Source organism: Streptomyces sp. A 4/2 (genome assembly GCF_940670765.1).
Classification (GTDB): Bacteria; Actinomycetota; Actinomycetes; order Streptomycetales; family Streptomycetaceae; genus Streptomyces.
In genome coordinates this window covers 1-57,671 of the sequence record NZ_CALNVW010000034.1, presented here as the reverse complement: position 1 = coordinate 57,671, position 57,671 = coordinate 1, and the positions used below count along the sequence as shown (strand labels likewise).

50 protein-coding genes and 1 riboswitch (1 of these 51 running past the window's edge) are annotated in these 57,671 nt (G+C 70.8%); of the genes, 16 read left to right on the top strand and 34 right to left on the bottom strand.

Annotated features, from left to right (window positions below; genetic code table 11):
• On the top strand, positions 1–619 hold the 3' portion of the coding sequence (locus tag NBY69_RS24965) for a hypothetical protein (protein ID WP_250303724.1). 65 nt of this gene lie to the left of the window's left edge; the window shows 619 of its 684 coding nt (coding positions 66–684); its start codon lies beyond the left edge, outside the window; the stop codon is at positions 617–619.
• A gap of 47 nt (positions 620–666) precedes the next feature.
• Positions 667–1,476, top strand: coding sequence for a DsbA family protein (locus NBY69_RS24960; RefSeq protein ID WP_250303723.1), 810 nt, complete (start codon positions 667–669; stop codon positions 1,474–1,476).
• A 23-nt stretch (positions 1,477–1,499) separates the two neighbouring features.
• Here the strand turns inward: NBY69_RS24960 and NBY69_RS24955 are convergent, their stop codons facing one another.
• On the bottom strand, positions 1,500–2,069 hold the full coding sequence (locus NBY69_RS24955) for a dienelactone hydrolase family protein (protein ID WP_250303722.1): 570 nt from the start codon (positions 2,067–2,069) through the stop codon (positions 1,500–1,502).
• A 29-nt stretch (positions 2,070–2,098) separates the two neighbouring features.
• Between NBY69_RS24955 and NBY69_RS24950 the strand changes: the two genes are divergently transcribed.
• Entirely contained in the window at positions 2,099–3,217 is a 1,119-nt protein-coding gene (locus NBY69_RS24950) for a mechanosensitive ion channel family protein (protein ID WP_250303721.1), read from the top strand.
• Positions 3,218–3,253: 36 nt separating this feature from the next.
• On the opposite strand, the gene NBY69_RS24945 is transcribed toward NBY69_RS24950, so the two are convergent.
• Positions 3,254–4,249, bottom strand: a complete 996-nt coding sequence (locus NBY69_RS24945; protein WP_250303720.1) for a helix-turn-helix transcriptional regulator — start codon at positions 4,247–4,249, stop codon at positions 3,254–3,256.
• 58 nt (positions 4,250–4,307) lie between these two features.
• On the opposite strand from NBY69_RS24945, the gene NBY69_RS24940 reads away from it, so the two are divergent.
• On the top strand, positions 4,308–5,582 hold the full coding sequence (locus NBY69_RS24940; RefSeq protein WP_250303719.1) for an MFS transporter: 1,275 nt from the start codon (positions 4,308–4,310) through the stop codon (positions 5,580–5,582).
• Between the two features lie 66 nt (positions 5,583–5,648).
• Here the strand turns inward: NBY69_RS24940 and NBY69_RS24935 are convergent, their stop codons facing one another.
• Positions 5,649–7,235, bottom strand: a complete 1,587-nt coding sequence (locus NBY69_RS24935) for a Na+/H+ antiporter (RefSeq protein WP_250303718.1) — start codon at positions 7,233–7,235, stop codon at positions 5,649–5,651.
• Positions 7,236–7,504: 269 nt separating this feature from the next.
• On the opposite strand from NBY69_RS24935, the gene NBY69_RS24930 reads away from it, so the two are divergent.
• Both NBY69_RS24930 and NBY69_RS24925 read left to right on the top strand, forming a co-directional pair.
• On the top strand, positions 7,505–9,289 hold the full coding sequence (locus tag NBY69_RS24930; RefSeq protein ID WP_250303717.1) for a hypothetical protein: 1,785 nt from the start codon (positions 7,505–7,507) through the stop codon (positions 9,287–9,289).
• Positions 9,290–9,455: 166 nt separating this feature from the next.
• Positions 9,456–11,765 (top strand): glycosyl hydrolase family 95 catalytic domain-containing protein, encoded by a 2,310-nt coding sequence (locus NBY69_RS24925; RefSeq protein WP_308409501.1) that lies wholly within the window; start codon positions 9,456–9,458, stop codon positions 11,763–11,765.
• Between the two features lie 21 nt (positions 11,766–11,786).
• Here the strand turns inward: NBY69_RS24925 and NBY69_RS24920 are convergent, their stop codons facing one another.
• From NBY69_RS24920 to NBY69_RS24900, 5 genes are all read right to left on the bottom strand, one after another.
• Complete coding sequence (locus NBY69_RS24920) at positions 11,787–12,611, bottom strand: heparin lyase I family protein (RefSeq protein ID WP_250303716.1); 825 nt, start codon at positions 12,609–12,611, stop codon at positions 11,787–11,789.
• Between the two features lie 146 nt (positions 12,612–12,757).
• Positions 12,758–13,207: a GNAT family N-acetyltransferase gene (locus NBY69_RS24915; protein ID WP_250303715.1), complete on the bottom strand. Its 450-nt coding sequence runs from the start codon at positions 13,205–13,207 to the stop codon at positions 12,758–12,760.
• 2 nt (positions 13,208–13,209) lie between these two features.
• Positions 13,210–14,151 carry an RluA family pseudouridine synthase gene (locus tag NBY69_RS24910; protein WP_250303714.1) on the bottom strand — a complete coding sequence of 314 codons (942 nt, stop codon included), beginning with the start codon at positions 14,149–14,151 and terminating at the stop codon, positions 13,210–13,212.
• 61 nt (positions 14,152–14,212) lie between these two features.
• On the bottom strand, positions 14,213–14,893 hold the full coding sequence (gene lspA, locus NBY69_RS24905; RefSeq protein WP_250303713.1) for a signal peptidase II: 681 nt from the start codon (positions 14,891–14,893) through the stop codon (positions 14,213–14,215).
• Between the two features lie 61 nt (positions 14,894–14,954).
• A complete protein-coding gene (locus tag NBY69_RS24900) occupies positions 14,955–15,803 on the bottom strand; it encodes a TraR/DksA C4-type zinc finger protein (RefSeq protein WP_250303712.1) in 849 nt (282 codons plus the stop codon).
• A gap of 548 nt (positions 15,804–16,351) precedes the next feature.
• Between NBY69_RS24900 and ileS the strand changes: the two genes are divergently transcribed.
• Positions 16,352–19,495, top strand: a complete 3,144-nt coding sequence (gene ileS / locus NBY69_RS24895) for an isoleucine--tRNA ligase (RefSeq protein WP_250303711.1) — start codon at positions 16,352–16,354, stop codon at positions 19,493–19,495.
• A gap of 246 nt (positions 19,496–19,741) precedes the next feature.
• Here the strand turns inward: ileS and NBY69_RS24890 are convergent, their stop codons facing one another.
• The 16 genes from NBY69_RS24890 to rsmH all read right to left on the bottom strand — a co-directional run bounded on the left by NBY69_RS24890 (position 19,742) and on the right by rsmH (position 37,593).
• On the bottom strand, positions 19,742–21,046 hold the full coding sequence (locus tag NBY69_RS24890; RefSeq protein WP_250303710.1) for a DivIVA domain-containing protein: 1,305 nt from the start codon (positions 21,044–21,046) through the stop codon (positions 19,742–19,744).
• 49 nt (positions 21,047–21,095) lie between these two features.
• The gene (locus tag NBY69_RS24885; RefSeq protein WP_250303709.1) at positions 21,096–21,380 is read right to left on the bottom strand and encodes a YggT family protein; all 285 of its coding nucleotides are present in this window, start codon (positions 21,378–21,380) and stop codon (positions 21,096–21,098) included.
• A gap of 71 nt (positions 21,381–21,451) precedes the next feature.
• Positions 21,452–22,066: a cell division protein SepF gene (locus NBY69_RS24880; RefSeq protein WP_164264969.1), complete on the bottom strand. Its 615-nt coding sequence runs from the start codon at positions 22,064–22,066 to the stop codon at positions 21,452–21,454.
• 140 nt (positions 22,067–22,206) lie between these two features.
• The gene (locus NBY69_RS24875) at positions 22,207–22,926 is read right to left on the bottom strand and encodes a YggS family pyridoxal phosphate-dependent enzyme (protein ID WP_250303708.1); all 720 of its coding nucleotides are present in this window, start codon (positions 22,924–22,926) and stop codon (positions 22,207–22,209) included.
• A gap of 6 nt (positions 22,927–22,932) precedes the next feature.
• Positions 22,933–23,694 carry a peptidoglycan editing factor PgeF gene (pgeF, locus tag NBY69_RS24870; protein WP_250303707.1) on the bottom strand — a complete coding sequence of 254 codons (762 nt, stop codon included), beginning with the start codon at positions 23,692–23,694 and terminating at the stop codon, positions 22,933–22,935.
• Entirely contained in the window at positions 23,694–24,902 is a 1,209-nt protein-coding gene (ftsZ, locus tag NBY69_RS24865) for a cell division protein FtsZ (RefSeq protein ID WP_250303706.1), read from the bottom strand. Before ftsZ ends, pgeF begins: the two co-directional genes overlap by 1 nt.
• 274 nt (positions 24,903–25,176) lie before the next feature.
• Positions 25,177–25,980: a cell division protein FtsQ/DivIB gene (locus NBY69_RS24860; RefSeq protein ID WP_250303705.1), complete on the bottom strand. Its 804-nt coding sequence runs from the start codon at positions 25,978–25,980 to the stop codon at positions 25,177–25,179.
• Between the two features lie 17 nt (positions 25,981–25,997).
• Positions 25,998–27,092 carry an undecaprenyldiphospho-muramoylpentapeptide beta-N-acetylglucosaminyltransferase gene (murG, locus tag NBY69_RS24855; RefSeq protein ID WP_250303704.1) on the bottom strand — a complete coding sequence of 365 codons (1,095 nt, stop codon included), beginning with the start codon at positions 27,090–27,092 and terminating at the stop codon, positions 25,998–26,000.
• A gap of 6 nt (positions 27,093–27,098) precedes the next feature.
• Positions 27,099–28,436, bottom strand: a complete 1,338-nt coding sequence (ftsW, locus tag NBY69_RS24850) for a putative lipid II flippase FtsW (protein ID WP_250303703.1) — start codon at positions 28,434–28,436, stop codon at positions 27,099–27,101.
• Between the two features lie 75 nt (positions 28,437–28,511).
• Entirely contained in the window at positions 28,512–29,915 is a 1,404-nt protein-coding gene (gene murD / locus NBY69_RS24845; RefSeq protein ID WP_250303866.1) for a UDP-N-acetylmuramoyl-L-alanine--D-glutamate ligase, read from the bottom strand.
• 32 nt (positions 29,916–29,947) lie between these two features.
• On the bottom strand, positions 29,948–31,018 hold the full coding sequence (mraY, locus tag NBY69_RS24840; RefSeq protein WP_250303702.1) for a phospho-N-acetylmuramoyl-pentapeptide-transferase: 1,071 nt from the start codon (positions 31,016–31,018) through the stop codon (positions 29,948–29,950).
• Positions 31,015–32,436, bottom strand: coding sequence for a UDP-N-acetylmuramoyl-tripeptide--D-alanyl-D-alanine ligase (murF, locus tag NBY69_RS24835; RefSeq protein ID WP_250303701.1), 1,422 nt, complete (start codon positions 32,434–32,436; stop codon positions 31,015–31,017). Before murF ends, mraY begins: the two co-directional genes overlap by 4 nt.
• A 4-nt stretch (positions 32,437–32,440) precedes the next feature.
• The gene (locus NBY69_RS24830; RefSeq protein WP_250303700.1) at positions 32,441–34,114 is read right to left on the bottom strand and encodes a UDP-N-acetylmuramoyl-L-alanyl-D-glutamate--2,6-diaminopimelate ligase; all 1,674 of its coding nucleotides are present in this window, start codon (positions 34,112–34,114) and stop codon (positions 32,441–32,443) included.
• 14 nt (positions 34,115–34,128) lie between these two features.
• Positions 34,129–36,081, bottom strand: a complete 1,953-nt coding sequence (locus NBY69_RS24825) for a penicillin-binding protein 2 (protein WP_250303699.1) — start codon at positions 36,079–36,081, stop codon at positions 34,129–34,131.
• 4 nt (positions 36,082–36,085) lie between these two features.
• Positions 36,086–36,640, bottom strand: a complete 555-nt coding sequence (locus tag NBY69_RS24820; protein WP_250303698.1) for a hypothetical protein — start codon at positions 36,638–36,640, stop codon at positions 36,086–36,088.
• Entirely contained in the window at positions 36,637–37,593 is a 957-nt protein-coding gene (rsmH, locus tag NBY69_RS24815; protein WP_250303697.1) for a 16S rRNA (cytosine(1402)-N(4))-methyltransferase RsmH, read from the bottom strand. Before rsmH ends, NBY69_RS24820 begins: the two co-directional genes overlap by 4 nt.
• Before the next feature lie 379 nt (positions 37,594–37,972).
• On the opposite strand from rsmH, the gene NBY69_RS24810 reads away from it, so the two are divergent.
• The 4 genes from NBY69_RS24810 to NBY69_RS24795 all read left to right on the top strand — a co-directional run bounded on the left by NBY69_RS24810 (position 37,973) and on the right by NBY69_RS24795 (position 43,555).
• Positions 37,973–38,539 carry a carbonic anhydrase gene (locus NBY69_RS24810; protein ID WP_250303696.1) on the top strand — a complete coding sequence of 189 codons (567 nt, stop codon included), beginning with the start codon at positions 37,973–37,975 and terminating at the stop codon, positions 38,537–38,539.
• Between the two features lie 233 nt (positions 38,540–38,772).
• On the top strand, positions 38,773–39,771 hold the full coding sequence (locus tag NBY69_RS24805) for a MoxR family ATPase (protein ID WP_250303695.1): 999 nt from the start codon (positions 38,773–38,775) through the stop codon (positions 39,769–39,771).
• Entirely contained in the window at positions 39,771–41,138 is a 1,368-nt protein-coding gene (locus tag NBY69_RS24800) for a DUF58 domain-containing protein (protein ID WP_250303694.1), read from the top strand. The genes NBY69_RS24805 and NBY69_RS24800 overlap by 1 nt, the downstream gene beginning before the upstream one ends.
• A complete protein-coding gene (locus tag NBY69_RS24795; RefSeq protein WP_250303693.1) occupies positions 41,135–43,555 on the top strand; it encodes a DUF3488 and transglutaminase-like domain-containing protein in 2,421 nt (806 codons plus the stop codon). Before NBY69_RS24800 ends, NBY69_RS24795 begins: the two co-directional genes overlap by 4 nt.
• A gap of 104 nt (positions 43,556–43,659) precedes the next feature.
• Here NBY69_RS24795 and NBY69_RS24790 read toward each other — a convergent pair whose 3' ends face one another.
• The 3 genes from NBY69_RS24790 to NBY69_RS24780 all read right to left on the bottom strand — a co-directional run bounded on the left by NBY69_RS24790 (position 43,660) and on the right by NBY69_RS24780 (position 45,753).
• The gene (locus NBY69_RS24790) at positions 43,660–44,052 is read right to left on the bottom strand and encodes a DUF3040 domain-containing protein (RefSeq protein ID WP_250303692.1); all 393 of its coding nucleotides are present in this window, start codon (positions 44,050–44,052) and stop codon (positions 43,660–43,662) included.
• Positions 44,053–44,300: 248 nt separating this feature from the next.
• Positions 44,301–45,059 carry a methyltransferase gene (locus NBY69_RS24785; RefSeq protein ID WP_250303691.1) on the bottom strand — a complete coding sequence of 253 codons (759 nt, stop codon included), beginning with the start codon at positions 45,057–45,059 and terminating at the stop codon, positions 44,301–44,303.
• 94 nt (positions 45,060–45,153) lie between these two features.
• On the bottom strand, positions 45,154–45,753 hold the full coding sequence (locus NBY69_RS24780) for an SAV_6107 family HEPN domain-containing protein (RefSeq protein WP_250303690.1): 600 nt from the start codon (positions 45,751–45,753) through the stop codon (positions 45,154–45,156).
• Positions 45,754–45,905: 152 nt separating this feature from the next.
• On the opposite strand from NBY69_RS24780, the gene NBY69_RS24775 reads away from it, so the two are divergent.
• Positions 45,906–46,511: a TetR/AcrR family transcriptional regulator gene (locus NBY69_RS24775; RefSeq protein WP_250303689.1), complete on the top strand. Its 606-nt coding sequence runs from the start codon at positions 45,906–45,908 to the stop codon at positions 46,509–46,511.
• A 418-nt stretch (positions 46,512–46,929) separates the two neighbouring features.
• Positions 46,930–48,342 carry an NAD(P)/FAD-dependent oxidoreductase gene (locus tag NBY69_RS24770; protein ID WP_250303688.1) on the top strand — a complete coding sequence of 471 codons (1,413 nt, stop codon included), beginning with the start codon at positions 46,930–46,932 and terminating at the stop codon, positions 48,340–48,342.
• Positions 48,343–48,435: 93 nt separating this feature from the next.
• Here NBY69_RS24770 and NBY69_RS24765 read toward each other — a convergent pair whose 3' ends face one another.
• The 7 genes from NBY69_RS24765 to NBY69_RS24735 form a co-directional block, all read right to left on the bottom strand.
• On the bottom strand, positions 48,436–49,389 hold the full coding sequence (locus NBY69_RS24765; protein ID WP_250303687.1) for a hypothetical protein: 954 nt from the start codon (positions 49,387–49,389) through the stop codon (positions 48,436–48,438).
• A gap of 51 nt (positions 49,390–49,440) precedes the next feature.
• The gene (gene metF, locus NBY69_RS24760; RefSeq protein ID WP_250303686.1) at positions 49,441–50,358 is read right to left on the bottom strand and encodes a methylenetetrahydrofolate reductase [NAD(P)H]; all 918 of its coding nucleotides are present in this window, start codon (positions 50,356–50,358) and stop codon (positions 49,441–49,443) included.
• A 101-nt stretch (positions 50,359–50,459) separates the two neighbouring features.
• Entirely contained in the window at positions 50,460–51,110 is a 651-nt protein-coding gene (gene thiE / locus NBY69_RS24755) for a thiamine phosphate synthase (RefSeq protein WP_250303685.1), read from the bottom strand.
• 96 nt (positions 51,111–51,206) lie between these two features.
• On the bottom strand, positions 51,207–51,572 hold the full coding sequence (locus NBY69_RS24750; RefSeq protein ID WP_250303684.1) for an Rv2175c family DNA-binding protein: 366 nt from the start codon (positions 51,570–51,572) through the stop codon (positions 51,207–51,209).
• A 55-nt stretch (positions 51,573–51,627) separates the two neighbouring features.
• Positions 51,628–53,373, bottom strand: coding sequence for a peptide-N4-asparagine amidase (locus NBY69_RS24745; RefSeq protein ID WP_250303683.1), 1,746 nt, complete (start codon positions 53,371–53,373; stop codon positions 51,628–51,630).
• A gap of 137 nt (positions 53,374–53,510) precedes the next feature.
• Complete coding sequence (locus NBY69_RS24740) at positions 53,511–54,761, bottom strand: NAD(P)/FAD-dependent oxidoreductase (protein ID WP_250303682.1); 1,251 nt, start codon at positions 54,759–54,761, stop codon at positions 53,511–53,513.
• Between the two features lie 28 nt (positions 54,762–54,789).
• Positions 54,790–55,131: a hypothetical protein gene (locus tag NBY69_RS24735; RefSeq protein WP_250303681.1), complete on the bottom strand. Its 342-nt coding sequence runs from the start codon at positions 55,129–55,131 to the stop codon at positions 54,790–54,792.
• Positions 55,132–55,181: 50 nt separating this feature from the next.
• Positions 55,182–55,294: riboswitch (TPP riboswitch) on the top strand.
• On the opposite strand from NBY69_RS24735, the gene thiO reads away from it, so the two are divergent.
• From thiO to NBY69_RS24720, 3 genes are all read left to right on the top strand, one after another.
• Positions 55,292–56,470, top strand: a complete 1,179-nt coding sequence (gene thiO / locus NBY69_RS24730) for a glycine oxidase ThiO (RefSeq protein WP_250303680.1) — start codon at positions 55,292–55,294, stop codon at positions 56,468–56,470. (Overlaps the previous riboswitch by 3 nt.)
• On the top strand, positions 56,467–56,667 hold the full coding sequence (thiS, locus tag NBY69_RS24725; RefSeq protein WP_250303679.1) for a sulfur carrier protein ThiS: 201 nt from the start codon (positions 56,467–56,469) through the stop codon (positions 56,665–56,667). Before thiO ends, thiS begins: the two co-directional genes overlap by 4 nt.
• A 7-nt stretch (positions 56,668–56,674) precedes the next feature.
• Positions 56,675–57,469, top strand: a complete 795-nt coding sequence (locus NBY69_RS24720) for a thiazole synthase (protein ID WP_250303678.1) — start codon at positions 56,675–56,677, stop codon at positions 57,467–57,469.
• Positions 57,470–57,671 lie beyond the last annotated feature (202 nt).

The following is a 57,671-nucleotide window of genomic DNA, read 5'->3' as shown; positions in this document are numbered from 1 at the left end:
GCTGTCCGCCGGGTCCCATGTCCTGCTCTCGCAGGTCCCGCTGCCGCTGCCCACCGTCGCCGCGCTGACGGCCGCCGTCTTCGCCGTCGCCTTCGCGCTGGCCGGACGGGAGCGTGGCTTCGGGGCGATCGCGGGCGTACTCGTTCCGCTGGAGCTGGCCGCCGACACCGTCTTCACGACGGGCCAGCACGTCTGTTACGGCCCCTCCGGCGGCCCCGTCGCGGGGGCGCTGCGCTCGGTCGGGGTGGACGTGCTGTGCGGCGGCCAGGTCGGGACACCACTGGCCTCCGTGGCGGGTCCGGGGAAGGGCGCGGCGGCACTGCTCGACTCGCCCGCGCCCGCCCTGCCCTGGCTGCTGCTCGCCGCGCATGTGACGGTCGGACTGCTGGCCGCGCTCTGGCTGCGGCGCGGGGAGAGCGCGCTGGCCTCGCTCCTGCGCTCGGTCGGCGCCTTCGCCTTCCGGCCGCTGCTGATCGCGGTCGCGGTCGTCGCTGCGGCGCGCCCCGCCGCACGCTGCGGGGCGCTTCCCGCGCACCGCCCGCGCACTTCCCGCACGCAGCTCCTCGTGCACTCCGTGGGTCTTCGCGGACCTCCGCGCCAGGCGTTCGCCCTCGCCTGAGTACGGCAGTTCCCGGAAGTCCGAGAAGTCCCTACGGAGATATCACCATGAGTGCACGCAACAACCAGGCCAACAAGGCAGCGGCCCGCGACCGGCTGCGCGCCGAGCGCGAGCGTCAGGCGAAGAAGGACAAGACCCGCCGGCAGGTCTTCGTCGCCGGGTCGATCGTCGTCGTCCTGGCGATAGCCGCCGGGGTGGGCTACGGCGTCATGCAGCTGAACAAGCCCTCCCACTGGGAGGCCGCGAAGAGCGACAAGGTCGTCGTCCCGAAGAACGCCACGGGCGAGAACGGCACCACGGTCGTCATCGGCAAGGCGTCCGCCAAGAAGACGCTGGAGATGTACGAGGACCCGCGCTGCCCGATCTGTGCCACGTTCGACCAGACGGTCGGGGCGACGGTGCAGAAGGATGTCGACGCGGGCAAGTACAAGATCCAGTACATCGGTGCGACGTTCCTCGACAACAACGGCGGCGAGGGCTCGAAGAACGGTCTGAGCGCGCTGGGCGCCGCACTCGATGTGAGCCCCACCGCCTTCGAGCACTACAAGACCGCGATGTACTCCGCCAAGTGGCACCCGGAGGAGACGGACGACAAGTTCAAGGACGACGCGTATCTGATCAAGATCGCGCAGACCGTGCCCGAGCTGAAGGACAACAAGGCCTTCCAGAAGGCCGTCAACGACGGTACCTATGACGCGTGGGCGATGAAGATGTCCGCGAAGTTCGACAAGAGCGGGGTCACGGGCACGCCCAGCCTCAAGATGGACGGCAAGAAGCTGACCAGTGAGGGCAGTGACAACGCGCCCAGGACCGTCGCCGACTTCAACACCGTGCTGGACAAGGCGCTGAAGGCCTAGTTCCTGGCGGCTCCAGCGCGGCGTCAGAGCGTTTCGAGGAAGCCGAGCGCGACCTGCCAGGTCCGCTCGGCGGCCTCCTCGTCGTAGTCCGCGAGATCGGGGTCGGTGTAGAGGTGGCCCGCACCCGGGTAGCGGTGCACCTCCACATCGGCCCCGATCTGCCGCATCCGCAGGTACCAGGCGGTCTGCCAGTCGTGCGGCTCGAAGGCGTCGGGGTCCGCGACATGGAGCTGTACGGGCAGGTCGTCCACCGATGCGTTGTCCGCGATGTCCGAAGTGCCGTGGAACAGCAGCAGCCCGCGGGCCTTCTCGTCGGCGAGGGCCAGATTCTGTGCGAGCGAACCGCCCAGCGAGAACCCCGCGTAGACGAGTCCCTGGTCCGAGTAGGGCGCGGCGGCCGTCACGGCGCGCTTGAGCAGCTCCTCCGAGCCGAGCTCCTCCTTGAAGGCCATGCCCTCCTCGACGGTCTCGAAGGTCCGGCCGTCGAAGAGGTCGGGCACCTGCACCTGGTGTCCGGCGGCGCGCAGCCGCTCAGCTGCGGCGTGCACCGCGGGGCGCAGGCCGAACGTCGAATGGAAGAGCAGAATATTCACCCGGCCATGGTGCCAGCTACGGTCGGGGGATGGAGAACGTACTGCGTCCGTTGATCGTCCTCGGCGGCTCGGTCGTGCTCACGCTGTTGGTCGGCGCGCTGGCCGACCGCATGCTCAGGCAGACCGACGCCCGCCACCACGAGACTCCGCTGTGGGGCATGCTGCGCCGGTGCAGAGTGCCGCTGCAGCTCGTCCTGTGCTCCGCCCTGCTGCGCGGGTCCTTCCGGCAGACCGGGGTCGACTGGCTCCAGCGGCACGAGGCAGGGATCGGGCAGGTCCTGACGCTCGTGCTCATCGGGTCCACCGGCTGGCTGGTGCTCCGGATCGCCGCGGCCGTCGTCGAGTCGTCCTACGCCCGCTATGCCGCGTCCACCCACGAAGCGGCCCGGGTCCGCCGGGTCCGCACCCAAGTCACCCTGATCCAGCGGGTGGTGACCGCGATCGTCGGGACGGTGGTCGTCGCGGCGATGCTGCTGACCTTCCCCGCGATGCGCGCCGCGGGCGCCTCGCTGCTCGCCTCCGCCGGTGTCCTCGGTATCGTCGCCGGTGTCGCCGCCCAGTCCACGCTCGGCAATCTCTTCGCGGGGCTGCAGATCGCGTTCGGCGACATGGTCCGGCTCGGGGACACGGTGGTGGTGAACGGCGAGTGGGGCACGATCGAGGAGATCACGCTGACCTTCCTCGCCGTACGCACCTGGGACGAGCGCCGGATCACCATGCCCGTCTCGTACTTCACCAGCCAGCCGTTCGAGAACTGGTCGCGCGGCGGTGCGGAGATGACCGGGTCGGTGTACTTCCACCTCGACCACTCGGCGCCGCTGCCCCTGATGCGCGAGAAGCTGCAGGACATCCTGCACGAGTGCCCCTCGTGGGACGGCCGGAGCTGGTCGCTCGCGGTCACCGACACCACCCCGAGCACCCTCCAGGTCAGGGCCGTGGTGACGGCGAAGGACGCCTCGGACATCTTCACCCTGCGGTGCGCGGTGCGGGAGCAGCTGATCGCCTGGCTGAACGAGCACCACCCGTACGCCCTGCCGCGCGTCGCCACCGGACCCGCGGTGCCCGCGCCGAGGGACGCGTGGGAGGCCGAGCGGGGGGCCGACCTGTCGAAGCCCGGCGGGACGGGGCCACGGACGGACCGGGGCTGACGGCACCGGCCCACGGCGGCTTGCGGAGCGTGCCGCTCAGGCCTCTGGTACCGCTGCGCCGCCCGTACCGGCGAGGAGATCGCCGGTCCCGGTACGCCGGTACACGACGCGCCGCCCGACCCTCGTACCCGCGACCAGGTCCGCGTCGCGCAGGACGGCCAGGTGACCGCCGACGGTACCCAGCGACTGGCCGAACTGTGCGGCGAGTTCGCTGCTGGTCGCGGGACGTTCGAGTGCGTGGAGCAGGGCGGCGCGGCCGGTGCCGATCAGCCGCTCCAGGGCGCGCGGCGGTGCGGGCCGCCCGTCCGTCGCGGCCGAACCCCGGGCCGGGTAGACCAGGGCGTACCGGCCGGGCGGCGCTTCGCACAGCCAGGTGCCGCTGGTCACGCAGACCGGCACGAACAGCATTCCTTCGTCGCCGACGATCTCGTCCGGCCCCGGCTGGTCGCTGAACCGGATCGCGTCGGTACCGACCCAGGCGCTGCGGCGGTTCATGTGCTGGAGGGCGCGCGGCCAGCCGTAGGCGGCCAGCAGTCCGGCGCGGTGGGTGACGTCCCGCTCCAGCAGGGCCCGGCGGCGCGGCCAGTCCGGGACCACATGGGTGGTCCACGCGTACCGGAAGAGGTCGGCCGTGCGGGCTCCCCAGCCGCGCCCGGTCAGCCAGTTGAGGTCGTGCCGCTTCCAGCTGCGGGCCACCGCCGCTTCGAGGTCGGCGCGTACGTCCTCGTCGCGCGTGGCGGTGACCGCCTCCAGTTCTTCGGCGAGGGCGGTGCGCATCCCGCCGGCCGGCGGGCGGGTGACGAACCCGGGCAGGTACTTGGTCGAACCGATCAGCTCGACCAGCCCCCTGGCGAAGGGATCGGCGTCGAGGGCCGCGCCGAACGCGGCATGGTGGCGGGCGTACCAGGGGTCGAGCCACGGGTCGGAACAGGGCTTGGTCAGCACGCTCATCGAGCCCAGGGTCTCGGCGATCGGCGACAGCGCGAACCGGGACTGTGACAGGGCCATCGAACTCAACCGCAGCAACACCATCTTTCGCCTCCTGCCGAAACGTTAGCGTGCCCGGCAGCGGCCGAGCAGACTCCGGCCGGTGCACTCCTCCCTCTTCCAACAAGCAGAATTCCGCTGGTTCTTCGCCGGACGCCTGGTGTCGTTGCTCGGCAGTTCGATGGCTCCGGTCGCGCTGGCGTTCGCGGTACTGGACGCCTCGGGCAACGGGCACGACCTCGGTATCGTCCTCGCCGCCCACATGCTGCCGCTACTGGCGCTCCTGCTGGTGGGCGGGGCCGTCGCCGACCGGTTCCCGCGCCGGACCGTGCTGATCGCCGCACATCTGGGTTCGGCGCTCACCCAGGGCGGCGTCGCGGCGCTCCTGCTGACCGGGCACTACGCGCTGGCGCCGGTGGCGGTACTGGAGTTCCTCAACGGCGTACTCGGCGCCTTCACCACTCCGGCCCTGCGCGGGGTCGTGCCCCAGCTCGTCGACAAGACCCTGCTCCAGCAGGCGAATTCGCTGCTCGGTTCGGCGCGCAACGCCACGAAGATCCTCGGGCCGAGCCTGTCGGGCGTGCTCGTCGTGGTGGCCGGCAGTGGACCCGCCATCGCCTTCGACGCGTTCACCTATCTGCTCGCGGCCGGTCTCCTCGCGCGGCTCACCCTCGCCGACCGCACAGACACGGACACGGACACGGCCACGGCCACGGCCCGGCGGACCACGGTCCTGCGCGACATCCGTGAGGGGTGGACCGAGTTCCGCGCACTCCCCTGGGTCTGGATCGGCACCCTGTCCTTCTGCCTGATGAACCTGGTCCAGACGGGCAGCTGGCAGATCCTGGGCCCCCAGCTCACCCGGCAGCTCAGTGGCGAGGCGACCTGGGGATTCGTACTCAGCGCCCGCGGGGTCGGCCTGTTGGCGGCGAGCCTGCTGATGTACCGGCTGGTGGTCAGGCACCTGCTGCGGCTGGGGCAGCTGACGAGCGCGCTGGCCGCGCTGCCACTGCTGGTGCTCGGCGCGCACCTGGACGCGCCGTGGCTGATCGCGGGCGCGTTCGTGGCGGGGCTGGGCTCCTCCGTCACCGCTGTCAGCTGGGACACCTCCCTGCAGGAGCACGTTCCCGCACAGGTGCTGTCGCGGGTCGCCTCCTACGACGACCTGCTGTCCTACCTCGCGGTCCCGGTCGGCCAGTTGTCCGTCGGCCCGCTGGCCCAGGCGTTCGGCGGCTTCCGGGTGGTCGCGGTCGCCGGTGTGCTGTCCGCCGCCGCGGCCGTGCTCCCGCTGGCCTCCACCGCCGTGCGCCGACTGCCCCGCGCCCGGCCCGACCGCGCCGAACCGGCCGCGCCCGCAACGGTTCCCGGCACGACGTGACCGGCCCACGCACGTGAACAGTCCACACGCGTGACGACAGCACACACCCCGACCGCACCCGACCGGCTACCGCAGGCTCCGCACGTCCAGATGTCTCAGCACCCGGTCCACGATCTCCGGGTCCGCGCCGGGCTCGCTACGGGCGGACAGCACCTCGTGGCGGGCGGCCGACATCATCTCCCGCTGGATCCGCTGCACGGTCTTCATCCGCTCGGCTCGCTGCAGATACGCGGCGTGCCGCTCCTCGTCGACCATGTCGGGGCTGATCCGGGCACCGATCTCGAACGCGCCGCGCGCCATCCGTTCGGCGAGGTCCTCGGGCAGTTCCTCGACCTCCTGGATCTCCTTGAGCCGGTGTCTGGCGGCCTTGGCCGCCCGGATCGCCAGGGTCCGTTCCAGCTCGCGCTCGGCGTTCGTGTCCGACCGGACCCCGAGCTTCTGCACCAGCCAGGGCAGCGTCAGCCCCTGGCAGACCAGGGTGGCCATGACCACGGCGAAGGCGATGAAGACCACCTCGCTGCGCCCCGGGAAGGGCTCCCCGTTGTCCTTCGTCAGCGGGATGGCGAGCGCCAGGGCGACGGAGGCCACCCCGCGCATGCCCGCCCACCACATGACGACGGTCTCACGCCAACTGGTGGGGATCTCCTCGTCGTAGTCCCGCATGGAGTGCAGCCGCTTCGCCAGCCAGGTGGCGGGCAGCAGCCACACCAGCCGTACGGCGAGGACCACCCCGACGATCGCCGCACCCCAGCCGAACATCTGCCCCACATGACCGCTGGCCGTGCCGAACACGACGTGCAGTTCGAGTCCGATGAGCCCGAACGTCACCCCGGTCACCAGGGTGTCGACGATCTCCCAGAAGGCGTTCCCCTCCAGACGGCCGCGTACGTCGTCGGCGTCGGCGGTGTGCTCGGCGAGGAAGAGCGCGGACGTCAGCACCGCGAGCACCCCGGACCCCAGCAGCTCTTCGGCCAGGACATAGCTGAGGAAGGGCACCAGCAGCGTCAGCCCGATCTGCAGGGTGGTGTCCCCCAGCAGCCCCATGAGCTTGTTGGTGAGCCAGCCGAGCGCGAGACCCACCACCACCGCCACGACCGCGGAGAGCACCAACTGCCCTGCGGCGACCGGCCAGGAGAACGTCCCGGTGAGGGCCGCCGCGATCGCCACGTGGTAGAGGACGATCGCCGTCACGTCGTTGAACAGCCCCTCGCCCTCCAGGATCGAGACCAGTCGCCGCGGCAGCCCGAGCGCGCCCGCGACCGCGGTGGCCGCCACCGGGTCGGGCGGCGCCACCAGCGCGCCCAGCGCGACGGCGGCGGCGATCGGCAGACCGGGCACGATCGCACTCGCGACGGCGGCCACCGCGGCTGTCGTCACGAACACCAGTGCCACGGCGAGCAGCAGGATCGGCCGGAAGTTCGCGGTGAACTGCCGCCAGGACGTGCGCTGTACGGCCGCGTACAGCAACGGTGGCAGCACCAGCGGCAGGATGAGACCGGAGGGGATGTCGACATTCGGTACGAACGGGAGCAGCGCCAGACAGACCCCGCCGAGCGTCATCAGCACGGGGGCGGGCAGCCCGAGCCGCTCCCCGATCGGCACCGAGACCACCGCCCCGATCAACAACGCGAGCAGCAGTGCCAATTGGTCCACAGGGGTGCCCTCCGGGCTGTCCAAGACCGACCGGCACATGGGGGGGCGGTCGGTCGAAACCTTGACGATCAATGACTCAAGCGTGCCATGCAATTGGCGTGTATCGACTCAATAGCCCCACGCTATCGGGCTTCCCTTTTCCCTCGATGACCTTTTCATCCGATGTTTGTGGTGCGCGAGGTCTTCCCGTCCGCTCCGAGCGAGGGCACTATGCGGGGTGCATGGATTCAGGGACGAGAACTGTCGACACATACCTGACTGGAGTTCATATGCCCTCCGCGCACCAACCGCCGTCCAGGAGAAGGGTTCTGGGCACCGCAGCGGCCGGCGCGGGCGCGCTGTTGACCCTGGGCGCCGCCCCGCACGCGTACGCCTCCACCGCACCGACGCACCACCGGGGCAGACGACTGCCCTTCCTGCTCGACATGGTTCAGGCCAACCCGGGCGAGCCGATGACCGAGTCCCGCTACACCGACCCGCGCACGCTCGCCGCGTACGACTACGACGGCCAGGTCATCAACGAGTTCCGGCCGCCGCACACCGGCGTCACCTTCGACACCGTCGACGATCGGATCTTTCCGGCGGGTTCGGACGCCCGCGCCTGGGTGGAGGAGAACGCCCGGGGCATCGACGCACACATCAGCCGCGCGCACGCGGCCGGCATCGACTCGTACTTCTTCACCGACATCATCGTGCTGCCCGAGCGGCTGGTGGAGCTGTACGGCGACGAGGTGCTCGACGACCAGGGCCGGATCAGTCTGCACCGCCCGCGCACCCTGGAGATCCACCGGCTGATGCTCCGTGAGGTCTTCGCCCGCTTCCCCGGGATCGACGGCCTGGTGATCCGCACCGGCGAGACGTATCTGCAGAACGTGCCGTTCCACACCGGCAACAACCCGATCACCGAGGGGCAGGCCAGCCACCTCCTGCTGATCGACCTGTTGCGTGAGGAGGTGTGCGTACGCGCCGGGAAGCGGCTCTTCTACCGCACCTGGTCCACCGGCGGCGACCCGCTCACCAACGACCCGGACTACTACCGCACCGTCACCGGCGCCGTCGAGCCGCACCAGAACCTGCTCTTCTCGGTCAAGCACACGGCCACCGACTTCTGGCGGACCGTCGCCTTCAACCCGACGCTCGGCGTCGGGACGCACCGGCAGATCGTCGAGGTGGAGTGCGCCCGCGAGTACGAGGCGAAGGGCGCCTGCCCGGACTACATCGGTGACGGAGTGATCAACGGCTTCGAGGAGTACGCGGGACGGCCGGGCCCCCAGGGGCTCGCGGCCCTCGCCGAGAACCCGCTGCTCGCCGGTGTGTGGACCTGGTCGCGCGGCGGCGGCTGGCGCGGCCCGTACATCTCCAACGAGCTGTGGTGCGACCTCAACATGTGGGTCATGGCCCGCTGGACACGGAACACCGGCCTCGGCGAGGCGGGCGCCTTCCGCGCGTACGCCCACCGCGCCGGGCTCTCCGGCAACGCCGTCGAGCGCTTCCACCGGCTGGCGCTGCTCTCGGCGGCGGGCACCCTGCGCGGCCACTACAGCGCGCTCGTCCCGACCCCGGTCACGAGGACGACCTGGACCCGCGACCAGTTCCTCGGCGGCTCCGACAAGGATCTGGCGGGCGACTACCGGGCGATCGTCGCCGCGGGCCGGGTCGAGGAGGTACTGGCCGAGAAGGAACAGGCGGCCCGTATCTGGCAGGAGATCGGCGCGCTCTCCGACCGGCTGCCGCTGCGCGACCACGACGACCGCGACTACCTGCGCGTCTCGTCCCGCTACGGCCTGCACCTCTACTCGGTCATCCACCACGGCTGGCAGGTGATGCTGCGCGGTTACGCGGGCGAGCGGAGCAGCCTGATGGCCCGGCACCTGCGGGCGTACGACGACGCCTGGACCTCCTGGCAGCGGCTCGCGACGAGCCGGCCGTCCTGCGCCACGCTCTACCAGCCCCTGGGCTTCGGCCAGAAGGATGCCGACGGGGTGTACGACGCGGACCCCGACCACGGGATGGGCCCGTCCGTCGATGCCTGCCGCAAGCTGCTCGCCGCATGAAGCGCCGCACGCGGAACGCCCTCCCGGCACCTCCCACGACCGGCACCTCCCACGACCGGCGCCACTCACGACCGGCACCTCCCACGACCGGCGCCGCTCACGACCAGCGCCACTCACGACCCGCGCCACCGACCGCCCGGCCCCATCTGGAACAGGAGCTACCAAGGTGACTGAATTCTCCCGGAGACGTTTCGTCGGTACGGCGGCCGGCACCAGCGCCGCGCTCTGGCTGGCGGGTTCCCGTACCGCCTGGGCGGCCCCCGCCCGGGGCAGCGGGCACGGAGCCGACGCGTACGAGGAGTCGGTCCGCGCCGCGGCCATGAAGTGGCGGCGGCTTCCGACGGGCTGGCAGGACGCCCCGTTCCTCGCCAACGGCTACTTCGGCGCCCAGCTCTACCGGGGTGCGACGGCGAACACCCTGAAGGTGATGCTCAGCCACTCCGAGGTCCAGGACCAGCGCGGCCAGTGGCGCGGCGGGACGGGGTACTCGCGGCTGCCCATCGGGTACTTCACGCTCACCCTGGCCGGGGAGATCACCGCGGTCGACTGGACGCTCGACCCCTACGACGCGGAACTGCACGGCACCCTCACCACCACCCGCGGCTCCCTCGCCTTCTCCGCGCTCGTCCAGAACGACACGGGCGCCCTGCTGATCTCGACCCGGCCGAGCGCGGGCGAGGAGGCCGCCGCCTGGAGCTTCCAGTGGCTGCAGGCGTCCTCCACCCGCACCAGCGGCAAGCCCGACGACTACACCCCCAACCCGGACCCCCGGGTCGGTGACGGCTTCGTGGAGCAGCCGCTGCTCGCGGGCGGCGGCTGGACCACCGCCTGGCGTGAGCAACGCGAGGGAACCGGGAGACTGTTGGCCGCGCACCTGGTGTACCGCTTCCCCGGGGACATGTCGCGGGCGACCGCGGACGCCGTACGGGCGGTGGACCGGACCCTCGCCACCGGGCCCGACCGGCTGATCGCCCGGCACCGCGCGTGGTGGCACGCGTACTACCGGCGCAGTTTCCTCTCCGTACCGGACAAGCGGCTCCAGTCCTTCTACGTCATCCAGCTCTACAAGCTGGCGTCGTCGACCCGCGCCGAAGGTCCGACGATCTCCGAGTGGGGGCCGTGGTTCCCCGAGGTCGGCAACAACTGGACCGCGGTGTGGTGGAACCTCAACGTGCAGATCGGCATGGCCCCGATCCACGGCACCAACCATCCCGAGCTGGACTCGGTGACGAACGCCTTCCGGCGTTTCGAGAAGAACCTCCCGATGTCCGTCCCCGCCGCCTACCGCGACGGCCGGAGCTACGCGCTGGGCCACCCCTCCGACTGGCAGCTGCGCGCGGGCGACACCTACGACGTCGGGGCGCCGGGCTCGGACCACATCTCCGACAACTTCGGCAATCTCACCTGGGCGCTGCACAACGTCTGGCAGTCGTACCGTCATTCGATGGATCTGCGGATCCTGCGCGACGTCGTGTACCCGATCCTCGCGAAGGCGATCAACTTCTACGCCCACTTCCTCCACGAGGGAGGCGACGGCAAGCTGCACCTGCTGACCACCCGCTCCCCCGAGTACGCGAACGCCGCCGACTGCACGTACGACCTCTCACTGATCCGCTGGGGCGCCCGGACCCTCCTCGACTCCGCCCGGCTGCTGCGCGTCGACGACCCGCGGGCCGGGCAGTGGCGGGACATCGTGGCGCGGCTGACCCCGTACGCCGAGGACCCGGTGGACGGAGTCATGATCGGCAAGGACGTCCCGCTGGCGGACTCGCACCGCCACCACTCGCACCTGCTCTGGATCTACCCGCTGCGCGAGCGGAACTGGGACCGGCCGGAGGACCGCGAGGTGATGCGCCGGTCCATGAACCACTGGTCCGGCATGCAGAGCGCCTGGCACGGCTACAGCTACGCCAACCTGTCGTCCATGTACTCGGTGACGGGCGAACCGGAGAAGGCCCTCGACCAGCTGACCTACTTCTTCACCGACCGGAACGTCGTCGCGGACTGCGAACTGACGGCCAACACGATGTACCGCGAGGGCAGCAACCTCGCGCTCGAAACCCCGCTGGCCGCCGTCCAGTCGATGCTGGACATGGCGGTGCAGGGCAATGACGGTGTGCTGAAGGTCTTCCCTTCGGTGTCCGACCGTTGGGCGGACGCGTCGATCGCCTCGCTGCGCACCCAGGGCGCGTTCCTCGTCGACGCGGACCGGTCGGCCGGTGCCACCCGGTGGATACGGATCCGGAGCGAGGCGGGCGAGCCGCTGACCCTGGAGCACGGGATCGCGGGCGCGGTGGACGTACGGAACGAGCACGGCCGCGCGCTGTCCTGGCGGGAGAGCGGGCCGGGCCGGATCTCCGTACGCCTGGAGCGCGGCGCGACCGCCGTGATCACACCCCGCGGGAAGCAGGCGGGGCGCGGCCCCCGGGACGTACCGGCGAACGGTACGGCAGTTCCGTGGGGGCTTCCGCTCTGAGCGAGGTGATGTGACGGAGGGTCAGGGGGCGGCCAGGGCGTAACTGGTCGCCACCTTCGCGCCGTTGAGGTACGCGGTGGCCGCACCCTTGACTCCGTCGGAGCGGTAGACGCCCCACTTGTCGGTGACCCAGTCGCCGCGCAGCGTCGCACCTCTGAAGGCCGAACCGCCGTTCACCTTCTGCTGCTTGCCGTCGTACCAGAACCGCACCGCACCCTTGGAAGGTGACGCGGAGACCGTGATCCCGACGACGAACGAGTGCCACTGGCCGGTCCGCAGCGGGGCGTGCCAGAGCTGAGTGGTCTTCAGGTCCGGGTCGCAGTACTCCAGATCGACGGTGCCGTCGCCCCGTGCCCGCAGTGAGAGGGGCGGGGTGGCGGCGCCGGTTCCGTAGTCCTTGAGCTGCCAGAGCACGACCCAGTCGGCGGGGGTGGTGGGCAGTGGCCCCCACATCGACCGCCAGCCCACGTACACGGTGTCGCCCTCGGTGAAGCGCAGCGCCTTCCCGTCGGGGGTCCGGTGGCCGCGGGTCTCGACCCGGACGCGGTCGGTGTCGGAGATCTTCTGCCCGGAGGTGGTGAGGCGGTAGGTACTGCCGTACCTGCCCCGGGGATCGGCGACGACGGAGACCGCGCCCGGCTTGGTCTCGGTGCCCTCGAAGACGGTGGTCCCCCTGGCCGGGTCGGCCCGCCAGAGCGGGGCCGCGGTGTGCGGGGTCCGGGCGGCGAAAGCGGTCGGCGTCTCCTGCCCGGCGGATGCGTGCCACATTCCGGCGAGCGTGAGCGCGGCGGCTGCGGCGACGGCGGAGACCATGGCCATGACAGGGCGGTTCCTGCGGTGCTTCATGCCGAACTCCGTGAGGGAAGGACGGTGGCGGTGCGGAAAAAGCTAGAGGGGTTCCCTGCAGGCCGTCAATACCAACAGGAAACTTTCCTAACCGTCCGTGTCCGTCAGCACGCCCCGCCCGCCCTCCGAGGAGCGCGGAGGGGCGTTCAGATCGCCCGGCGCATCGCCCGGTGCTCGATGTCCGCGTCCAGGAATTCGGGGCCGTACGCCTCGTACCCGAGCCGTTCGTAGAACCCCAGCGCGTGGGTCTGCGCATGCAGATCGACCGCGCTCAGGCCGCGGTCGCGCGCCGTGTCCTCGATGGCCCGCACCAGCGCGGCGCCGACCCCCCTGCCGCGCGCCACGGGGGTCACGGCCAGCCGCCCGAGGGAGCCCACCGCTTCGCCCGAAGCGGGATCCGGCAGCAGCAACCGGCCGGTGCCCAGCGGTCCTTCCGCGTCAACGGCCAGCACATGCACCGCCGTCGCGTCGTGCGCGTCGTACTCGATCGCGGCAGACACACCCTGCTCCACGACGAAGACTCCGTTGCGGACCGCGAAGCACGCTTCCAGTTCGTCCGGGGTGCCGACGACCCGCACCTCGTACCCGCGGGTCATCGTTACTCGCTCTCCGCCCGGATCGCGTCCAGCGCGTGCTGCAGATCCGCCGGGTACGCGCTCTCGAACTCGACCCACCGGCCGTCGGACGGGTGCTCGAAGCCCAGCCGCATCGCGTGCAGCCACTGCCGGGTCAGGCCGAGCCGCTTCGCCATCGTCGGGTCGGCACCGTAGGTCAGGTCGCCCACGCAGGGGTGCCGGTGGGCGGACATGTGCACCCGGATCTGGTGCGTACGCCCGGTCTCCAGCTTGATGTCCAGCAGCGAGGCCGCACGGAACGCCTCGATCAGGTCGTAGTGCGTGACGGACGGCTTGCCCTCGGCCGTCACGGCCCACTTGTAGTCGTGCTGCGGGTGACGCCCGATGGGGGCGTCGATCGTCCCGCTCATCGGGTCGGGGTGGCCCTGCACCAGCGCGTGGTAACGCTTGTCGACCGTGCGCTCACGGAACTGCTGCTTGAGCAGGGTGTACGCCCGCTCCGACTTGGCGACGACCATCAGCCCGGACGTACCGACGTCCAGCCGGTGCACGATGCCCTGGCGCTCGGCGGCACCCGAGGTGGAGATCCGGTACCCGGCGGCGGCGAGGCCACCGATGACGGTCGTCCCGGTCCAGCCGGGGCTCGGGTGGGCCGCGACGCCGACGGGCTTCACGATCACCACGATGTCGTCGTCGTCATGGACGATCTCCATGCCCTCGACGGGCTCGGCGACGATCTGCACCGGAGCGGCGGCCTGCGGCATCTCGACCTCCAGCCACGCACCGCCCCGGACCCGATCGGACTTCCCGACCACTGACCCGTCGACCTGCACCTTTCCCGCAGCGGCGAGGTCGGCCGCCTTGGTACGGGAAAACCCGAACATACGGGAGATGGCGGCGTCTACGCGCTCGCCCTCAAGGCCATCGGGAACGGGCAGGGTGCGGATCTCGGGAACTGTACTCACTCGTCGAGTATGCCTTGCCCGGAGGAGCCGCCGGTCCGGCGGAGGGTCCGGGCGGCCCCGCTCAGTCCTTGTGGACCGTCCCGTCGGGGTCGAGTCCCTTGAAGGAGAGCAGCACGATCAGGACGCCGCCGCAGCAGATCGCGGAGTCGGCGAGGTTGAAGACCGCGAAGTGCGCGGGGGCGATGAAGTCGACGACCGCGCCCTGGAAAGCACTGGGCGAGCGGAAGACGCGGTCGGTCAGATTGCCCAGCGCACCGCCGAGCAGCAGACCGAGCGCGACGGCCCAGGGCAGGCTGTAGAGCTTGCGGGCGAGCCGGACGATCACCACGATCACGGACGCCGCGACCACGGTGAAGATCACGGTGTAGGCCGATCCGACCCCCCAGGCCGCGCCCGCGTTCCGGATCGCCTCGAACTGGAGCAGATCGCCGACGACCTTGACGGGCGCGTGGTGCTCCAGCTTGGCGACCACGATCATCTTGCTCACGAGGTCGAGCAGATAGGCGAAGACGGCCACGGCCAGCAGCACCGTGAGCCGGCGTTTACCCCTGGGCGGCGCGGCAGGCGACGCCCCCGCCGCGGAGGCCGACTCCTCCGCCGGCGGTTCCTCCGCGGACTTCTCCTCCGCGGACGGCTTCCCGGCGGACACGGGTTCGGTGGAGCGCTCCTCGGTGGAGTGCTCCCCGGCCCCCGCGGCCTTGGGAATGTCCGGCGTACCGATGATGCGCTCCGCCTCTGCCACGTGATTCCCTCGCCCTAGTACCTGACTGAGACGAGGGTACGACACACGGGTACCGAAGCCCTCAGTACCTGCGCTCCTGTTTCTGCTTGCACTCCATGCAGAGGGTGGCCCGCGGGAACGCCTGCATCCGCGCCTTCCCGATCGGATTGCCGCAGTTCTCGCAGAGCCCGTAGGTGCCGGCGTCCAGCCGCTCCAGCGCGCGCTCGGTCTGTTCCAGCATCTCCCGGGCGTTGGCCGCCAGTGCCAGTTCGCTCTCCCTGGTGATGTTCTTGGTTCCCGTGTCGGCCTGGTCGTCACCGGCTCCGTCGCCGGAATCACGCATCAGCCCGGCGAGTGCCGTCTCGGCCGCGGCGATCTCCGCGGCCAGCCGCAGGTCCTCGCTCTGCAGCCCGGCGCGGGCGTCCGCGACCTCGTCCGGGGTCCAGGGGTCCTCTCCGGGCCGTACGGGCAGCTCACCGGGTGCCACGGGTGCGGTGACACCGGCCTTGGGCACGGCGGAGGCCGCGGCACGCTTCCTGGCCGCCGCGCTTCCCCCCGCACTCTTCTTCGCAACCAACGTCTCGGCTCCCGTCTGTTCCGCGGCCTGGGCCGCCCCCTGGGCCGCGGCTGCGGCCTTCTTGGCCGCTGCCTCGTGGGCCGGCGCCTTCTTCGCTGCCGTCTTCTTGGCCGCGGTCTTCTTCGCTGCGGTCTTCTTTGCTGCGGTCTTCTTCGCAGGCGCCTCGTGGGCCGACGCCTTCTTGGCTGCCGCTTTCCCGGCCGCGGTCTTCTTCGCCGCCGCCTTCTTCGCGGTGGTGTTCCCGGCGACGGTTCCGTCCGCGGCGGCGCTCTGCTCGCCCGCCGCTTCCTCGGCCGTCGCGCCGGTGGATTCTGCGGACGCCGATCTCGATTCGGCGGTCTTCTTCGCCACCATGGCCGCGGCCCCTTCACATTTTGTGATCTTGCTCGCGAATCTGCTGGGACGATAAGTCGACCCCAGCCCCGCGGCAACGGGGCACGCCGCCGATTCAGCCCTCCTCACGTCCGTGCCAAGCCGAGCCTCCATGCGTTGTGCCCAGCTCCCCGCCCGGTAATCCGCCACCTGGGCCTCCCCGGCATTCCCGGGGGGCGCGTATGGCCATTCGGGTCAGCGGAGCGTGCCGGAGCGCGCGCCCGGAAAACGGTCCGACATCCCGGGAACGGCCCCGTACACTGGCCCCAGCGGAAGGCATGGATGGGACGAGTAGCGTCGCAGGCGGCCACGAGCGATCCGGGGACGGTGCGAGCCCGGAGGCAGGCACGACGTGAAGATCACCCCGGAGCCGTCGGAAGAAAGCCCAGCGGGCGAGTAGAACCGGCTACGCGACCCCAATGAGGGGGCCACGGGCACACACCCGGGGCCAAGGAGGGTGGTACCGCGGGAGCGACTGGGCTCTCGTCCCTCCGACGGAGAGAGAAACGTCCGTTGGAGGAGTTCCGTCCATGACAGCGCCGCAGTACCGCCAGGTACCCGCCCAGGTCGACCTGCCCGCCCTCGAACACGCCGTGCTCGACTTCTGGCGCGAGGCCCAGGTCTTCTCGAAGAGCCTCGAACAGTCCGAGGGCCGCCCCGAGTGGGTCTTCTACGAGGGCCCGCCCACCGCGAACGGCATGCCGGGCGCCCACCACATCGAGGCGCGTGTCTTCAAGGACGTCTTCCCGCGCTTCCGCACGATGCAGGGCTACCACGTCCCCCGCAAGGCCGGCTGGGACTGTCACGGCCTGCCCGTCGAGCTCGCGGTCGAGAAGGAGCTCGGGTTCAACGGCAAGCAGGACATCGAGGCGTACGGCATCGCCGAGTTCAACGCCAAGTGCCGTGCCTCGGTGACCCGGCACACCGACGCCTTCACCGAGCTGACGACCCGGATGGGCTACTGGGTCGACCTCGACAACGCCTACCGGACGATGGACCCCAGCTACGTCGAGAGCGTCTGGTGGTCGCTGAAGGAGATCTTCGGCAAGGGCCTGCTGGTCCAGGACCACCGCGTCGCCCCCTGGTGCCCGCGCTGCGGTACCGGCCTCTCGGACCACGAGCTGGCACAGGGGTACGAGACGGTCGTCGACCCCTCCGTGTTCGTACGCTTCCCGCTGACCGGCGGCCCGCTGGCCGGCGAGGCCGCACTCCTGGTCTGGACGACCACCCCGTGGACGCTGGTCTCCAACACGGCCGTCGCCGTCCACCCCGATGTCCGCTACGTCGTCGCCACCGACGGCAACGAGCAGCTCGTCGTCGCGGAGCCGCTCCTGGAGAAGGCCCTCGGCGAGGGCTGGGAGGCCACCGGCCAGAGCTTCACGGGTGCGGAGATGGAGCGCTGGACGTACCAGCGCCCGTTCTCACTCCTGGAGTTCCCCGCCGAGGCCCACTACGTGGTCAACGCCGAGTACGTCACCACGGACGACGGCACCGGCCTCGTCCACCAGTCCCCCGCCTTCGGTGAGGACGACCTCAAGGTCTGCCGTTCCTACGGCCTGCCCGTCGTCAACCCGGTCCGCCCCGACGGAACGTTCGAGGAGGACGTGCCGCTCGTCGGCGGCATCTTCTTCAAGAAGGCCGACGAACTCCTGGTCGCCGATCTCCAGGAACGCGGGGCGCTCTTCCGGCACGTCCCGTACGAGCACAGCTACCCGCACTGCTGGCGCTGCCACACCGCGCTGCTCTACTACGCGCAGCCCTCCTGGTACATCAGGACCACCGCGGTCAAGGACGCGATGCTGCGGGAGAACGAGAAGACCAACTGGTTCCCCGACTCGGTCAAGCAGGGCCGTTTCGGCGACTGGCTGAACAACAACGTCGACTGGGCGCTCTCCCGCAACCGCTACTGGGGCACCCCGCTGCCGATCTGGCGCTGCGAGGACAACCACCTCACCGTCATCGGCTCGCGCGCCGAGCTGACCGACCTGACCGGCACCGACCAGTCGGAACTCGACCCGCACCGCCCGTACATCGACGAGGTCACGTTCCCCTGCCCGCAGTGCGCGAAGACGGCGACCCGGGTCCCCGAGGTCATCGACGCCTGGTACGACTCCGGTTCGATGCCGTTCGCCCAGTACGGGTACCCGTACCGGAACAAGGAGCTCTTCGAGCGGCGCTACCCGGCGCAGTTCATCTCCGAGGCCATCGACCAGACGCGCGGCTGGTTCTACACGCTGATGGCGGTCGGCACCCTGGTCTTCGACAAGTCGAGTTACGAGAACGTCGTCTGCCTGGGCCACATCCTCGCCGAGGACGGCCGGAAGATGTCCAAGCACCTGGGCAACATCCTCCAGCCCATCCCGCTCATGGACCAGCACGGGGCGGACGCGGTGCGCTGGTTCATGGCAGCCGGCGGCTCCCCGTGGGCGGCCCGCCGGGTCGGACACGGCACGATCCAGGAAGTGGTCCGCAAGACGCTCCTCACGTACTGGAACACGGTGGCTTTCCAGGCGCTGTACGCCCGTACGTCCAACTGGGCCCCGTCGGCCGCCGATCCGGCGCCCGAGGACCGCACGGTGCTGGACCGCTGGCTGCTGAGCGAGCTCAACGCGCTGACGGACCAGGTCACCCAGGCCCTGGACGCGTACGACACGCAGCGGGCCGGCAAGCTGCTCTCCGCCTTCGTGGACGACCTGTCCAACTGGTACGTACGCCGCTCCCGCCGCCGCTTCTGGCAGGGCGACGCGGCGGCGCTGCGCACGCTGCACGACGTGATCGAGACGGTGACCCGGCTGATGGCCCCGCTCACCCCCTTCATCACCGAGCGGGTCTGGCAGGACATGGTGGCTCCGGTGACCCCGGACGCCCCCGAGTCGGTGCACCTCTCCACCTGGCCGAAGGCGGACCTCGCCGCGATCGACCCGACGCTCTCCCAGCAGATGGCGCTGGTCCGACGGCTGGTCGAACTGGGCCGTGCGACGCGTGCCGAGTCGGGCGTCAAGACCCGGCAGCCGCTCTCCCGCGCCCTGGTGGCGGCCTCGGGCTTCGAGGCGCTGTCCGCCGAACTCCGCGCCCAGATCACCGAGGAGCTGAACGTCTCCTCGCTGGCCTCCCTCTCCGAGGTCGGCGGCTCCCTGGTGGACACCACGGCCAAGGCCAACTTCCGTGCGCTGGGCAAGCGTTTCGGCAAGGGCGTGCAGGCGGTGGCCAAGGCGGTCGCCGAGGCGGACGCGGCAGCGCTCTCGCTGGCACTGCGCGCGGGTACGGCGTCGGTGACGGTGGACGGCGAAGAGGTCACGCTCTCCCCGGACGAGGTGATCATCACCGAAACGCCGCGCGAGGGCTGGTCGGTGGCGTCCGACTCGGGCGCGACGGTGGCCCTGGACCTGGAGATCACACCGGAGCTGCGCCGGGCAGGACTGGCCCGTGACGCGATCCGGCTGATCCAGGAGGCCCGCAAGAACAGCGGCCTGGACGTGGCGGACCGTATCGCCGTCCGCTGGAGGGCCACCGACCCCGCGACCACCGAGGCGCTGGCCGAGCACGCGGAACTCATCGCGGACGAGGTGCTCGCGCTGGACTACGCGGAGGGCGAAGGAGACACCGCGTACGGGGCGGAGTTCACGGACGAAGGGCTTTCGCTCACGTTCCGGCTCCACAAGACTCAGGCATAACGGCTCGGGGCGCGGTGGGGAGCCTGCTCCCTGCCGCGCCCCGAGCCGTAACCCGCAGCACAGAAAGGTCCGGCCTGGATCACCCCGGCCGGACCTTTTCCGTTCCCCCCCCTCCCGTCCCCCTCCCAAGTCCCCTTCGCGTCCTGCCTCTCGGGGTCCCGCCCGCACAAACGGGCCGGGCCCCGGGGAGATCCCCGGGGCCCGGCCCTCAGTCTGCCGACTGCGCTGCGCTCGACGCGCCCGCCGTCAGTTGTCGTCCTCGTCGATCAGGAAGCCGCGCATCGGCGAAGGCGCCTGCTGCATCGGCTGCGGAGCCTGCGGCCTCACCGGTGCCATCGGCTGTGTCATCGCCGGGGACATCTGCTGCTGGCCGCCGTACGACGGTGCTCCCATCGACGACTGGCCACCCATGGACGGGTTGCCACCCATCGCGTGCTGGGTGTGCCCCATCGCGCCCGCACCGGCCGGAGCCATCGAGGGCGACGGCGGCAGCGAAGCAGCGGCCGGGGATCGCGGCGGCGCCAACGAGTCGTCGGCCTGCGTCTCCAGCTGACGGAGCTGGCTCTCCAGGTACGACTTCAGCCGTGTCCGGTACTCACGCTCGAAGCCGCGCAGATCCTCGACCTTGCGCTCCAGCGTGGCGCGGGCGGACTCCAGCGAGCCCATCGCGACGCGGTGCTTCTCCTGTGCGTCCCGCTCCAGCGCGTCGGCCTTGGCACGGGCGTCCCGCTCCAGACCCTCGGCGCGGCTGCGCGCCTCGCCGACGATCTTGTTGGCCTCGGAACGGGCCTCCGCGATCGCCTGGTCGGCGGTCTGCTGTGCGAGCGAGAGAACACGGGCGGCGCTGTCGCCACCGGGGCCCTGCTGCTGCATCTGCGGGGGACCACCGTGGCCGCCCATCGGGCCGGGACCCTGACCGAGCTGGCCCTGACCGCCCATGGGGCCCTGTCCGAGCTGACCCTGACCGAGCTGACCCTGGCCCATCGGACCCTGACCCATGGGGCCCTGACCCATCGGGCCGGGACCCTGACCGAGCTGCCCCTGACCGAGCTGACCCTGGCCCATGGGGCCCTGGCCGAGCTGGCCCTGACCGCCCATCGGGCCCTGCCCCATCGGGCCGGGACCGTGCTGGCCCTGCGGACCGGGGCCGTGCTGACCCTGCGGGCCGGGGCCGTGCTGGCCCTGGGGACCGGGGCCGTGACCGCCAGGTCCTGCAGGCAGCTGGGGCTGACCGCCCGGCAGTTGGGGCGGACCCATCTGCGGCTGCTGCTGGACCTGCGGCGGGCCAGATATGGCGGCGGGCACAGGTGCGTTCGGACCGCCCCGACCGTCCTGCGGCTCGGGCTTGCGCATGCCCTGCTGCTGATTCTGTGCGGCGGCACGTGTGGCAGCCGCGAGCTTGGCGCGCAGATCCTCGTTCTCGCGGAGCAATCGCGTCAGTTCGGCTTCGACCTCGTCGAGGAAGGCATCGACCTCGTCCTCGTCATAGCCTTCTCGGAGGCGGACGGTCGTGAACTGCTTGTTCCGCACGTCCTCGGGGGTCAGCGGCATCTCTTCTTCACCTCTACGTAGTCGTCGGCAGTCGGCAGGACCGAATCGTTCACACCCGGCTCACAATGCTGATCAGGATGTAGACGATGATCATCAGAACGAAGAAGGACAGGTCGAGTGCCACGCCCCCGAGACGCAGCGGCGGAATGAACCGCCGCAGAAGCTTGAGCGGTGGATCGGTGACAGTGTAAGTGGCCTCCAGAACGACCACCATCGCCTTGCCAGGTTGCCATGAACGGGCGAACTGGAAGACGTAGTCCATGACAAGCCGGAAGATCAACACGATGAGGAAACACATCAGCGCGATGTAGACCACATCCAATGCGATGCCCATCTAGCGCTTCCCTCTCCCCTGATGCTCTCGTTCTTCCGGCCTTCCGGCCGGGGTTGTCCCGGTGTCTCGTCTCAGCTCTGGTTGAAGAAACCGCCCTCTGCGATACGGGCCTTGTCCTCCGCCGTGACATCGACGTTAGCAGGCGACAACAGGAACACCTTCTGCGTCACCCGCTCAATGCTGCCATGCAGACCGAAGACGAGCCCTGCGGCAAAGTCGACAAGTCGCTTCGCATCCGTGTCGTCCATCTCCGTCAGATTCATGATCACCGGAGTGCCTTCGCGGAAGTGTTCCCCGATGGTACGGGCCTCGTTGTAGGTCCGGGGGTGCAACGTGGTGATGCGGTAGGGCTCCCGCTCGGACACAACCTTGGGCATGATCACCGGGGCGTTCTTCTCCATACTCGGACGTTCAGGTGTGATGGACGCCACGGGGGCGATTCGGGCGGGTCGTCCGCTTTCCGCCGGAAGCGCAACTGGCTCGCGCTGGGCGGGGGGTTGCACCATTCGCACCGGTTCGTCCTGTTGGGACTGGTGCGACTGATGAGGGGGCTGGTGCCGCCGTCGGTCCCTTTCGGGCTCGGGCTCGGGCTCGAACTCGTCATCGGGGTCGAACCCCGGGCCGTCGTACCCATCGTCCTCCACGAGGCCGAGGTAGACCGCCATCTTGCGCATCGCGCCGGCCATGCTCTGAGTCCTCCGCTCTGTGGTGGATCGCCCTTGTGCCAATTTCGCAGCGTCACCAAGTGCCCGCGATCCACTGGGTCTGCCCGCCGATCGGCGGGAATGACCATATTTTCTGCTGTGGTCCGACTTGCTTCGCGACGTTACCCGAGCCGGGGACGGACACCGAGTACCGCAGTGCCGACGCGGACATGTGTCGCACCCGCCGCAACCGCCTCTTCGAGATCCGCGCTCATCCCTGCCGACACCATGGTGGCAGCAGGATGAGCCGCGCGCAGGCGGGATGAGATTTCCATCAGCCGCTCGAATGACGCCTGTTGCCGACCCGCGTACGGACCGGCCAGCGGTGCGACGGTCATCAGACCGTCGAGCCGCAACCCTGCCGCACCGGCCACCTGATCGGCCAACTCCTCGACGCCGTCCGGCGCGAGACCACCGCGCGCACCCCGCTCGCCGGACTCCGCGTCCAGTGCGACCTGGATCAGACAACCCAGCTCACGCCCGGCCCGGACCGCGGCCGTGGACAGCGCGGTGACCAGCTTGGCGCGGTCGACCGATTGCACCATATCGGCATAACTCGCCACAGAACGAACCTTGTTGGTCTGAAGTTGACCAACAAAGTGCCACTTCAATACAAGATCTGCACACTCTGCAGCCTTGGGTGCGGCGTCCTGATCGCGATTCTCGGCAACTTGACGTACGCCCAGTTCCGAGAGAAGTCGCACATCGCTCGCGGGGTAGGTCTTGGTGACCACGATCAGGGTCACTTCCTCGCGGTCGCGCCCGGCGGACGCACAGGCGGAGGAAATACGATCCTCCACCCGCGCCAGATTTGCGGCGAGTTGACGCTTACGGTCCGTCATGTCCTATCAGTCCAGCCAGACATATCCGGCGAGCCGCCCAGTGGTGCGGTCGCGGCGGTAGGAGAAGTGGTCGGGAGACTCCAGGGTGCAGACCGGCGACTGCTGCCGGTCCACGACGCCGAGCGCCTCCAGTTGGGCAAGCACTCCGGCGGTGACATCCACCGACGGGGTGGACCAGCTCGTCTCCGACCAGGCTTCCGGAACGGACCGGGCGACGTCGGCCCGCATCTCCGCGGGGACTTCGTAGCAACGGCCGCAGACCGCCGGTCCGGTACGGGCCGCGATCCGGGCCACATCGGCACCGAGCGCGACCATCGCCTCGACGGCGGCCGGAACGACCCCGGCGACCAGGCCGGGACGGCCCGCGTGGGCCGCGGCCACGACGCCCGCGACGGGATCGGCGAGGAGTACGGGTACACAGTCCGCGGTGAGAACCGCGAGGGGCAGTCCCCGCCGGGCCGTCACCACGGCGTCGACGGCCGGAATGTCCTGATTGCTGCTGACGGTCGAACTCCACGGCCCGTCGACCACCGCCACCTCGCGCCCGTGCACCTGGTTCATCCAGACGACCCGTGCGGGGTCGAGGCCGAGCGAACGGGCGGCCAGTTCGCGGTTCCTGAGGACGGAGGCCGGGTCGTCGCCGACCGCTCCGCCGAGATTGAGCTCCTCGTACGGAACGGCGCTCACTCCGCCCCACCTGTCGGTGAAAGCGAAGTGCGCGCCGTTCGTGGACATCGCGGTGTCGTACGCGGTTATGGGACGCCGCATCACTTCAAGAAGTCCGGGACATCCAGCTCTTCGGCCTGCGAGTCCTGGTACGGACGGGCCGGCGGGACCTGCAGCGGGGCGGACGGCGCGGCCGGAGCCTCGTGCGTACGCTCCGCCTCGGCGGGTGCCGGGGTCTCCTCCCGCTGGGTGACCGCGCCGAGACCGCCGAGCGAACGCGGCGGCTCGTTGACCCGGACCGGAGTCGGGTCCTCGCGCTTGGCGGAGCTCGAACCGATCACGTTCTCCCGGCGGGTGGGCGGCTGTCCGCCGTCGAAGCCCGCCGCGATGACCGTCACCCGTACCTCGTCACCGAGGGCGTCGTCGATGACGGCACCGAAGATGATGTTGGCCTCGGGGTGGGCGGCCTCGCTCACCAGCTGCGCGGCCTCGTTGATCTCGAAGAGACCGAGGTCCGAACCGCCGGAGATGGAGAGCAGCACCCCGCGTGCGCCGTCGATGGACGCCTCGAGGAGCGGCGAGGAGATCGCCATCTCCGCGGCGGCCACCGCGCGGTCGTCGCCGCGGGCCGAGCCGATCCCCATGAGCGCCGATCCGGCCTCGGACATCACGGACTTGACGTCCGCGAAGTCGAGGTTGATCAGGCCCGGGGTGGTGATCAGGTCGGTGATGCCCTGGACACCGGACAGCAGTACCTGGTCCGCGGACTTGAACGCGTCCAGCACGCTGACCTGGCGGTCCGAGATGGACAGCAGCCGGTCGTTGGGAATGACGATGAGGGTGTCGACCTCTTCGCGGAGTTCGGCGATGCCGTCCTCCGCCTGGTTGGCGCGGCGCCGGCCCTCAAAGGTGAAGGGGCGGGTGACCACGCCGATGGTGAGTGCGCCCAGCGAACGGGCGATGTTGGCGACGACGGGTGCGCCACCGGTGCCGGTGCCGCCGCCTTCTCCTGCGGTGACGAAGACCATGTCGGCCCCCTTCAGGACCTCCTCGATCTCCTCACGGTGGTCCTCTGCCGCCTTGCGACCGACTGCCGGGTTGGCCCCGGCGCCGAGGCCGCGGGTCAGTTCACGACCGACGTCGAGCTTGACGTCGGCGTCGCTCATCAACAGGGCCTGTGCGTCGGTGTTGATCGCGATGAACTCGACGCCCTTGAGGCCGACCTCGATCATTCGGTTGATGGCATTGACACCACCGCCGCCGACACCGATGACCTTGATGACTGCGAGGTAGTTCTGCGGTGCTGCCACGTCGAAGGCCTCTCGCCTCGAGTTACGTGTCGCCGCTGCGCGCTTGTCGCGTCGCGACGACGGATGCCGATGGGACGGTCCGAACGCCGACCCGAACCCTAACTGTGAAGTTCAGGGTTACCAGTGTGTCTGCTCCTTGGACTCTCCGAACAGGACACTAAGTCGACAAGTGGCGCACGTTCAACGAACACGCCGAACCTCCCGTTTTTCTTTTCACCCTATGTGATCAGCCGTTGCGCTGACCAACCAGGGTGCTGGCCAGCAAGGATGTACGTCAACTCCCTGACGCAGCAGGGGCGGTGGGGGCACTCACATCGAAGTGCGAGGCCTTCGGATCCGCTTTCATCAGCGCAATGAGCGTGTGCGCCTTCGCGGGGCCGAACTCGCTGCTCCCCCATGTCACCACGCGGTGCCCGGTCAGCTCCAGCGAGATGGAGTCGTACGAACGGACCCGGACGAAAAGGGTTTCCGCGGCTACAGCGGACGGAAGTTCTCCGGCCACCCGGACCGCCTCGACCCGTAGCCGGTCCGTACCGAAACGCAGATGGCTCGGTGACTGATCGGCCGTCAATTCGAGGAGCGGCACTCCCTTGGGTGCGCTGTCCACCGTGTCGAAACGGACGCCCTTCGCGTCCACTTCGGTGTACTTACCGCTCGACTTCATGAGCAGTACCGGCTTTCGCTCGGTCACTTTCAGGCTGATGGTGTGCGGCCATGAACGGGTGACGGTCACCGAGTCGATTCGCGGCAATTTATTCCGGAGTCTGTTCTCCACGGCGGTCGTATCGACGGAAATCAGCGGTGCACCGATCGGAACGGCTGCCGCCGACTCCACCTGGTCCCGGGTCAGAACGCGCACCCCGCTGGTACGAACCCGCTCGGCGCGCAGCCAGGTCGAGCCGTATAGCGCCCAGATTCCGCCGGACACCAGCACGACAGCGACAGCGAGTACCAGGATCAGCAGTCGTCTGCCGCGCAGCCGCAGACGGCCTGGGCCGCCGGCTCCCGGGGGGCGGGTGCGGCCGGACTCCGCCGCTGGTTTGCGTCCACCGCGCTGTGCGGTCGTCGGTCCGGCCACGCTCGCTCCTTAGGGGGTCACGCCTGGCGGCGTGCGGCAATCGCCTCGTACACCAAGCCGACGAGCAGGTCGTCGGCGTCCCGGCGGCCGAATTCGGCGGCAGCGCGGGACATCTCGAACAGCCGGTGCGGGTCGGCGAGTACCGGAAGGACGTTGCCCTGGACCCACTCGGGGGTCAGCTGTGCGTCGTCCACCAGCAGGCCGCCGCCCGCGTTCACCACCGGCTGGGCGTTGAGCCGCTGTTCGCCGTTGCCGATCGGCAACGGGACGTACGCGGCGGGCAGCCCGACGGCGGAGAGTTCGGCCACGGTCATCGCGCCCGCGCGGCAGAGCATCATGTCGGCCGCGGCGTACGCGAGGTCCATCCGGTCCACGTACGGTACCGGGAGGTAGGGCGGCATTCCGGGCATGTTGTCGACACGCGGCAGTTCGTTCTTCGGGCCGACCACGTGCAGGATCTGGATCCCGGAGCGCTGGAGCACCGGAGCAACCTGCTGGACCACCTCGTTGAGGCGGCGGGCGCCCTGCGATCCGCCGGAGACCAGCAGCGTCGGCAGGTTGGGGTCGAGCCCGAAGGCGGCGCGCGCCTCCGGGCGGACCCGGGCGCGGTCGAGGGTGGCGATGGTGCGGCGCAGCGGGATGCCGATGTAGCGGGCGCCCCGGAGCTTGCTGTCCGGCGTGGAGACGGCCACCGCGGCGGCGTACCGGGAGCCGATCTTGTTGGCCAGTCCGGGTCGGGCGTTGGCCTCGTGCACGACGATCGGCACCCCGAGCCGCTTGGCCGCGAGATAGCCGGGGAGGGCCACGTAGCCGCCGAACCCGACGACGCAGTCGGCCCGGGTCCGCTCAAGGATCTGCTCGGCCGCCTTGATGGTGCCGCGCAGCCGTCCGGGGACGGTGATCAGCTCAGGCGTGGGCCTGCGGGGCAGCGGTACGGCGGGGATGAGCCCCAACTCGTAGCCCCGTTCGGGCACGAGACGGGTTTCGAGTCCGCGCTCCGTGCCGAGGGCCGTGATGCCTACGGTCGGGTCCTGCCTGCGCAGGGCATCCGCAAGGGCGAGCGCCGGCTCGATGTGGCCGGCGGTCCCCCCGCCGGCGAGTACGACATGCACCGAAATTCACCGCTCTCCGGACGGACGCTTCTTGACGCGCCGTCTCATCGACTTCCATCTCACCCCGGGCCTCCGCAAGGCCAGAGCCGTTCTCGCTGCGGGGTCCGACCGCGCGAAGGCGATCAGCAGCCCGACGGCGAACATGGTCGGCAGCAGGGCTGAGCCCCCGTAGGAGAACAGCGGGAGCGGGACACCGGCGATCGGCAGCAGACCGAGCACCGCACCGACGTTGATCACTGTCTGGACCAGAATCCAGGTGATCACACCTCCCGCTGCGTACCTCACGAAGGGGTCCTCCGTGCGTCCGGCCACGCGGATACCCGCATAGCCTAGAGCCGCGAAGAGGGCGAGTACCGACAGAGTCCCCGCGAGACCCAGCTCCTCACCCGTCACGGCGAAGATGAAGTCGGTGTGGGGTTCGGGGAGTTGACCCCATTTCTCCACACTCGCCCCCAGTCCGGATCCGAACCAGCCGCCCGAGGCCAGCGCGTAGATTCCGTGCACCGCCTGCCAGCACTGGTCGTTCGGGCCCGGGTCGGTCGCGCCGATGCAGGCGAGCCGGCCCATCCGGTTGGGACTGGTCTTGATCAGCACGAAGGCCAGGAAGGCCGCGACGCCGAGCACGGTCGCGAACATCCGGGTGGGCGCCCCCGCGAGCCAGAGCAGGCCGAAGAGGATCGCGGTGAGAATGATCGCAGTTCCCATGTCGCCGCCGAGCATGATCAGTCCGAGCAGCACGAAGGTGCCGGGAACGAGCGGCACGAGCATGTGTTTCCACTGGGTCAGCAGCTTCTTGTCCTGTTTACGGGCGAGCAGATCGGCGCCCCAGAGGATCAGGGCGAGTTTGCCGAACTCGCTCGGCTGGAGCATGAACGGGCCGCCCAGCGAGATCCAGTTCTGGTTTCCGTTGACGGACCGGCCGATCCCCGGCACCTGCACGAGCACCATCAGGAAGATGGTTCCCGCGAGGAGCGGGTACGCGAAGGCGCGGTGCAGCTTCACGGGCATCCGGGTCGCGACGAACATCAGGCCGCCGCCCAGGGCCGCGGCGAACAACTGCTTGCGGAAGAAGTACGTACCGGGCTCGGAGAGTTCCAGAGCCTTGATCATCGAGGCTGAGTAGACCATGACAAGGCCCAGTACGATGATCAGGAAGGCGGAGCCCACGATGAGGTAGTAGGCCGTCAGAGGCCGGTCCCAGGCGCTTCTCGCCTGTTCGTACGCCCGTCGCAGCTGGCCGATTCCGCTGCTCTGCGAGCCGCGCGGCCCGGGGCCCCGCCCCGTGGCCGCGGAACGGCGGGCCGTCCCGGTGCCACCACGCCCGCCTCTGTCCTTGACCGGCATGTCTGTCCCCTCCACTCGTGCCCGGCTCCGCCGGGTCCCGGCGCGGGGCCGTACGGCCGACCAGGAGACGCCTTCCTAGCAGCTCTCGGCGGCCAACTCGCGCACCGCGTCGGCGAATGCCTCGCCGCGCTTGTTGTAGTTGGCGAACATGTCCATGGAGGCACAGGCCGGAGCCAGCAGAACCGTGTCTCCCGGCCGGGCGAGGCGCGCCGCTTCCCGGACCGCAGCCGACATCGCCCCAGTGTCGGTCCGGTCGAGGTCGACCACCGGGACTTCCGGGGCGTGTCGCGCGAGGGCTTCGGCGATCAGGGCGCGCTCGGCGCCGATGAGTACGACCCCGCGGAGCCGCTTCGCCGACCCGATGACGAGATCGTCGAAGCTCGCCCCCTTGGCGAGGCCGCCCGCGATCCAGACGATCGGGTCGTAGGCGGCCAGGGAAGCCTCGGTGGCATGGGTGTTGGTGGCCTTGGAGTCGTCGACATAGGTGACATCGGCGATCCGGGCGACCTGCTCGATACGGTGCGGGTCGGCACGGAAGTCCCGGAGCCCGTCCCGTACGGCGGTGGGCGGGACGCCGTACGCGCGGGCCAGGGCGGCTGCCGCGAGGGCGTTGGCGATGTTGTGCGGGGCGACCGTGCGAGGGCCCGGAACGTCCTCGGCGGGCCGGCCGATGTCGGTGACCTCGGCGAGCTCCTGGGCCTGCTTCTGCCGGTTCGCCACGAACGCGCGGTCCACCAGGATGCCGTCGACCACACCGAGCTGGGAGGGACCGGGGGCGCCGAGGGTGAAGCCGATGGCACGGCAGCCCTCCTCGACGTCCGCGGCGCGGACCAGTTCCTCGGTGGCCGGGTCGGCCACGTTGTAGACGCAGGCGACGCTGTTGCCCTCGTAGACCCGGCCCTTGTCTGCGGCGTACGCCTCCATGGAGCCGTGCCAGTCGAGGTGGTCGGGGGCCAGGTTGAGCACGGCGGCCGAGTGCATGCGCAGGCTGGGCGCCCAGTGCAGCTGGTAGCTGGAGAGTTCGACGGCGAGTACGTCGTACTCCTGGTCGCCGAGCACGGCGTCGAGGAGCGAGACGCCGATGTTGCCGACGGCCTCGGTGCGCAGTCCGGCCGCCCGCAGGATCGAGGCGAGCATCCGTACGGTCGTGGTCTTCCCGTTGGTACCGGTGACCGCGAGCCAGGGGGCGGCGCCCGGCCGGCGCAGCCGCCAGGCCAGTTCCACGTCGCCCCAGACCGGGACACCCGCTTCGGCCGCCGCCCGGAAGAGCGGCTTGTCGGGCCGCCAGCCCGGTGCGGTGACGACCAGTTCGGTGCCTTCGGGCAGCGTCGCCCCGTCACCGAGGCGCACCGTGACGCCCAGGGGCGTCAGTTGAGCGGCCTCGGTACGGGAGCGCTCGTCGTCGGACTCGTTGACGACGGTGACGACCGCTCCCAGACCGTGCAGGGCACGCGCCGCCGGAAGCCCGGAGACGCCCATGCCCGCGACGGTGACCCGCTTGCCCTGCCAGTTCACTTCTCGGCCGCCCAGCCCGCGTAGAAGAGTCCGAGACCGACGATCACGCACATGCCCTGGATGATCCAGAAGCGGACCACGACAAGGACTTCGGACCACCCCTTGAGTTCGAAGTGGTGCTGGAGCGGCGCCATCTTGAAGACCCGCTTGCCGGTCATCTTGAAGGAGCCGACCTGGATCACGACGGACATGGTGATCAGGACGAAGAGGCCGCCGAGGATCGCCATCAGGAACTCCGTGCGGGAGCAGATGGCCAGACCGGCGAGCGCGCCGCCGAGGGCGAGCGAACCGGTGTCGCCCATGAAGATCTTGGCGGGGGACGTGTTCCACCACAGGAAGCCGAAGCAGGCACCCATCAGGGCCGACGCGACGACCGCCAGGTCGAGCGGGTCCCGGACCGCGAAGCAGGCGCTGGGGTTGGTCAGGGTCTGCGCGTTGGCGCAGGACTCCTGGAACTGCCAGACACCGATGAAGGTGTACGCGCCGAAGACCATCACGGAGGCACCGGTCGCGAGACCGTCGAGGCCGTCGGTGAGGTTCACGCCGTTCGACATCGCCAGGATCATGAACAGCGCCCAGACGACGAAGAGCACCGGGCCGATCGACCAGCCGAAGTCCGTGACGAACGAGAGCTTGGTGGAGGCCGGGGTGTAACCGCTGGAGTCCTTGAACTGGAGTGCCAGCACCGCGAAGGCGATACCGACGATCAGCTGGCCGGCCATCTTCGCCTTGGCCCGCAGACCCAGCGAACGCTGCTTGACGATCTTGATGTAGTCGTCGAGGAAGCCGACCAGGCCCATGCCCGCCATCAGGAAGAGCACCAGCACACCCGAGAAGGTCATCGGAGCGCCGGTGATCGCCTTGGTGGCGAGGTAAGCGATGATCGTCGCCAGGATGAAGGCGATACCACCCATGGTCGGGGTACCGCGCTTGCCGTGGTGGCCGCGCGGTCCGTCGTCCCGGATGAACTGCCCGTACCCCTTGCGCGCAAGGAGCTTGATCAGCAGCGGAGTGCCGACCAGGGTCAGGAAGAGTCCGATGACTCCCGAGAAGAGAATCTGCTTCATCGGGCGGCGACCTCGCCCTCGGTACCACCGTCGAGCAGGGCTGACGCGACCTGCTCCAACCCCACCGACCTGGACGCCTTCACCAGCACGACATCTCCCTCACGCAGCTCACTGCGCAACAGGTCGACGGCCGCCTGCGCGTCGGACACGTGCACCGACTCCTCACCCCACGAACCCTCGTTATAGGCGCCCAATTGCAGCCAGGACGCTTCCCTGCCCCCGACTGCCACGAGCTTGCTCACGTTGAGCCGGACAGCCAGCCGTCCGACCGCGTCGTGCTCGGCGAGCGACTCGTCACCGAGCTCGGCCATGAGACCGAGCACCGCCCACGTGCGTCCCCCCTTGGCCTGTGCGGCCCTGCCCATGGCAGCCAGCGCACGCAGCGCAGCTCGCATGGACTCGGGGTTTGCGTTGTAGGCGTCGTTGACAACCGTCACACCGTCCGGACGCTCGGTGACCTCCATGCGCCAGCGGGACAGCGTGCCCGCCTCGGAGAGCGCCGGTGCGATCTCGTCCACGGACATGCCCAACTCATGCGCGACGGCGGCCGCGGCGAGCGCGTTCGACACGTGGTGCTCACCGTACAGGCGCAAGGTCACATCGCTGCACCCGGTGGGTGTGTGCAGCGTAAATGCGGCCTGTCCGGTGTCCGTGAGCCGGACGTTCTCTGCCCGTACGTCCGCTTCCTCCGCCTCTCCGAAGAGCAGCACGCTCGCCTTGGTACGCGAGGACATGGCCCGGACCAGCGGATCGTCCGCGTTGAGCACGGCCGTTCCGTGTTCGGGAAGCGACTCGACCATCTCGCCCTTGGCCTGGGCGATCTGCTCACGGCCGCCGAACTCGCCGATGTGGGCGGTCCCGACATTCAGTACGAGACCGGTCTTCGGCGGTACGAGGCCGGTGAGGTAGCGGATGTCGCCGATGTAGCGCGCACCCATTTCGAGGACCAGGTACCGGGTGTTCTCGTCGGCCCGCAGGGCGGTCAGCGGCAGGCCGATCTCGTTGTTGAGGTTGCCCGCCGGGTAGACCGTCGGGCCCTTGCGCTCCAGGAGTTGGGCGATCAGATCCTTCGTCGATGTCTTGCCCGCGGAGCCGGTGAGTGCGACGACTTCGGTGCCCAGGCGCTCGACGACGGTGCGGGCGAGCGCACCGAGCGCGGCGGTGACGTCGGGCACCACGATCGCCGGGACGCCGACGGGCCGGGTGGCGAGCACGACGGCGGCGCCCGCTTCGACGGCGCGCCGCGCGAAGTCGTGGCCGTCGACGCGTTCGCCGGCGAAGGCGACGAAGAGACTGCCGGGCTCTACCGCGCGGGAGTCCATGACGACAGGACCGGCGACCGTGACGGACGGATCCGGTATGTCGTGCGGCTGCCCGCCGACGATTTCGGCGATCTCGGTGAGGGAGAGGGCGATCACTTGGTCATCCCTGACTGTTGTTCTCGATTGCTGCGCGCTCGATTGCTGCGCGGAGGACCTGGCGGTCGTCGAAGGGGCGTACCACGCCGGCGATGTCCTGACCCTGCTCATGACCCTTGCCCGCGACCAGCACGGTGTCGCCGGGCCGGGCGCGGGCGACGGCCGCGGAGATGGCGGCTGCGCGGTCGGAGTCGATCAGCACGTCACCCCGCTCGTGCACCGGCACCTCGGCGGCGCCGGCGATCATCGCGGCGAGGATCGCGAGCGGGTCCTCGCCACGGGGGTTGTCGGAGGTCAGTACGGCGGTGTCGGCGAGCCGTGCGGCGGCGGCGCCCATCGGCCCGCGTTTGGTCTTGTCGCGGTCCCCGCCGCAGCCGAGCACGATGTGCAGCCTGCCTTCGGTGACCTTGCGCAGGGCGCGCAGGACCGATTCGACGGCGTCCGTCTTGTGGGCGTAGTCGACGACGGCGAGATAGGGCTGTCCGGCGTCGATCCGCTCCAGCCTGCCCGGTACACCGGGGACGGCCGCGATGCCGTCCGCCGCGGTCTGCGGGTCGGCCCCGGCGACGGTGAGGGTGACGATGGCGGCGAGGGTGTTGGCGACGTTGAAGGGGCCCGCCAGCGGCGACTTGGCGGCGATGCGCTCGCCCTTCGGGCCGACCGCGGTGAACGTGCTGGTGAACAGCGAGACTTCGACGTCCTCGGCCCGCCAGTCCGCGTCCGGGTGGCCCTCGGCGGAGAAGGTGGTGACGGGGACCGTGGCCTCGTCGACGAGGCGGCGGCCGTACTCGTCGTCGAAGTTCACCACGCCGACCCTGCTGCGCCGCGGGGTGAACAGCTGCGCCTTGGCCTGGAAGTAGTCCTCCATGCCGGAGTGGAACTCCATGTGCTCGGGGCTGAGGTTGTTGAAGACCGCCACGTCGAAGACGCAGCCGTCGACCCTGCCCAGCACCAGCGCGTGGCTGGAGACCTCCATGGCGACCGTGTCGACGCCGCGCTCGCGCATGACCGCGAAGAGCGCCTGCAGATCGGTGGCTTCGGGGGTGGTGCGCTCGGACTTGATGCGTTCGTCGCCGATCCGCATCTCGACCGTACCGATGAGACCGCTGAGGTGTCCCGCCGCGCGGATGCCGCCCTCGACGAGGTACGCGGTGGTGGTCTTGCCCGAGGTGCCGGTGATGCCGATCTGGAGCAGGTCACGGCCGGGGTGGCCGTAGATCTCGGCGGCGAGCTGACCCATCACGGCACGCGGGTCGGCGACGGCCAGGACAGGCAGCCCGGTGGCCGCCGCCCGTTCGGCGCCGGCCGGGTCCGTCAGCACCGCTGCCGCGCCCAGACCGGCTGCCTGCTCGACGAAGTCCGCTCCGTGCAGACGGGCACCGGGCAGGGCCGCGTACAGGTCTCCGGGGCGGACCGCCCGGGAGTCGTGGGTGATGCCGGTGACCTCACCGGCGCCCGGTGACGCGATACCCAGTTGTCCTGCCAGCTCCCCCAGGGGGGTCGGTCGGACCTCTGCCGGACGGGGTGCTCCCGGATAGGTCACAAAAAGGTCCTTCTGGGTCTTTTGGTACTGATCAGCGAGTGGCACGGCGGTGAGCGTACCGGGCGCACCGGGCTCGCCGCGAAGTGAGGGTCGGGGGGTGTTTCGGTTCCCGGGATCCGGGGTGATGGTCGTCACTGATGGTTCCTGGATCACTGGTGGGGGTCGAAGGTGACCGGCAGCCCGGGGGCCTCCCGGCCGGTCGGTGGGACCTGGAGGGTCTTGAGCGCGAACTCCATGACCTTCTTGTATACGGGCCCGCAGATCGAGCCGCCGAAGTAACTGCCGCTCATCGGGTTCTGGATGGCGCAGTAGACGGTGACACGGGGTTGGTCGGCGGGAGCGAAGCCCGCGAACGAGGCGGTGTAGCCGTGGTAGCCCCCCTTCTCCGGATCCACCCGGTTGGCCGTTCCGGTCTTGCCCGCGACCCGGTATCCGGGGATCCGGGCCGAGATCCCGGTGCCCTCCTGGTCGCCGACGACCGACTCCAGCATCCTGGCGACCGTCCTGGCCGTGCTCTCGCTCACGACGCGGGTCTCCTTCGGGGCCGGTGCCGGGGTGAACTGTCCGTCGGGTCCCCTGGTACCGCTGATCAGCGAGGGCTCCACGCGTACGCCGCCGTTGCCGATGGTGGAGTACACGGACGCCGCCTGCAGGGCGTTCAGCGAGAGCCCCTGGCCGAACGGGATCGTGTACTGCTGCGACGTCGACCAGTCCTGGGGTTTGGCCAGGATCCCCGCGGTCTCACCGGGGAAGCCGACACCGCTCGGCACGCCGATGCCGAACTTGTGCAGGTACGAGTAGAGGACCTTGTTCGCCTCGGGCTGGGTCTTCCCGAGCTGTCCGGCGGCCAGGATGGTGCCGATGTTGCTGGACTTGGCCAGCACGCCGTTGAGCGTCAGCGACCAGGTCGGGTGGTCGATGTCGTCGTGGAACACCCGGTCGCCGCGGTGCAGGGTGTTGGGCACCGTCACATGGGTGCCCGGTGTCGCGACCCCCTCCTGGATGATGGCGGACATGGACATGACCTTGCTGGTGGAGCCAGGCTCGAAGGCGTCCTGGAGCGCGGCGTTGCCCAGCGCGGAGGGGTTGGCGTGGGTGAGGTCGTTGGGGTCGAAGCCGGGGGCGTTGGCCATGGCGAGGACCTGGCCGGTCCTGGTGTCCTGCACGACCACGTAGCCGCGGTCGGCCTTGGACTTCTTCACCTGGTCGGCGATCGCGCTCTGCGCGGCCCACTGGATGTCCCGGTCCAGCGTCAGCTCGACGTCCGAGCCCGCGACGGCGGGCACCTCGCTGGCCCCGGCCGTGGGCACCTGACGGCCGCCCGACTGCGCGTAGGTGATCTTGCCGTCCTTGCCCGACAGCTCCTTGTCCAGCGAGGACTCCAGACCGCCCGCGCCCTTGCCCTCGGAGTTGACCCAGCCCAGCACCCCGGCGGCGAGGTCGCCGTTCGGGTAGACCCGCTTGGTGCTCGGCTCCTGGAAGACCCCGGCGATCACATCGGCGCCCTTGCCGCCCTTGGCCTTGTCCGCGCTCGCCTTCTGCGCGAAGACGCCCTTGAGGTCCTTGATCTGGTTCCAGACCTGCGGGGTCCGGCGGCTCGCCAGCAGGACGTACCGGGTCCTGGGCGTCCTGAGCTTCTTCGCCAGCACGTCGGCGTCCTGACCGAGGATCGGCGCGAGCAGCGCGCCCGCCTGCTCCGGGGCGTCGGCCGCGTGGCTCTGCTCCGGGGTGAACATCGTCGGGTCGGCGGTGATGTCGTACGCGTCGACGCTGGCGGCCAGTGCGACGCCGCCGCGGTCGGTGATCTCGCCGCGTTCGGCGGTGAGCGTATGGCTCAGGTAGCGGTTCTTGTCGGCCTTGGCCGCGTACGCGCTGGCGTCGACGGCCTGCACCTGGAGCAGCCGTACGACGAAGACCGCCATCACCAGGGTCAGCGCGAGACCGACGAGCCGCAGCCGGGGGCGCGGACTGCCCAGCCGCAGCGTCCGGGCGGTCTTGCGCGGCGGGCGCGGGCGGCGCTGCGCCGGGCGCACGGGGCGGGCGGCCCGCGCCTGGCGTGCCGGGGGCGGAACTCGGCGGCGCGGAGGTTCCTTGGACGGCACTGCGTCACCTGCCGGGGGTCTGGGTCGGCTCTGCTGTCGTCCCCGCGGGGGCGGGTGGTGAGGGGGCTTCGAGCGCGGTGGACGACACACCGCCCGAGGGGGCCGTGTTCGTCGCGGTGGCCGAACCCGGGACCGGCACTGTCGGCGCCGACGGTGTCGCGGAGGGCTTCGGCTTCGGCGGGACCGGTGGCTGGGTGGCCTCGGCGGCGACGCCCAGGACCTTGCCGTCACGGCCGAGGAAGGCGGGGCCGCCGCCGGGCACCATGCCGAGCTCCCCGGCCCGCTTGGCCAGTGCGCCGGGTGCCGAACGGTCGTCGACGTCCCGTTGCAGCGCCTGTTCCTCGTCGGTCAGCTCACCGATCTGCTTCTGTTCCCTGCTGAGCTTGAAGGAACCTTCGTTCAGTGCGGAGTTCAGCACCAGGAGCGTGATCAGACCGCTGCCCAGCAGCAGGACGACCAGAAGGACGAAGGGGGTCCGCGCCGCCCTGGGAGGTGCGGACGGCAGCAGCCGGGCCAGCCGAGCGGCCCGCCCCTTCAGTGCTGTGGCCGGCTTGCTCACAGCGCCTCCTCGCGGATGCGCTGCGCACCCCGCAGCCGTGCCGGTGCCGCACGCCGGTTCTCCGCGACCTCTTCCTCCGTCGGGAGTTCCGCGCCGCGGGTGAGCAGTTTCAGCCGGGGCTGGTAGCGCTCGGGGACGACCGGAAGTCCGGCCGGTGCCGTGTTCGCGGCGCCCGCCGCGAAGACCTGCTTGACCAGCCGGTCCTCCAGCGAGTGGTACGAGAGGACGGCGATACGGCCGCCGACGGCGAGCGCGTCCACCGCGGCCGGGATCGCCCGTTCCAGTACGGCGAGTTCGCCGTTGACCTCGATCCGCAGGGCCTGGAAGGTGCGCTTGGCGGGGTTGCCCCCGGTGCGCTTGACGGCCTGCGGCAGCGAGTCGCGGATGAGCTCGACCAGCCGGGCGCTGTTGGTGAAGGGTTCCTTCTCCCGCTCCCGGACGACCGCGGAGACGATCCGCTTGGCCTGCTTCTCCTCGCCGTACGCGCGCAGGATCCGTACCAGTTCGCCCGGCGGATAGGTGTTGAGCACCTCGGCGGCGCCCATGCCGGTCGTCTGGTCCATGCGCATGTCGAGCGGGGCGTCCTGGGCGTAGGCGAAACCGCGGTCCGCCTCGTCCAGCTGCATCGACGAGACACCGAGGTCGAAGAGGACGCCCTGGACGCGCGGGACGTCCAGCCGGTCCAGGACCTCGGGCAGTTCGTCGTAGACCGCGTGCACCAGGGTGGCCCGGTCGCCGAAGGGCGCGAGGCGCTCGCCGGAGAGGCGCAGGGCTTCCTTGTCCCGGTCAAGAGCGATCAGCCGGGCCGCCGGGAACGTCGAGAGCAGCGCCTCGCTGTGACCGCCGAGGCCGAGGGTGCAGTCGACGACGACCGCACCGGGCTGGGCAAGGGCCGGGGCCAACAGATCCAGGCATCGCTGGAGCATCACCGGGACATGTCGGGACTGGCTCATGCGCCCTCTCAGATACGGCGCGGTCGCACGTACTGCCGGGTCCCCGCCCGCTCGGAAGGGGACGGTCCGCCGGCGCCGGGAAGGGCGTCGACCGGCCGGCGAGCGGGAGAGGGCCGGGCCGTACGTACGCCGCGCATGCGCGGGTGTGCGGGGTGTGTGCGTGAAGCAGAGAGGACGCATCACGCCTCCCACTTCGCGCCACTTTAGTCCACCGGTCCCGCCGGTCAATCAACCGCCCAGCGCGTCGCGGAGTCCACTTTTCACCCGGACAGGCCAACGGGCGTCAACCCTGTGGGTTAGCTCACAACAGACCGAGTTGACACTGTTTTTCCTGCCTCGGCGCGGGACCGATCGAGCCACGACAGCTACCGTCATACATATGTCGACACCTGCCAACCTCCCCGCAGAGTCCTCCGCTCCGCGTCCGCGCCCCACCACGGGGGACAGCGGCACCGTGACCGACCGGCTCGTCGGAGCCAACCGGAGCTACGCCAGTGCGTTCACGGACCCCGGCATGGACTCCCGTCCGGTGCTGCACGTCGCCGTCGTCGCCTGCATGGACGCCCGTATCGACCTGCACGCCGCCCTCGGTCTCGAACTCGGTGACTGCCACACGATCCGCAACGCGGGCGGCGTGGTCACCGATGACGTGATCCGCTCACTGACCATCAGTCAGCGCGGCATGGGCACCCGCAGCGTCATACTGATCCACCACACCACGTGCGGCCTGGAGAGTCTCACCGAGGACTTCCGGCAGGAGCTGGAGGTGGAGGTCGGTCAGCGTCCGGCCTGGGCCGTGGAGTCGTTCAGCGACGTGGACCAGGACGTGCGTCAGTCGATGCAGCGGGTCCGGACCTCACCGTTCCTGCCGCACACCGACGATGTCCGGGGCTTCGTCTTCGACGTGACGACCGGCTTGCTCAGGGAGATCGACCCGGTCGTCTGAGCGATCGGCGCAGGACGAAATCACGGCAACCCACGACATATCCCGCCCACTTGTCCACAGGCAAGTGACACGAAGCGGTAACGGCAACAAGAATGCGGGGGCGGCACCTCGTCAGGTCTCACCGGACGGGGCGTCGCTGTTCGGGGTGGGCCGGGCCGTGCGCAGTGCCCTGGTCCGTGAAAGGGGTATCCCCTGCTCCTCAGGAGCGTGGGGGAAGGGCCGAGGAGGGCCGGGTGACGACCTATGACGATCGAGCGAGCCTCACAGATCTGACCACCACAGCGGAGCGCATCCGCAGGTCGGTGGAGGGTGTGATCGAGGGCAAGCCTGAGGTCGTACGGCTTTCGCTGACCGTGCTTCTCGCTGAGGGGCATCTGCTCATCGAGGACGTACCGGGCGTGGGCAAGACCATGCTCGCCAAGGCGCTGGCGCGCTCCATCGACTGCTCGGTACGGCGTATCCAGTTCACGCCCGACCTGCTGCCGTCGGACATCACCGGTGTGTCGATCTTCGACCAGCAACGGCGCGAGTTCGAGTTCAAACCGGGGGCGATCTTCGCGCAGATCGTGATCGGCGACGAGATCAACCGCGCCTCTCCGAAGACCCAGTCGGCGCTGCTCGAATCGATGGAGGAGCGCCAGGTCACCATCGACGGGCAGACGTACGAACTGCCCAGCCCTTTCATGGTGGTGGCCACGCAGAACCCGGTGGAGATGGAGGGCACGTACCCGCTGCCCGAAGCGCAGCGGGACCGGTTCATGGCCCGGGTCTCCATCGGTTATCCGAGCCCGGAGGCCGAGCTGCGGATGCTCGATGTGCACGGTTCGGTCTCGCCGCTGGACGATCTCCAGCCGGTGGCGCACGCCCACGAGGTCCTGAAGCTCGTCGACGCGGTACGGGCGGTCCACGTCGCCGAGGCGGTCCGGCGGTACGCGGTGCAGCTGGTCACGGCCACCCGCAGCCACCCGGACCTCAGACTCGGCGCATCCCCGCGGGCCACGCTGCATCTGCTGCGCGCCGCGAAGGCCGCCGCGGCGCTGAGCGGACGGGAGTACGCGCTGCCCGACGACGTCCAGGCGCTGGCGGTCGCGGTGCTCGCGCACCGACTGCTGCCCACCGCGCAGGCCCAGTTGAGCCGCCGCACCGCGGAGCAGGTCGTGCTGGAGATCGTCCAGCAGACCCCGGTGCCCGCGCACGACAACCGTCAGCAGCCCGGCGCCCGGCGGCTGTGATGACCGTCGGGGGTGCCGGGACCGCCGTCGACGAGGACAGGGGCGGGCTGCGGACGGCGCTGTCCGGGCTGACCACGCGCGGCCGTTCGTTCCTGGCGGCCGGGGTCGCCGCCGGAGCGTGCGCGTACGTCCTGGGTCAGGGCGACCTGCTGCGCGTGGGGCTGCTGCTGGCGGTGCTGCCGCTGGTCTGCGTCACCGTGCTGCACCGCACGCGCCACCGGGTCTCGGGCAGCAGACGGCTCTCGCCCGCCCGGGTGCCCGCCGGGTCCGAGGCACGTGTCCATCTGCGGATGGAGAACGTCTCGCGGCTGCCCACGGGCTTGCTGATGCTCCAGGACCGGGTGCCGTACGTGCTGGGGCCGCGCCCCCGCTTCGTACTCGACCGGGTGGAGGCGGGCGGTCGGCGTGAGGTGTCCTACCGGGTCCGGTCGGATCTGCGCGGGCGCTATCCGCTGGGCCCGCTCCAGCTGCGGCTGAGCGACCCGTTCGGGATGTGCGAGCTGACCCGCTCGTTCAGTTCGCACGACACCCTGACCGTCATCCCCAGGACCGAACCGCTGCCGCCGGTACGGCTCACCGGTGAAGCGGCCGGGTACGGCGAAGGCAGGCAGCGTTCGCTCGCCCTGGCGGGCGAGGACGACGTGATCCCTCGCGGCTACCGGCACGGTGACGACCTGCGCCGGGTGCACTGGCGCTCGACGGCGCGCTACGGGGAGCTGATGGTGCGCCGCGAGGAGCAGCCGCAGCGGGCCCGCTGCACGGTGCTGCTCGACACCCGCCGTGGTGCGTACCAGGGCGCCGGGCCCGACTCGGCCTTCGAATGGGCGGTCTCCGGGGCGGCTTCGGCGCTGGTGCACGTGCTGGAACGGGGCTTCTCGGTAAGGCTGCTGACCGATACCGGCAGTTCGGTACCGGGCGAGGGTGCGGACGGTTTCGCCGGGTCCGTCCAGGGATCCGCGGACTCCGCCGGGCTGATGATGGACACCCTGGCTGTCGTCGAGCACTCCGACGAGGCCGGGCTCTCCCGCTCGTACGACGTACTGCGCGGCGGGAACGAAGGACTTCTGGTCGCCTTCTTCGGCGATCTGGACGAGGAGCAGGCCGCGGTGGCCGCCCGGATGCGGCAGCGCAGCGGCGCGGCCGTCGCATTCGTGCTGAACAGCGACGTCTGGGCGCGCGGCGGGACGGCCCCGGAGGCCGGTGCGCACCGGCTGCGGCTGCTGCGGGACGCCGGCTGGACCGCGCTGGAGGTCCGGCCCGGGGTGCCGCTCGCCGAGCTGTGGCGCCAGGCGGGTCAGCAGCGCAGCACCCTGGGCTCCGTGGCCTGGCACAGCGGTACGACGGAGACGCCTGGGGGATGGTCATGAGTGGCCGCGGGAGACTGGCGCTGTGCGCCTACATCGCCACGATGCTCGCGGCGTGCGCGCTGCTGCCGCTGGTCGACCCGGTGTCGTGGATCGTGCAGGCCGCGTTGGTGCTGGCCGTCCAGAGCGGGGTGGGCGCGCTCACCCGGCGGGTACCGCTGGCCCGGCCGATGACGGTGGCGGCCCAGGCCGTGACGGCGCTGCTGATCCTCACCCTGATCTTCGCCAGGGGGCAGGCCTTCGGCGGCGTCGTGCCGGGCCCGGAGGCCGTTGAGCACCTCGGGGCGCTGCTGCGCCGGGGCGGGGACGACATAGGACGTTTCGCCATACCGGCACCGGCCACCGAGAGCATCCGGCTGATCCTGATCGGCGGGGTGCTGCTGATCGGTCTGCTGGTGGACGCGCTGGCCGTGACGTACCGCAGTGCGGCGCCCGCCGGGCTGCCGTTGCTCGCGCTGTACTCCGTCGCCGCCGGTATCGCGCAGAGCGGCGCCGCCTGGCTGTGGTTCGTCCTCGCCGCCTCCGGGTATCTGCTGCTTCTGCTGGCCGAGGGGAAGGACCGGCTCGCCCAGTGGGGACGGGTCTTCGGCGGCCAGGCGGCCCGGCGGGGGCGTAACGCCATGGGGTTCGAGGCCGGTGGCGGTCCCACGGCGCCCGCCCGTACCGGTCGGCGCATCGGTGCGGTGGCTCTGGGGTTCGCCCTGGTGATCCCCGCTGCGCTCCCGGCGCTGGACACCGGGCTGCTGGGCGGCACGGGCGCGGGCAAGGGGCCCGGGGGTGGCGGGGGCACCATCTCCGCGGTGAACCCGCTGGTCTCGCTGCAGAACAGCCTCACCCAGTCCGACGACCGCGAGGTGATGCGCTACCGCACCAACGCGAGCGACACCGGGGGGATGTATCTGCGGATCGTCTCGCTCGACGAGTTCGACGGCACCGCGTGGAAGTCGTCGGAGCGCCGCATCGGGGACGTGCCGGAGGAACTGCCCAGACCGGCGGGGCTGAGCCCGGAGGTCGCCACCACCGAGGTGAAGACCAATATCTCGGCCGCGGGATGGTACGCGCAGAACTGGCTGCCGCTCCCGTACCCGGCGACGAAGGTGGACATCAAGGGACGCTGGCGCTTCGAGCCGGCCGGGCGGACCCTGGTGGGCGACCGGGGACAGACCACTCGCGGTGTGCAGTACGGGGTGAGCAGTCTGCTCGTACAGCCGACGGCGGCCCAGCTGGCCGCGGCCCCGCAGCCGACGGGCGCGCTGCTGCGTGAGTACACACGGGTGCCGGACTCGCTGCCGGACGTGGTGAAGAAGACCGCGGAGCAGGTGACGGCCGGCGCCACGAACGACTACGAGCGTGCGGTCAAGATGCAGGACTGGTTCGCGTCGGACGGCGGGTTCACCTACGACACCCAGGTGCAGTCGGGCACCGGAACCTCCGCGATCGCCCGCTTCCTGAAGCAGAAGCAGGGCTTCTGCGTCCATTTCGCCTTCTCGATGGCGGCGATGGCCAGGACCCTGCACATCCCCGCCCGGGTGGCGGTCGGCTTCACGCCGGGCACCGCACAGCCGGACGGCACGATGTCGGTCGGGCTCCGTGACGCTCACGCCTGGCCGGAGCTGTACTTCGAGGGCGTGGGCTGGACCCGGTTCGAGCCCACCCCGACGCGCGGCTCCGTTCCGTCCTACACCCGTGCGGACAACTCGTCCGACGGTCCGGTGGCCCCGGCCAGGCCGGAGGCCACCACCTCGGCGGCACCGGCCGCGACGCCGTCTGCGACGGCCGCCTGCCCGCCGCAGATGCGCAAGCTGAACGACTGCGGTGCGGCGGCGCAGGGGGGCGGTGTGCCGCCCGTCGACCAGGGGACCCCGCTGGGGCCGGTGGTGGGCGGCGTGCTGGCCGCGGTCCTCGTCGTCCTGCTGCTCTCGCTGCCGATGCTGTGGCGGACCAGGGCGAGGTCACGACGGCTGGGGTCCGGTGGGCGGACGCCCGCGGACGCCGCTCACCGGACGCTGGCCGCCTGGCGGGAGATCACCGACTCGGCCTGGGACCACGGGATCACCCCCGACGAGTCACAGACGCCCCGCAGGACAGCGGCGCACATCGTGCGGGTCGGTGAGCTGACCGGCCGGGCTGCCGAAGCGGTGCACCGGGTGGCGGGTGCGGTGGAGCAGGTGCTGTACGCGCCGCTGCCCGGCGAGGTGGGCGGCCTCACCGAGGACGTCCGGCAGATCCGGGCCGCTCTGCGGGCCGGTGCGGGGTGGACGACGCGGCTCCGCGCAGTGCTCGCTCCCCGCTCGTCCGTACGGGTGGTGTGGGAGATCTCCCGGCGCCGGGAGGCGTCCGCGGGCCGCTGGAGGGAACGCCGCGCGGGACTCGGCCGGTGGGCGGCGACCGTACGGCGACCGGCCGGGCGGCGCGGCTGATCGGCCCGGCTGATCGGACGCCGGCGTACAGGTGAGGGGCGACCGCCCGGAAGCGGTCGCCCCTCACCTGTACGTCCGTCTGTACGTTCCGCCCGGCTGCGTGCTCAGTGCCCCTGTTCATCGCGGCGGCGCTGCCACCGCTCCTCGATACGGGTCATCACCGACCGGTGTTTCCTGGATTGCCGGCCCGCGACCGGGCCTCCGGCCTGTGGTTGTTCACCGGGCTTGGGCGCTTTGCGCCATCCGGTGACCGCAAGCACTGCGCAGCCGAGCATGACGAGGAACCCCACCACGCTGATCCAGATCTGCTGGGCGACCATTCCGGCCATGAGGAGCGCGATACCCACCAGAAAGCCAGCGACCGCCTGATACACCCGACGACGGGTGTACGTACGCAGCCCGCTTCCCTCAAGCGCTGTCGCGAACTTGGGATCTTCGGCGTACAGCGCTCGCTCCATCTGCTCGAGCATGCGCTGCTCGTGCTCCGAGAGCGGCACGGAGTCCTCCTACTCGTCGGTCGCGGGGGGCGACCGTGATGCGGCCTTTCCAGAATAGGCAGGGAATCGCCCCCGTGATACCCGCCCTCTACGCCAATTCACCATCCGGGCCACCACGCAGGCACGGCTGTCGAGGCGTGCATTCCCCGACGGCCGGACCGTCATGCCGGATGGTTACCCCGATCATACGGGGACCAGCCCCCGATCGGGGGGCCTGTGACCCACTCCGTACGCGACTGCGGTGCTGATCAGCCCTGCTTCTCGCCCAGTACGTGCAGCTGGGTGGCGACCGAGTGGAAGGCGGGCTGCTCCGCTGCGGCTGCCTCCAGCTTCAGCAGCGCTTCCAGGGCGCCCGGCTCGGTGTCGACCAGGACACCGGGGACGAGGTCGGCGAAGACCCGGACCCCGTGCACCGCGCCGACCTCCACACCGGCCGCGGCGACCAGCCCGGTGAGCTGCTCGGCGGTGAACCGGCGCGGTACCGGGTCGCCCTCGCCCCAGCGCCCTGCCGGGTCGGTGAGCGCCTGCCGGGCCTCGCTGAAGTGTCCGGCCAGCGCCCTGGCCAGGACGGCCCCGCCGAGCCCGGCGGCGAGCAGGCTGAGCGCACCCGCCGGGCGGAGCGCGTCGACCGCGTTCCTGACGCCCTCGGCCGGGTCCTCCACGTATTCGAGGACGCCGTGGCAGAGCACCGCGTCGTACCCGCCGCGCTCCACCACGTCGAACAGCCCGAGCACGTCTCCCTGCACCCCGCGCACCTGGTCGGCCACTCCGGCCTCCGCCGCCCTGCGCTCAAGTCCGAACAGGGCGTTGGGGCTGGGGTCGACCACGGTGACACGGTGGCCGAGGCGGGCGACGGGCACCGCGAAGTTGCCGGTGCCGCCCCCGGTGTCGAGGACGTCCAGGGTGTCCCGGCCGGTCGCTTCGGCCCTGCGGTCGAGAGCGTCCTTGAGTACGTCCCACACCACGGCGGTACGAAGGGAGGCGCGGGGGCGCAGCTGGTCCGACACGGGGGTTGACTCCTCGGCGCGGTGCCGCCGCGGACGGCGGGCCGTAGACAGCAAAGACTGGCTCCCACCCTATTGCCTTCGAAGCTCCCCCTGGTCACCCCGCGTGCGGGCGCTCCGTCCCGGGATGCGGCAGCACCGGCTGGATGACGAGGAGCCGTTCGACCAGGCGCAGGAACATCGCCGCGTCACGCAACAGGTCGTCGGCGTCGCGGGTGCCCGCGGCGCCCGGTATCCCGGCCTCCGCCCTGGCCCTGCGGGGCGCGCCCGAGGCGAACAGCGCGCTCCACTCGGTCAGCTCGGGGGCGATCTCCGGCAGGATCTCCCAGGCCGTACGGATGCGCTGCCTGCGGCGCGGGGCCGTCTCGGGGCGGGCCCGCGCGGCGAGCACCGCGGCGGCCGTCCGCAGGGCCGCGAGATGGGCGGTGGCATAGCGCTCGTTCGGCGAGGCGAGGGCGGCGGCTTCGTCGAGTCCCGCCCGCGCCTGGGTCAGCAGATCCAGGGCGGCAGGCGGGGCCGTCGTACGGCGCGGGACGGGGTGGATGTCGCCCGCCGGGCCGCTCCACGAAGACGAAGGTGAAGGCGCGGACGCGGACGACGGTGGGGACGGAGGCGAAGGCAGAGACGTGAGGGCGGGGGCAGGGGCAGGGACGGTGACACGGTGCCTGTGCGCTGCTGAGGCGTTCGAGCCGGCCATGACGAACCTCCTGTCGTGTGACGGCGCTGTGGCCGTATGTGCCCACTGTGCAGGTCACCACTGACAATCGGCTCTGACCAGTGTCTTCGCGCCCACCACCGCGCCCGGGGCGGGTGGCTCCCGCGCTCGGCGGACCTGTGAGAATTCGCCCCATGGACACCAGCACCAGACGGCAGGCCACCCGCCGGAAGCTGTACGAGGCAGCTGTCACCCTCATCGCGGAGAAGGGGTTCTCGGCGACGACGGTGGAGGAGATCGCCGAGCGCGCAGGCGTCGCGAAGGGCACGGTCTACTACAACTTCGCGAGCAAGAGCGTCCTCTTCGAGGAGCTGCTGCGGTACGGCGTGGGGCTGCTCACCACGGCCCTGCGGTCGGCGGCCGACGGAACGGCGGAGCGCGGCGGCACCAAGGTGGAGGCGCTGGACGCCATGATCCGGTCCGGTCTGGTCTTCATCGACCGCCATCCGGCCTTCACCCAGCTCTACGTCGCCGAACTGTGGCGTACCAACCGGGCCTGGCAGCCGACCCTGCTCGAACTGCGGCAGGAAGCGGTCGCCGTGGTCGAGACCGTGCTGCGCGAAGCCGTGGAGGACGGTGAGCTGGGCGAGGACATCGACACTCCGCTGACGGCCGCGGCGCTGGTCGGGATGGTGCTGGTGGCCGCGCTGGACTGGCAGTCGTTCCAGCCCGACCGGTCGGTCGACGAGGTCCACGCGGCCCTCTCGCGGTTGCTGCACGGGCGGGTCGGCGGGCGCTGACCCGCCCCTCGGCGCCCGTGCGGAACCAGCGGCGGAACCAGAGGACGGAACCGCAGGACAGGGACCGCAGGTCGGGGGCCGCAGGTCGGGGGCCTCGGGGTTCGGGCCCGGCCGGGACGGCAACGAAAGAGCGCCGTCCCGGCCGGGCCCGAATCCTTCCGAGCCGTACCGGAGCGGCGCTTCTTCGTACTCCCCCGTGGTGCTCCCCCGTACCTTTCCGTACTCGGCAGGGGAGCCGCACCGTTCCGCCGCCCCGTGTCGGCAGTGCCGGCGCCGCGCCCCTTCCGTGTCCCACACTCTGCCGTCCGCGCAGGTGGGAGCCCATCCGCGCAATTACTCATCTCGGCGACTAGGTACAGGTACTCAGACCTGTGGACGCGGGCTCACCCCGGCGCAGTGGCCGTCTAGAGTTCCTGTCATGGCACGGATTGCGGTGATCGGCGCCGGGATGGGCGCCATGGCGGCTGCCGCCCGGCTGGCTGTGGCAGGCCACCGGGTGACGGTGTACGAGCGCTCGTCGACGTACGGCGGGGCGGTACGCCGCTTCGAACGGGACGGATTCGCCTTCGACACCGGGCCCGGACTGCTCCAATTGCCCGCCGTCTACCGCGACTTGTTCGTCAAGACCGGCCGGGAGCCGCTGGAGAAGTGCGTCGAGCTGGTCCAGGTGGATCCGGCGAGCCGCCATCTCTTCGCCGACGGCAGCGACGTCCTGCTGCCGAACGCCTCACGGGCCGGGGTCGTGGCAGCCCTCGATGCGGCGCTGGGCGGCGGTGCGGGCGCCCGCTGGGGTGAGTTCCTGGACCGGGCGCGGGTCACCTGGGACCGGACCAGGCGCCCGCTCCTCGAAGAGCCGCTGCCCGCCGATCCCGCCCCCCTCGGCGACGACCCGTATCCGGCGCTCAGGACCGGTCTGCTGCGGCGCAGCGCGTCCACGCTCGCCGAGGTGGGCAGCAGGGAGCTGCGCGACCCCCGGCTGGCGGCGCTGCTGGGGAGTTACGCGCTGTCGTACGGCTTCGATCCGCTGACGGTGCCCGCCTCGGCGGCCGTACTGCCGTACATGGAGCAGACCTTCGGCAACTGGTACGTGCGCGGCGGGATGCGCGCGCTGGCGGACGCGGTGTACCAGCGGTGCCTGGCCAGGAGGGTCGAGTTCGTCTTCGGCTCCGAGGTGGTGGACGTCACCGAGAAGGACGGCCGGGCCTGCGGTCTCGAACTGGCCGACGGGCAGCGCGTGGTGGCGGACCAGGTGGTGGCGGGTGCCCCGGTGCGGTCGGTCTCCTGGCCGCAGCGGGAGGCGGGCCCGCGTACCGGCCGGGTCGTGGTCTGTCTGGCCCTGCGCGGGGAACGGCCCGCCGACGCCGTGCACCGCACCGTGGTGCACCGGGCGGACGAGGACCTGCCGATGGTGACGGTACTGCGCCCCGGCGACCCCGAACTCGTCCCCGGCGAGGGCCACGAGGCGCTCACCCTGACCGTCACGGTCCCGGTCACGGACGGCGCGGCGGACGAGGTTCCGCCCGGGTTCGCCGACCGGGTGGTGGCCGCGGCCGAGGCCGCGGTGCCCGGACTTCGCGAGCGGGTCCTGTGGCGGGAGGTGCGGACCCCGGCCGACACCCTGCGGGAGACCGGCACGCTCCGGGTACCGGGACCGGCGCTGGCCGGTGCGCACGGGCAGTTGCTGCCCGCGCCCAACCGGTCGCCGCTGTCCGGTCTCAGCTTCGTGGGCGGCTGGTCGCATCCCGGGGGCGGGCTGCCCCACGCCGGGATGTCCGGGGCGCTGGCCGCCGGCCTGATCGTCGAGGGCGAGGGGTTCCGCGGCTCGCAGTGAGCGCCGCGCCGGGCCTTCGGGGAGCCGCCGCGCCCTCCGCCGGCCCCCTCGCCCGATCCGGCTCCCTTGCCCCGTACGGGACTTGACGCGGCGTCAGTACCGGGGCTGCTGCCCGTCGTGGTCGGGGTACCCGTGGTAGCCGTTGTGGTGCGGCTCGTTCGCCGGCTGATCCGGCGCGCCGAAGGGCGGCTCGGTGTCCCGCTGCTGGGGGACCCAGACCCCGCCGGGCGGGGTGTCGTTGGCGTACTGCTCGGCGTACGGATCGGCGTACTGCTGCCGGCCGCCGTAGGAGTTGTCGTACATGGGCTGGCCCGCGCCGATGTACGGGTCCGAGTAGGCGGCGTACTGCTGCTGGTCGGCTCCGTACCCGTACTGCCCGGGGTACTGCTGCCCGTGCTGGTCCGGGCCGGTGGCCTCGCCGCTGCCGTACTGCGCGGCGGCCCCGTACGCGGTGTCGCTGTATATCCCGTACTGCCCGGTGTCGTCCGGCAACGGCTGCGGGGCGTAGACGCCCGCCCCGGTGGACTCCTCGGCCCCGGCGGCCACCGGCTGGTACGCGGCCTGTGCGTAGGCGTTCTCGCTGTAGCCGTACTCGCTGTAGGCGGGCTGTTCCGCCGTGCCGTACGACGACTGCTCGCCCTGCTGGTCCTGGCCGTGCTGCGGGAAGGCGTTCTCGTCCTGCGGGTCGTGCGCGTCCTGGTCGGCCGGGCCGTACTCCAGGTCCGAGACTTCGAGCGTCGGTTCCTTCGTGGCGCCCTCGGCGCTGCCCCGGCGGCGTCGGCTCACCCGGGGAGAGCCTCCTATGGCCCAGCCCGTGGAGAAGCCCTGCCGGAAGGAGAGAGTGACGTACAGCTGGCCGACCGCGAAGGCGATGGCGCCCATCACGATCACCGGCACCGAGTGCAGCAGTACGCCCACGACCACACCGAGGAAGCCGGTGAAGGCGAGCAGGCGCCAGCGCAGTCTCGCCTTGTACTGGAGCAGTACTTCGCCCAGCAGCCACAGCGCGACGAATCCGAACCCGACATAGAGGACCGTCCAGCCCATATACGCCCCCCTCTTACGGCCGCCGCCCTGGGGGTGGAGCGGGTAGGCCGGTCAGGACTGCTTGTGCAGTCCGAGATTCTCGTAGATTTCGAGGGTCGCCGTGGAGTTGTTCAGCGTGATGAAGTGCAGCCCAGGGACATCCTCGGAGAGCAGCCTCGCGCAGAACTCCGTAGCGAACTCGATGCCAATGGAGCGTACAGCGGCTGGATCGTCCTTGACCGCGAGGATGCGTTCTTTCAGGCTCGCGGGGAAGTGCGCGTTGCTGAGCTGGGCGAATCGCTCCAGCTGTCGCACATTGGTGATGGGCATGACTTCCGGGATCACCGGGGTGTCACAGCCCGCGGCGACGATCCGCTCACGCATCCGCAGATAGTCCTCCGGATCGAAGAACATCTGGGTGATCGCGTAGTCGGCGCCGGCCCGGCACTTGTCGGTGAAGTGCCGGATGTCGCTCTCCCAGTTGTCCGAGCGCGGGTGCATCTCGGGGAACGCGGCGACGCCGACACAGAAGTCGCCGGACTCCTTGATCAGCCGCACCAGGTCGGCGGCGTACATGACGCCCTCCGGGTGCTTGACCCACTCCCCCATGGGGTCGCCGGGCGGGTCGCCGCGGACCGCGAGGATATTCCGGATCCCGGCGTCCGCGTACTGGCCGATGATGTTCCGCAGCTGGGCGACCGAGTGGTCGACGGCGGTCAGATGCGCGACCGGGGTGAGCGTGGTGTTCGAGGTGATCTGCTCGGTGGCCCTGACCGTCCCGGCCCGCGACGAGCCGCCCGCGCCGTACGTCACGGAGACGAAGCTGGGGGCCACCGCCTCGACCCGGCGCAGCGCGTTCCACAGGTTCCGCTCGCCCTTCTCGGTCTTGGGCGCCCAGAACTCGAAGGAGTACAGCGTCCGGCCGGTCGCGAGCAGGTCACGCACCGTCAGCGCATGGTCGGTTCTGGTGGAGGAAGTGCCAAGGGCCATACGGGCAGATTAGTCAGGGCTTGCCACTCACCCAACCGCGCCTGGGCTTTATGACCGGATTTGCCTGGTACTTGTCCACCCTTCGGACACACCGGCCGGATTCAGCGGGTGCGGGCGGTGACCCTCTTGGCGAGATCGGCGGCGGCGCTCGCGGGATCGTCCGCCTCGGTGATCGCCCTGACGACCACGATCCTGCGGGCGCCCGCGTCCAGCACCTCGTCCAGGTTGCCCGCGTCGATCCCGCCGATCGCGAACCAGGGCCGCGCGGTGGCGAGCCCGGCCGCGTACCGCACCAGGCCGAGGCCCGGGGCGTACCGGCCCGGCTTGGTCGGGGTGGGCCAGCAGGGGCCGGTACAGAAATAGTCGACGCCCGCCTCGACGGCCGCCGCGTCCACCTCGGACTCGGCGTGCGTCGAGCGGCCGATGAGCACGTCGGGGCCGAGCAGCGCGCGGGCCGCGGGGACCGGCAGGTCGCCCTGGCCCAGGTGCAGCACGTCGGAGGCGATGGCGTGCGCCACGTCCGCCCGGTCGTTCACCGCGAGCAGCTTCCCGTGCCTTCGGCAGGCATCGGCGAAGACCTGGAGGTGGTCGAGTTCCTCGGCTGCCTCCATGCCCTTGTCGCGCAGCTGGACGATGTCCACGCCGTTGGCCAGGACGGCATCGAGGAATTCGGGGAGATCGCCCTGCCGCTTGCGCGCGTCCGTACACAGGTAGAGCCGGGCGGCGGACAGCGCTGCGGGTGCCGTGGACATGGGTCGTTCCCCCCAAGGGACAGTGCAGTACGGACAATGCGGTGTACGGACCGGGGCGGGCCCGGTCCGTACACCGCGAAGGTGTTCACACTCCGGTCAGAGGGCGAGCGCCTGGGCCCGGCGCTTCACCTCCGTCCCGCGATTCTCGCTCAGCGCCTGCGCGGGCGTGCCCGGCAGGGTCTCGTCGGGAGTGAAGAGCCACTCCAGCATCTCCTGGTCACTGAAGCCGTCGTCCCGCAGGAGCGTCAGGGTCCCGGCCAGCCCCTTGACCACCTTGCTGCCGTCGATGAAAGCGGCGGGCACCTGAAGGGCCCGGTTCTCACCACGGCGCACGGCGATCAGCGTGCCGTCCCTGACGAGCTGGCGCACCCGCGTCACCTCGACGTCGAACATCTCGGCGATGTCGGGAAGATGCAGCCAGGCGGGGACGAGAGCATCGGTTGTTGCGTCAATCTCGGTCACGGGACAAGCCTGCCATCCCGCACCGACACTCGGCACCCGGAGTCGCCTCGCGGCGTCAGCCCTTCAGAGCCTCGCGGACCACGTCGGAGACGCGGCAGTGGGACTGCCGGTCGGACGTGACCCAGCCGTGTGCGGTCTTCAGCGAGTGCGAGTAGCAGGCACCGGTGTCCGTGGTGCCCCGGTACACCTCGCTCGACGCGCCGTCCGCGCTCTGGACCACGCCGTCCGTACGGACGAGGCTGCCGGTCGAGTCCACCGTGTCGTCGGTGACCGCGTCGGTGTGCCAGTTGCGCGCCGAACCGGTCCGGGATGTGTCGATGACCACACGACGCTGGGTGACGTCGGCCTTCATCTCGTAGTTGTTGTAGTCGCCGTAGAGCGGGATGTCCATGTCCACGTCGATGGGGTACGACCAGGCGTGTCGCTGCGCTTCGCGGTGGCCGCGGAGCGCGGTCGTCACCGTGGTCGCGCCGTGGTCGCGCTGGTGCATCACCTGGTGGCTGCCCGTGGGCGAGACCGCGTCCGTGTTGGTGTACGCGGAGTTCTGCTCGACGGTCGTGGTGACCCGGCCGCGCGAGGTGTCGACGTAGCCGGAGATCTTCCAGTCACGCCGGGCCGACACCGAGACGTCGGTGGAGCCGTCCGCCCTGGGGGTCTGCTCGGTCTTCACCTTCGGCGTCAGCGAGAGCGTGTCGGTGGTGACCCGGCCGCTCGTGCGGGACGCGTGCGCGTCCGTGTCGAGGAAGAGCGTGCCGTCGACGGTCCAGCCGTCGGCCGCGCCGTACGGGGTGATGGTGACGGTGTGCGCCTTGCCGTCGGCCAGTTCACCCGCGAAGGGCGTCAGGTCGATGTCGTACGCCTCGGTCTTGAACTGGTCGATCGCCGGGATCGGGCGCCACAGGGTGGGCACGATGCCGCCGGAGTAGACGACGGGGTACGGCTGGGCGAGGCCCGCCGGACGGCCGTCCACGGAGACCTGCACCTCACGGTAGGGGCCGCCGCCGCAGAGGTAGTCCGGAGCCGTGGCCGCGAGGTCGTCGGGGACCGCGTCGAACCACTGCTCGTCGCAGCCGCCGCCGCGCGCGTACACCTCGAGGCGCGCCGCCGTCAGGTTGCGCGGGAAGGTGACCTGCTTGCTCGCGGAGCCGCCCTTGGCGACGTCCACCCAAGGAGTGGCGGTGGAACCGGTGTTACCGAGCGGCACGACCCGGTCGGCCGTGGTGGCGGCCGGGTGGCGCTTGTCGGCCTGGTAGTACGTGACCGTCAGCTTGATCTTGTAGACACCGGTGTACGTGTCGTTGACAACGTTGCCCAGCTCCATCTGGAGCTTCTGCGGGTCCTTCAGCAGCGGCGCGAAGTCGGTGATGTCCTTGGCGACGTGCCAGCTGATGCCGTCGTCGTCGGGCTCCGGCGTGCTGGTGCGGAAGACCTCGGCGCCACCGACGAAGACCGCGGCGAGGCGGTCGTACTGACGGCCCTTGACGCTGCCCGACCAGTCGAGGACGACCTTGTTCCAGGGGCCCTTGCACGCGGCGGGAGGCGCCAGCGTGGTGGCGAACGGCGGCTGGCCGAGGGTGTACCCGAAGTCGTGGTCCACCGTCACCGAGCAGTGCTTGGTGTCGGGGCGGGAGACCGGCGGCAGCGCGTCGACCGGGTCCTGGTAGTCGACGGCCGGGTTGGAGCCGGGCCGGGGAGCGCTGCCCGCGTAGGCGGGAGCGGCCAGCACGCCGCCGACGAGGGCGACGGCGGCGGTGGCTGTGGAGATGCCACGCAGTGCGCGGATCCATCTGTGCCGAGACAATGTGCATCCTTCGGAAGCAAAGTTCAGAACATGAACAGGTAATGACGAGTGCACATTGCATCGATCTTGGAATACGGACAAGAGGCTGTCCGCATTCCGGACACCGCGCTCCGCGGACCGGTGCGACTTGCGGGGCGTCAGGAGGACGGCAGCACGGCGGACTTGAGCGCCACGGCCGGATCGGCGACCCGCGCCGGATCGAGCGGCACTCCCGACTCGATCAGCTTCCGGCCCTGCGCGAGGTCCCGGGGCCTGCCGACGGCGAGCACCGCGACCAGCCGGCCCGCCCGCAGCCAGCACACCGACCAGGCGGGACCCGCGGGAGGCGCCCCCTCCGGGCCGTGCGCCGGGTCCGGGACGGGATCGCCGCGCCGGACCATCGTGTCGGCGGACGCGTGGTGGCCCGCGTACTGGACGAAGCGGCCGAACTGCTCGGACCAGAAGTACGGCACCGGGTCGTAGCTCTGCGGCGTCTCGCCGATCACGTCCGCCGCGACCGTACGCGGCCCCTGCAGGGCGTTGTCCCAGTGGTGGACGAGCAGCCGTTCGTCGAAGCGGCGGGAGGGGAACGAGGCGCAGTCGCCGACCGCGTACACGTCGGGGAGCGAGGTGCGCAGCCGGTCGTCGGCGGTGACCGAGCCGTCGGCGCCCAGTTCGATGCCGGACCCGGCCAGCCAGCCGGTCGCGGGCCGGGCCCCGATCCCGACGAGCACGGCCCCGGCCGACAGCCTGCGCCCGTCCGCGAGGACGACGGCGCCCGGCTCGACGCGCGCCACCCGCGCTCCCGTGACGAGTTCCGCCCCGCTGTCCGCGTACCAGTCGGCCATCGGCGCGGCGACCTCGGCGGGCAGCACCCCGGCCAGCGGCCGGTCGGCCGCTTCGACGACGGTCACCGCGCACCCCGCCTCCCGCGCGGCCGTCGCGAACTCCGCCCCGATCCAGCCCGCCCCGACCACCACCACGTCGCTCCGGTCGGCGAGAACCGTCCGCAGCCCCTCGGCGTCATCGAGCGTGCGCAGCAGATGTACGCCGGGGACGCCCTCGCTGCCGGGCAGCGCGACCGGGTGGGCGCCGGTGGCGACGACGAGCGAGTCGTACGGAACGGGGCCCCGCGACGTGTCCAGCTCGCGGTCCCCCGGGCGCACCCCGAACACCTCGCAGCCCAGCAGCAGTTCGACCCCCAGCGCCCCGAAGTCGATGTCGAAGGCGGATCCCTCGGCCTTGCCGAGCAGCACCGCCTTGGACAGCGGCGGCCTGTCGTACGGCTGGTGCGGCTCCTCGCCGATCAGCGTGACGGTACCGGTGAAGCCCTGGTCCCGCAGTGCGACCGCGGTCTGCACTCCGGCCATGCCCGCGCCGACGATGACGACTCTCTGCTGCTCGCTCATCCGACCACCTTAATTAGCTGACGATCCGTCAGGAAGGGAGTTGTTCGACCACGCTCGTCCCGCTGCCCTCCCGGGACTCCCATTCCCAGGTCTCGTCGAGCCTGATCCGCCCGTCGGTAAGTCCGGTCACGAGGGACACGCAGTGTCCGGACGCCGTGCCGCCGTCGCGCTTCAACTGGACGTACCGGAAGTCCAGTCGGTCGCCCTCGCGGGTGCCGACGAGACGGCCGTGGACGATGTCGCCGCCCTCGTACTCGGCCCAGATGCGGCCCGCTTGTTCGTGGTAGGTGAACCGGGTCTCCGTCCCGACCTGGCCGGGCGCCTGATCGGTCACCGGCGAGAGAACAAGACCTTCCAGCGACCGTGCCACAGCCGGTGCTCCCTTACAGCGAGTAGAACGCGGGGTTAGGCTTGCCAAGCTAAACCACTCGCGGGAGCCCGGACGTACCGGGCTGAGAGGGAGGCTGGACGGCCTCCGACCGTACGAACCTGATCCGGGTCATGCCGGCGAAGGGAGGGGCTGGACGCCTATGCACGCGCACACATCCTCGGACGTACTGGTCGTCGGGGGCGGGATCATCGGACTTGTCACCGCCTGGCGGTCCGCACAGCGCGGACTGCGTACCGCGGTCGCCGATCCGGAACCGGGCGGCGGAGCGGCGCAGGTGGCCGCGGGCATGCTGGCCGCCGTCACCGAACTGCACCACGGCGAGCAGCTCCTGCTCGGCCTCAACCTGGAGTCGGCCCGCCGCTATCCGGCATTCGCCGCCGAGCTGACGGAGGCCTCCGGCCAGGACATCGGCTACCGCGCCTGCGGCACGCTCGCCGTCGCGCTCGATGCCGACGACCGCGCACAACTGCGGGACCTGCACGCGCTCCAGCTCCGTTCGGGGCTGGACTCCGCCTGGCTCACCGGACGCGAATGCCGGCGCCTGGAGCCGATGCTCGCGCCGGGCGTACGCGGCGGGCTCCGGGTGGACGGCGACCACCAGGTCGACCCGCGGCGGCTGGCGAAGGCCCTGGTCACCGCGTGCGAGCGGGCCGGAGTCGTCTTCCACCGGGGCTGGGCGGAACGCCTGACGGTGCTGCGCGACCGGGCCACCGGCGCCGTTCTGGCCGACGGCACCGCGCTCACCGCCGGCCAGGTGGTACTGGCGGCCGGCAGCCTCAGCGGCCGGCTCGCCGGGGTGCCCGCGGAAGTCCTGCCACCGGTACGCCCGGTCAAGGGGCAGGTCCTGCGGCTGACGGTGCCGCCCGGGTACGCCCCGTTCCTCAGCCGGACGGTCCGCGCGGTGGTCCGGGGCAGCCACCTCTATCTCGTACCGCGGGAGAACGGCGAGCTCGTCATCGGCGCGACCAGCGAGGAGCTGGGCTGGGACACCACGGTCACCGCGGGCGGGGTGTACGAACTGCTGCGGGACGCCCATGAGCTGGTGCCCGGTGTCACCGAACTGCGGTTCACGGAGACCTGCGCCGGGCTGCGTCCGACCTCCCCCGACAACGCGCCGCTGCTCGGCCCCACCGCGCTGCCCGGACTCCATCTGGCCACCGGCCACTTCCGCAACGGCGTCCTGCTCACCCCCGTCACCGGCGACGCGATGGCGGACCTGCTGGCCGACGGGGCGCTGCCGCCCGAGGCCCGCCCCTTCACCCCCCGGCGCTTCCCGCCCGTGCGACATCCGCCCGTACGACAGGAGCAGTCCGCATGAACGTGTCCGTCAACGGCGCGGTACGGCCGGTCGCGCCCGGCACCACCCTCGACCTGCTGGTGGCCGGCCTGACCGGCGCGCCGTCGGGTGTGGCGGCTGCGGTCAACGAGACGGTCGTACCGCGCGGCCAGTGGCCTGACACCACGCTCGGCGACGGCGACCGCGTCGAAATCCTCACAGCAGTCCAAGGAGGCTGAACCGGACATGGCAGATGATCCCCTCACCCTCGCGGACGCCGTCCTCTCGTCCCGGCTGATCATGGGGACCGGCGGCGCCCCCAGCCTCGACGTGCTGGAGCGGTCCCTGATCGCGTCCGGCACCGAACTCACCACGGTCGCGATGCGCCGCCTCGATCCGACGGTCCAGGGCTCGGTGCTCTCCGTACTCGACCGGCTCTCCATCCGGGTCCTGCCGAACACGGCGGGCTGCTTCACGGCGGGCGAGGCGGTCCTGACCGCGCGCCTGGCCCGCGAGGCGCTCGGCACCGACTGGATCAAGCTGGAGGTCGTCGCGGACGAACGCACCCTGCTGCCCGACCCGGTCGAGCTGCTCGACGCGGCGGAGACGCTGGTGGACGACGGCTTCACCGTGCTCCCGTACACGAACGACGACCCGGTCCTCGCCCGCAGGCTGGAGGACGCGGGCTGCGCGGCCGTCATGCCGCTGGGCTCGCCCATCGGCTCCGGCCTCGGGATCCGCAACCCGCACAACTTCCAGCTGATCGTGGAGCAGGCGGGCGTGCCGGTGATCCTCGACGCGGGGGCGGGCACCGCGTCGGACGTGACGCTGGCGATGGAGCTGGGGTGTGCGGCGGTGATGCTGGCGTCGGCGGTGACGCGGGCGCAGGAGCCGGAGCTGATGGCGTCGGCGATGCGGCGGGGGGTGGAGGCGGGGCGGCTGGCGTACCGGGCGGGGCGGATTCCCCGGCGGCACTTCGCGCGGGCGTCGTCGCCGGTGGACGGGCGGGCGGAGCTGGATCCGGAGCGGCCCGCGTTCTGAGGTGGGCGGGAAGGGGCGGGGTCGCTGCGCGGGGCGGGGGCCGCTGCGCGGGGCTCGTTCCCCTCCCCGCCCCTTCCCGTAACCGGGGGCCTCGCCCCCGGGGCCCCCTTTGTCCTCAATCGCCGGACGGGCTGGAAGGCAAGACAGCCGCACGGGCAGGCGGGCGGGCAGGGCGGACGGGCAGGGCAGGCGGGCGGGCGGG

Excerpts from the sequence above, each read along its gene's own strand:
- NBY69_RS24960 (WP_250303723.1), top strand. The coding sequence starts at position 667 with ATGAGTGCACGCAACAACCAGGCCAACAAGGCAGCGGCCCGCGACCGG.
- NBY69_RS24950 (WP_250303721.1), top strand. The coding sequence starts at position 2,099 with ATGGAGAACGTACTGCGTCCGTTGATCGTCCTCGGCGGCTCGGTCGTG.
- NBY69_RS24945 (WP_250303720.1), bottom strand. The coding sequence starts at position 4,249 with ATGGTGTTGCTGCGGTTGAGTTCGATGGCCCTGTCACAGTCCCGGTTC.
- NBY69_RS24930 (WP_250303717.1), top strand. The coding sequence starts at position 7,505 with ATGCCCTCCGCGCACCAACCGCCGTCCAGGAGAAGGGTTCTGGGCACC.
- NBY69_RS24920 (WP_250303716.1), bottom strand. The coding sequence starts at position 12,611 with ATGAAGCACCGCAGGAACCGCCCTGTCATGGCCATGGTCTCCGCCGTC.
- NBY69_RS24915 (WP_250303715.1), bottom strand. The coding sequence starts at position 13,207 with ATGACCCGCGGGTACGAGGTGCGGGTCGTCGGCACCCCGGACGAACTG.
- NBY69_RS24900 (WP_250303712.1), bottom strand. The coding sequence starts at position 15,803 with ATGGTGGCGAAGAAGACCGCCGAATCGAGATCGGCGTCCGCAGAATCC.
- ileS (WP_250303711.1), top strand. The coding sequence starts at position 16,352 with ATGACAGCGCCGCAGTACCGCCAGGTACCCGCCCAGGTCGACCTGCCC.
- NBY69_RS24890 (WP_250303710.1), bottom strand. The coding sequence starts at position 21,046 with ATGCCGCTGACCCCCGAGGACGTGCGGAACAAGCAGTTCACGACCGTC.
- NBY69_RS24885 (WP_250303709.1), bottom strand. The coding sequence starts at position 21,380 with ATGGGCATCGCATTGGATGTGGTCTACATCGCGCTGATGTGTTTCCTC.
- NBY69_RS24880 (WP_164264969.1), bottom strand. The coding sequence starts at position 22,066 with ATGGCCGGCGCGATGCGCAAGATGGCGGTCTACCTCGGCCTCGTGGAG.
- NBY69_RS24875 (WP_250303708.1), bottom strand. The coding sequence starts at position 22,926 with ATGACGGACCGTAAGCGTCAACTCGCCGCAAATCTGGCGCGGGTGGAG.
- pgeF (WP_250303707.1), bottom strand. The coding sequence starts at position 23,694 with ATGCGGCGTCCCATAACCGCGTACGACACCGCGATGTCCACGAACGGC.
- ftsW (WP_250303703.1), bottom strand. The coding sequence starts at position 28,436 with ATGCCGGTCAAGGACAGAGGCGGGCGTGGTGGCACCGGGACGGCCCGC.
- murD (WP_250303866.1), bottom strand. The coding sequence starts at position 29,915 with ATGGGCGTCTCCGGGCTTCCGGCGGCGCGTGCCCTGCACGGTCTGGGA.
- mraY (WP_250303702.1), bottom strand. The coding sequence starts at position 31,018 with ATGAAGCAGATTCTCTTCTCGGGAGTCATCGGACTCTTCCTGACCCTG.
- rsmH (WP_250303697.1), bottom strand. The coding sequence starts at position 37,593 with ATGAGCCAGTCCCGACATGTCCCGGTGATGCTCCAGCGATGCCTGGAT.
- NBY69_RS24810 (WP_250303696.1), top strand. The coding sequence starts at position 37,973 with ATGTCGACACCTGCCAACCTCCCCGCAGAGTCCTCCGCTCCGCGTCCG.
- NBY69_RS24800 (WP_250303694.1), top strand. The coding sequence starts at position 39,771 with ATGACCGTCGGGGGTGCCGGGACCGCCGTCGACGAGGACAGGGGCGGG.
- NBY69_RS24795 (WP_250303693.1), top strand. The coding sequence starts at position 41,135 with ATGAGTGGCCGCGGGAGACTGGCGCTGTGCGCCTACATCGCCACGATG.
- NBY69_RS24780 (WP_250303690.1), bottom strand. The coding sequence starts at position 45,753 with ATGGCCGGCTCGAACGCCTCAGCAGCGCACAGGCACCGTGTCACCGTC.
- NBY69_RS24775 (WP_250303689.1), top strand. The coding sequence starts at position 45,906 with ATGGACACCAGCACCAGACGGCAGGCCACCCGCCGGAAGCTGTACGAG.
- NBY69_RS24770 (WP_250303688.1), top strand. The coding sequence starts at position 46,930 with ATGGCACGGATTGCGGTGATCGGCGCCGGGATGGGCGCCATGGCGGCT.
- NBY69_RS24765 (WP_250303687.1), bottom strand. The coding sequence starts at position 49,389 with ATGGGCTGGACGGTCCTCTATGTCGGGTTCGGATTCGTCGCGCTGTGG.
- metF (WP_250303686.1), bottom strand. The coding sequence starts at position 50,358 with ATGGCCCTTGGCACTTCCTCCACCAGAACCGACCATGCGCTGACGGTG.
- thiE (WP_250303685.1), bottom strand. The coding sequence starts at position 51,110 with ATGTCCACGGCACCCGCAGCGCTGTCCGCCGCCCGGCTCTACCTGTGT.
- NBY69_RS24740 (WP_250303682.1), bottom strand. The coding sequence starts at position 54,761 with ATGAGCGAGCAGCAGAGAGTCGTCATCGTCGGCGCGGGCATGGCCGGA.
- thiO (WP_250303680.1), top strand. The coding sequence starts at position 55,292 with ATGCACGCGCACACATCCTCGGACGTACTGGTCGTCGGGGGCGGGATC.
- thiS (WP_250303679.1), top strand. The coding sequence starts at position 56,467 with ATGAACGTGTCCGTCAACGGCGCGGTACGGCCGGTCGCGCCCGGCACC.
- NBY69_RS24720 (WP_250303678.1), top strand. The coding sequence starts at position 56,675 with ATGGCAGATGATCCCCTCACCCTCGCGGACGCCGTCCTCTCGTCCCGG.